Origin of the sequence: Speluncibacter jeojiensis (assembly GCF_029589495.1) — a bacterium.
GTDB lineage: Bacteria > Actinomycetota > Actinomycetes > Mycobacteriales > Mycobacteriaceae > Speluncibacter > Speluncibacter jeojiensis.
Genome location: NZ_JAAIVF010000003.1, coordinates 395,275 through 452,945, shown reverse-complemented (window position 1 = coordinate 452,945; position 57,671 = coordinate 395,275). Strand labels below are relative to the sequence as shown.

Annotated in this window: 48 protein-coding genes (2 of these 48 only partly in view); 35 read left to right on the top strand and 13 right to left on the bottom strand. The window is 70.6% G+C overall.

The genetic code is table 11. The features are described from left to right. From G4X40_RS13095 to smc, 20 genes are all read left to right on the top strand, one after another. Window positions 1-178, top strand: partial view of a DAK2 domain-containing protein gene (locus G4X40_RS13095; RefSeq protein WP_277833007.1) — the end only. The gene continues 1,550 nt to the left of window position 1, outside the view; the window shows 178 of its 1,728 coding nt (coding positions 1,551-1,728); its start codon lies beyond the left edge, outside the window; its stop codon occupies window positions 176-178. A gap of 3 nt (window positions 179-181) precedes the next feature. Continuing rightward, complete coding sequence (gene recG, locus G4X40_RS13090; protein WP_277833006.1) at window positions 182-2,509, top strand: ATP-dependent DNA helicase RecG; 2,328 nt, start codon at window positions 182-184, stop codon at window positions 2,507-2,509. Between the two features lie 37 nt (window positions 2,510-2,546). Next, a complete protein-coding gene (locus G4X40_RS13085) occupies window positions 2,547-5,933 on the top strand; it encodes a pyruvate carboxylase (protein WP_277833005.1) in 3,387 nt (1,128 codons plus the stop codon). Window positions 5,934-6,009: 76 nt separating this feature from the next. Beyond that, window positions 6,010-6,576, top strand: coding sequence for a 16S rRNA (guanine(966)-N(2))-methyltransferase RsmD (rsmD, locus tag G4X40_RS13080; protein WP_277833003.1), 567 nt, complete (start codon window positions 6,010-6,012; stop codon window positions 6,574-6,576). After that, window positions 6,573-7,061 carry a pantetheine-phosphate adenylyltransferase gene (coaD, locus tag G4X40_RS13075; RefSeq protein WP_277833002.1) on the top strand — a complete coding sequence of 163 codons (489 nt, stop codon included), beginning with the start codon at window positions 6,573-6,575 and terminating at the stop codon, window positions 7,059-7,061. Before rsmD ends, coaD begins: the two co-directional genes overlap by 4 nt. Window positions 7,062-7,198: 137 nt before the next feature. Then, on the top strand, window positions 7,199-7,987 hold the full coding sequence (locus tag G4X40_RS13070; RefSeq protein WP_277833000.1) for a DivIVA domain-containing protein: 789 nt from the start codon (window positions 7,199-7,201) through the stop codon (window positions 7,985-7,987). A 269-nt stretch (window positions 7,988-8,256) separates the two neighbouring features. Continuing rightward, window positions 8,257-8,874, top strand: a complete 618-nt coding sequence (locus G4X40_RS13065) for a YceD family protein (RefSeq protein ID WP_332844340.1) — start codon at window positions 8,257-8,259, stop codon at window positions 8,872-8,874. 2 nt (window positions 8,875-8,876) lie between these two features. Further along, on the top strand, window positions 8,877-9,059 hold the full coding sequence (rpmF, locus tag G4X40_RS13060) for a 50S ribosomal protein L32 (RefSeq protein WP_277832999.1): 183 nt from the start codon (window positions 8,877-8,879) through the stop codon (window positions 9,057-9,059). A gap of 3 nt (window positions 9,060-9,062) precedes the next feature. After that, complete coding sequence (gene rnc / locus G4X40_RS13055; RefSeq protein ID WP_277832998.1) at window positions 9,063-9,893, top strand: ribonuclease III; 831 nt, start codon at window positions 9,063-9,065, stop codon at window positions 9,891-9,893. Between the two features lie 3 nt (window positions 9,894-9,896). After that, window positions 9,897-10,790: a bifunctional DNA-formamidopyrimidine glycosylase/DNA-(apurinic or apyrimidinic site) lyase gene (gene mutM, locus G4X40_RS13050; RefSeq protein WP_277832997.1), complete on the top strand. Its 894-nt coding sequence runs from the start codon at window positions 9,897-9,899 to the stop codon at window positions 10,788-10,790. A 99-nt stretch (window positions 10,791-10,889) separates the two neighbouring features. Then, complete coding sequence (locus G4X40_RS13045; protein ID WP_277832996.1) at window positions 10,890-12,323, top strand: alanine/glycine:cation symporter family protein; 1,434 nt, start codon at window positions 10,890-10,892, stop codon at window positions 12,321-12,323. Window positions 12,324-12,586: 263 nt separating this feature from the next. Then, window positions 12,587-12,685 carry a K(+)-transporting ATPase subunit F gene (kdpF, locus tag G4X40_RS13040; protein ID WP_277832995.1) on the top strand — a complete coding sequence of 33 codons (99 nt, stop codon included), beginning with the start codon at window positions 12,587-12,589 and terminating at the stop codon, window positions 12,683-12,685. Further along, window positions 12,686-14,386, top strand: coding sequence for a potassium-transporting ATPase subunit KdpA (gene kdpA / locus G4X40_RS13035; RefSeq protein WP_277832994.1), 1,701 nt, complete (start codon window positions 12,686-12,688; stop codon window positions 14,384-14,386). Continuing rightward, window positions 14,383-16,497, top strand: a complete 2,115-nt coding sequence (kdpB, locus tag G4X40_RS13030) for a potassium-transporting ATPase subunit KdpB (RefSeq protein ID WP_277832992.1) — start codon at window positions 14,383-14,385, stop codon at window positions 16,495-16,497. The genes kdpA and kdpB overlap by 4 nt, the downstream gene beginning before the upstream one ends. A gap of 7 nt (window positions 16,498-16,504) precedes the next feature. Next, window positions 16,505-17,143 (top strand): potassium-transporting ATPase subunit C, encoded by a 639-nt coding sequence (locus G4X40_RS13025; RefSeq protein ID WP_277832991.1) that lies wholly within the window; start codon window positions 16,505-16,507, stop codon window positions 17,141-17,143. A gap of 24 nt (window positions 17,144-17,167) precedes the next feature. Beyond that, on the top strand, window positions 17,168-19,741 hold the full coding sequence (locus G4X40_RS13020) for a sensor histidine kinase (RefSeq protein ID WP_277832990.1): 2,574 nt from the start codon (window positions 17,168-17,170) through the stop codon (window positions 19,739-19,741). Next, window positions 19,738-20,418, top strand: a complete 681-nt coding sequence (locus G4X40_RS13015) for a response regulator (RefSeq protein WP_277832989.1) — start codon at window positions 19,738-19,740, stop codon at window positions 20,416-20,418. Before G4X40_RS13020 ends, G4X40_RS13015 begins: the two co-directional genes overlap by 4 nt. 40 nt (window positions 20,419-20,458) lie before the next feature. Next, window positions 20,459-20,902: an OsmC family protein gene (locus G4X40_RS13010; RefSeq protein WP_277832988.1), complete on the top strand. Its 444-nt coding sequence runs from the start codon at window positions 20,459-20,461 to the stop codon at window positions 20,900-20,902. Window positions 20,903-20,916: 14 nt separating this feature from the next. Continuing rightward, window positions 20,917-21,219, top strand: a complete 303-nt coding sequence (locus G4X40_RS13005) for an acylphosphatase (RefSeq protein WP_277832987.1) — start codon at window positions 20,917-20,919, stop codon at window positions 21,217-21,219. Between the two features lie 140 nt (window positions 21,220-21,359). Beyond that, window positions 21,360-24,971 carry a chromosome segregation protein SMC gene (gene smc, locus G4X40_RS13000; protein ID WP_277832985.1) on the top strand — a complete coding sequence of 1,204 codons (3,612 nt, stop codon included), beginning with the start codon at window positions 21,360-21,362 and terminating at the stop codon, window positions 24,969-24,971. 98 nt (window positions 24,972-25,069) lie between these two features. Here the strand turns inward: smc and G4X40_RS12995 are convergent, their stop codons facing one another. The 3 genes from G4X40_RS12995 to G4X40_RS12985 all read right to left on the bottom strand — a co-directional run bounded on the left by G4X40_RS12995 (window position 25,070) and on the right by G4X40_RS12985 (window position 28,435). Further along, on the bottom strand, window positions 25,070-25,201 hold the full coding sequence (locus tag G4X40_RS12995; RefSeq protein WP_277832984.1) for a putative transporter small subunit: 132 nt from the start codon (window positions 25,199-25,201) through the stop codon (window positions 25,070-25,072). Beyond that, a complete protein-coding gene (locus G4X40_RS12990; protein ID WP_408642193.1) occupies window positions 25,198-26,940 on the bottom strand; it encodes a sodium:solute symporter family transporter in 1,743 nt (580 codons plus the stop codon). Before G4X40_RS12990 ends, G4X40_RS12995 begins: the two co-directional genes overlap by 4 nt. A 499-nt stretch (window positions 26,941-27,439) precedes the next feature. Further along, window positions 27,440-28,435, bottom strand: coding sequence for an AurF N-oxygenase family protein (locus G4X40_RS12985; protein ID WP_277832983.1), 996 nt, complete (start codon window positions 28,433-28,435; stop codon window positions 27,440-27,442). A gap of 262 nt (window positions 28,436-28,697) precedes the next feature. Between G4X40_RS12985 and ftsY the strand changes: the two genes are divergently transcribed. The 4 genes from ftsY (at window position 28,698) to G4X40_RS12965 (ending at window position 32,728) form a co-directional block, all read left to right on the top strand. Further along, complete coding sequence (gene ftsY, locus G4X40_RS12980) at window positions 28,698-30,155, top strand: signal recognition particle-docking protein FtsY (RefSeq protein ID WP_277832981.1); 1,458 nt, start codon at window positions 28,698-28,700, stop codon at window positions 30,153-30,155. Window positions 30,156-30,240: 85 nt separating this feature from the next. Next, on the top strand, window positions 30,241-30,492 hold the full coding sequence (locus G4X40_RS12975) for a FeoA family protein (protein WP_277832979.1): 252 nt from the start codon (window positions 30,241-30,243) through the stop codon (window positions 30,490-30,492). Then, the gene (feoB, locus tag G4X40_RS12970) at window positions 30,489-32,453 is read left to right on the top strand and encodes a ferrous iron transport protein B (protein ID WP_277832978.1); all 1,965 of its coding nucleotides are present in this window, start codon (window positions 30,489-30,491) and stop codon (window positions 32,451-32,453) included. The genes G4X40_RS12975 and feoB overlap by 4 nt, the downstream gene beginning before the upstream one ends. Further along, window positions 32,453-32,728 (top strand): FeoC-like transcriptional regulator, encoded by a 276-nt coding sequence (locus G4X40_RS12965; protein WP_277832976.1) that lies wholly within the window; start codon window positions 32,453-32,455, stop codon window positions 32,726-32,728. The genes feoB and G4X40_RS12965 overlap by 1 nt, the downstream gene beginning before the upstream one ends. A gap of 33 nt (window positions 32,729-32,761) precedes the next feature. On the opposite strand, the gene G4X40_RS12960 is transcribed toward G4X40_RS12965, so the two are convergent. Further along, window positions 32,762-33,217 (bottom strand): hypothetical protein, encoded by a 456-nt coding sequence (locus G4X40_RS12960; protein WP_277832975.1) that lies wholly within the window; start codon window positions 33,215-33,217, stop codon window positions 32,762-32,764. Window positions 33,218-33,345: 128 nt separating this feature from the next. Here G4X40_RS12960 and G4X40_RS12955 point away from each other — a divergent pair, with 128 nt between their 5' ends. Beyond that, window positions 33,346-33,591 carry a hypothetical protein gene (locus G4X40_RS12955; protein WP_277832973.1) on the top strand — a complete coding sequence of 82 codons (246 nt, stop codon included), beginning with the start codon at window positions 33,346-33,348 and terminating at the stop codon, window positions 33,589-33,591. A 52-nt stretch (window positions 33,592-33,643) separates the two neighbouring features. Here the strand turns inward: G4X40_RS12955 and G4X40_RS12950 are convergent, their stop codons facing one another. The 7 genes from G4X40_RS12950 to G4X40_RS12920 form a co-directional block, all read right to left on the bottom strand. Next, complete coding sequence (locus G4X40_RS12950) at window positions 33,644-34,801, bottom strand: acyl-CoA dehydrogenase family protein (protein ID WP_277832971.1); 1,158 nt, start codon at window positions 34,799-34,801, stop codon at window positions 33,644-33,646. A gap of 71 nt (window positions 34,802-34,872) precedes the next feature. Beyond that, window positions 34,873-36,351 (bottom strand): aldehyde dehydrogenase family protein, encoded by a 1,479-nt coding sequence (locus G4X40_RS12945; protein WP_277832969.1) that lies wholly within the window; start codon window positions 36,349-36,351, stop codon window positions 34,873-34,875. A 31-nt stretch (window positions 36,352-36,382) separates the two neighbouring features. Next, window positions 36,383-37,186, bottom strand: coding sequence for an SDR family oxidoreductase (locus G4X40_RS12940; RefSeq protein WP_277832968.1), 804 nt, complete (start codon window positions 37,184-37,186; stop codon window positions 36,383-36,385). Window positions 37,187-37,226: 40 nt separating this feature from the next. Beyond that, window positions 37,227-39,302 carry an acetate--CoA ligase family protein gene (locus tag G4X40_RS12935; protein ID WP_277832966.1) on the bottom strand — a complete coding sequence of 692 codons (2,076 nt, stop codon included), beginning with the start codon at window positions 39,300-39,302 and terminating at the stop codon, window positions 37,227-37,229. Between the two features lie 58 nt (window positions 39,303-39,360). Then, window positions 39,361-40,962 carry a thiamine pyrophosphate-binding protein gene (locus G4X40_RS12930; RefSeq protein ID WP_277832965.1) on the bottom strand — a complete coding sequence of 534 codons (1,602 nt, stop codon included), beginning with the start codon at window positions 40,960-40,962 and terminating at the stop codon, window positions 39,361-39,363. A gap of 91 nt (window positions 40,963-41,053) precedes the next feature. Continuing rightward, on the bottom strand, window positions 41,054-42,277 hold the full coding sequence (locus tag G4X40_RS12925) for a glutamate dehydrogenase (RefSeq protein WP_277832963.1): 1,224 nt from the start codon (window positions 42,275-42,277) through the stop codon (window positions 41,054-41,056). A 148-nt stretch (window positions 42,278-42,425) separates the two neighbouring features. After that, complete coding sequence (locus G4X40_RS12920; RefSeq protein WP_277832961.1) at window positions 42,426-43,019, bottom strand: TetR/AcrR family transcriptional regulator; 594 nt, start codon at window positions 43,017-43,019, stop codon at window positions 42,426-42,428. A 187-nt stretch (window positions 43,020-43,206) separates the two neighbouring features. Between G4X40_RS12920 and G4X40_RS12915 the strand changes: the two genes are divergently transcribed. From G4X40_RS12915 to G4X40_RS12905, 3 genes are all read left to right on the top strand, one after another. Next, the gene (locus G4X40_RS12915) at window positions 43,207-44,670 is read left to right on the top strand and encodes an amino acid permease (protein ID WP_277832958.1); all 1,464 of its coding nucleotides are present in this window, start codon (window positions 43,207-43,209) and stop codon (window positions 44,668-44,670) included. Window positions 44,671-44,761: 91 nt separating this feature from the next. Next, window positions 44,762-46,012, top strand: coding sequence for an NAD(P)/FAD-dependent oxidoreductase (locus G4X40_RS12910; RefSeq protein WP_408642192.1), 1,251 nt, complete (start codon window positions 44,762-44,764; stop codon window positions 46,010-46,012). 475 nt (window positions 46,013-46,487) lie between these two features. Beyond that, window positions 46,488-47,090: a transglutaminase-like domain-containing protein gene (locus G4X40_RS12905; RefSeq protein WP_277832957.1), complete on the top strand. Its 603-nt coding sequence runs from the start codon at window positions 46,488-46,490 to the stop codon at window positions 47,088-47,090. A 16-nt stretch (window positions 47,091-47,106) separates the two neighbouring features. On the opposite strand, the gene G4X40_RS12900 is transcribed toward G4X40_RS12905, so the two are convergent. After that, window positions 47,107-47,562 carry a VOC family protein gene (locus G4X40_RS12900; protein WP_277832955.1) on the bottom strand — a complete coding sequence of 152 codons (456 nt, stop codon included), beginning with the start codon at window positions 47,560-47,562 and terminating at the stop codon, window positions 47,107-47,109. A 64-nt stretch (window positions 47,563-47,626) separates the two neighbouring features. On the opposite strand from G4X40_RS12900, the gene G4X40_RS12895 reads away from it, so the two are divergent. Further along, window positions 47,627-48,622, top strand: coding sequence for a helix-turn-helix transcriptional regulator (locus G4X40_RS12895; protein WP_277832953.1), 996 nt, complete (start codon window positions 47,627-47,629; stop codon window positions 48,620-48,622). 34 nt (window positions 48,623-48,656) lie between these two features. Here G4X40_RS12895 and G4X40_RS12890 read toward each other — a convergent pair whose 3' ends face one another. Then, window positions 48,657-49,508 carry an alpha/beta fold hydrolase gene (locus tag G4X40_RS12890; protein WP_277832951.1) on the bottom strand — a complete coding sequence of 284 codons (852 nt, stop codon included), beginning with the start codon at window positions 49,506-49,508 and terminating at the stop codon, window positions 48,657-48,659. A 219-nt stretch (window positions 49,509-49,727) separates the two neighbouring features. Here G4X40_RS12890 and G4X40_RS12885 point away from each other — a divergent pair, with 219 nt between their 5' ends. The 6 genes from G4X40_RS12885 to G4X40_RS12860 form a co-directional block, all read left to right on the top strand. Beyond that, a complete protein-coding gene (locus G4X40_RS12885; RefSeq protein WP_277833103.1) occupies window positions 49,728-51,128 on the top strand; it encodes an ammonium transporter in 1,401 nt (466 codons plus the stop codon). After that, window positions 51,125-51,463, top strand: a complete 339-nt coding sequence (locus tag G4X40_RS12880; protein WP_277832950.1) for a P-II family nitrogen regulator — start codon at window positions 51,125-51,127, stop codon at window positions 51,461-51,463. The genes G4X40_RS12885 and G4X40_RS12880 overlap by 4 nt, the downstream gene beginning before the upstream one ends. A gap of 239 nt (window positions 51,464-51,702) precedes the next feature. Next, entirely contained in the window at window positions 51,703-53,085 is a 1,383-nt protein-coding gene (locus tag G4X40_RS12875; RefSeq protein ID WP_277833102.1) for an ammonium transporter, read from the top strand. A 39-nt stretch (window positions 53,086-53,124) separates the two neighbouring features. Continuing rightward, a complete protein-coding gene (locus tag G4X40_RS12870; RefSeq protein ID WP_277832949.1) occupies window positions 53,125-55,575 on the top strand; it encodes a [protein-PII] uridylyltransferase in 2,451 nt (816 codons plus the stop codon). Window positions 55,576-55,679: 104 nt separating this feature from the next. Then, on the top strand, window positions 55,680-57,236 hold the full coding sequence (gene ffh, locus G4X40_RS12865) for a signal recognition particle protein (protein WP_277832947.1): 1,557 nt from the start codon (window positions 55,680-55,682) through the stop codon (window positions 57,234-57,236). Window positions 57,237-57,239: 3 nt separating this feature from the next. Next, a protein-coding gene (locus tag G4X40_RS12860; RefSeq protein WP_277832945.1) for an amidohydrolase family protein crosses the window boundary here: on the top strand, window positions 57,240-57,671 show its beginning. The gene runs 690 nt beyond the window's last position; 432 of the gene's 1,122 nt are visible here — the first part of the coding sequence; it begins with the start codon at window positions 57,240-57,242; its stop codon lies beyond the right edge, outside the window.

Below are 57,671 nucleotides of genomic sequence, written 5' to 3'. Positions count from 1 at the left end.
GATCGACCTGATGCTCGGCACCGGCGGCGAGCTGGTGACGATCCTGACCGGATCCGGGGCGAGCGAGTCGCTGGCGGACAGCCTGACCGAGCACGTGCGGCGCAACCACCCGGCCACCGAGCTGATGCTCTACCCGGGCGGCCAAGGCGACGACATCCTGCAGATCGGTGTCGAGTAGACGATGGCGAACCTCTCGACCCCCCTCGATCGTGTGCTCGGTGCGCCGGCGGCGAAACTGCTCGCGGACACCCATCAGCTGGCCACGGCCGGTGACCTGCTGCGCTATTACCCGCGCCGCTACCAGAACCCGTTCCAGCTGTTGGGGGACAAGCGGCCCGTGCTCGGCGAGCACGTCACCTTCGTCGCGAGCATCGCGAAGGTCGACCTGCGGACCTCGCAGAAGAACCGCAAGAGCACCTTCCTGCGGGTCACGCTCACCGACGGCGCCAACAGCATCGGTGCGACGTTCTTCAACGGCCACAAGCTCAAACACGTGATCAAGGCGGGTCGTCGCGGCCTGTTCTCCGGCGTGGTCGGCGACTATCGGGGTGCGCTGCAGCTGACCCACCCCGGCTACCTGATGCTGCCCGACGCCGCATTCGACGACGAGGACGGCAGCCCGTCGGTCATCCCGGTCGGGCGCCGCATCTCCGGCAGCGGCGACATCGCCGACCTGGCCCGCGCGGTCGGCACGACGGTCGCCGAGGACGGGGGTGGATCGGACACGGTCCTGGACCTGTCCGAGTTCGACCGCTCGCAGCTGCCGATCTACCCGGCCGGCAAGGAACTGCAGAGCTGGACGATCTGGCGGTGCGTGCGTCAGGTGCTCGACGTGCTCGACCCGGTCGAGGACCCCATGCCGCCGCAGATCCTCGCCGAGTACGGGCTGTGCTCGCTCGACCACGCACTGCGCGTCATCCACCTGCCCGAAGACGAACACGAGATCGAGACCGCGCGAGCGCGGCTGCGGTTCGACGAGGCGGTCTCGCTGCAACTGCTGCTGGCCCAGCGACGGCGCGAGGACGCCGGCCGCAGCGCCCCGCCGTGCACATCGACCGACGGTGGGGTCGGGGCCGCCTTCGACGCGCAACTGCCGTTCGAGCTGACCGCCGGGCAGCGCGCGGTGGGCGTGCAGCTGGGCGACGAGCTGGCGCAGGGCCGCCCGATGAACCGGCTGTTGCAGGGCGAGGTCGGGTCGGGCAAGACGATCGTCGCGCTGCGGGCGATGCTGCAGGTCGTCGACGCCGGTCACCAGTGCGCGCTGCTGGCGCCGACCGAGGTGCTGGCGACCCAGCACGCCCGGTCGCTGCGGGCCATGCTGGGGCCGCTGGCCACCGCGGGTGAGCTCGGCTCGCCCGACCACGCGACCCGGATCACGCTGCTCACCGGGTCGATGTCGACGGCCGCCAAGCGGGCCGCGCTGCTGCAGATCGCCGATGGCGACGCGGGCATCGTGGTCGGCACGCATGCGCTGCTGCAGGACAACGTGTCGTTCTTCGACCTGGGCCTGGTGGTCGTCGACGAACAGCACCGCTTCGGAGTGGAGCAGCGAGACGCCTTGCGCGGCAAGGGACGTGACGAGGTGACGCCGCACCTGCTGGTGATGACGGCGACCCCGATCCCGCGCACGATCGCGATGACGGTCTTCGGGGACCTGGAGGTCTCCACACTCAGCGAGCTGCCCCGGGGGCGCAGCCCGATCGTCAGCAGCGTCGTCCCGGGCCGCGAGAAGCCGGCCTGGATCGCGCGCGCCTGGGCGCGGATCAACGAGGAGGTCGCGGCCGGTCGGCAGGCGTACGTCGTGTGCTCGCGGATCGGCGGCGACGACGGGGCCGGGCAGGACGAGACCGACGAGGACGAGGCTGCCGGGGCGCCCGAGCCGGAGTCGAAGGCCCCGCCCACGCACGCGGCCGTGGACGTGTTCGAGCGGCTCGGCGCGGGTGCGTTGGCCGGCGTGCGCACCGGGCTGCTGCACGGGCGCCTGCCCGCGGACGAGAAGGACGCCGTCATGGCGGCGTTCTCGGCGGGGGAGATCGACGTGCTGGTGTGCACGACCGTCGTCGAGGTCGGCGTCGACGTGCCGAACGCGACGGTGATGGTCGTGGTGGACGCGGACCGGTTCGGGGTCAGCCAGCTACACCAACTGCGCGGTCGCGTCGGTCGCGGCGGGCACCAGGGGTTGTGCATCATGATCAGCGAGCTGTCGCCGGGGGCGCAGGCCTTCGCCCGGCTGAACGCGGTCGCCGCGACCAATGACGGCTTCGCGCTCGCCGAGCTCGACCTGGCGCAACGCCGGGAGGGCGACGTGCTCGGTGCGGCGCAGTCGGGCAGTGCGAAGACGCTGCGGCTGCTCTCGCTGCTCGACCACGCGGAGATCATCGAGCGGGCGCGGGCCTTCGCCACCGAGGTCGTCGACGCGGATCCCGACCTGACCGGCCATCCCGGGCTCGCCGAGATGGTCGGCTCGGTCCTCGACGAGGAGACAACGGAGTTCCTGGAGAAGTCCTGACGCCCCTCGGGCGGGCCGCAGGCGGTAGCTTTGGCCCATGTTCTCGAAGGTTCTGGTCGCCAACCGCGGCGAGATCGCGATCCGCGCGTTCCGTGCCGCCTACGAACTCGGTGCCGGCACGGTCGCGGTCTTCCCGTATGAGGACCGCAACTCCGGCCACCGTCTCAAGGCCGACGAGGCCTATCAGATCGGGGAGCCCGGACACCCGGTGCGCGCCTACCTGTCGGTCGACGAGATCGTCGGCGCGGCGCGGCGGGCCGGGGCCGACGCGATCTATCCGGGCTACGGGTTCCTGTCCGAGAATCCGGATCTGGCGGCCGCATGTGACGCGGCGGGCATCGCGTTCATCGGCCCGACCACCCATGTCCTGGAGCTGACCGGCAACAAGGCGCGGGCGATCGCGGCGGCCCGGGAGGCGGGCCTGCCGGTGCTCGCGTCGTCGGAGCCATCGGCCGACGTCGAGCAACTGTTGGCCGCCGCCGAGTCGATGCAGTTCCCGCTGTTCGTCAAGGCGGTCGCCGGCGGCGGCGGGCGCGGCATGCGTCGGGTCGCCGAGCCCGAGCAGTTGCGTGAGGCGATCGAGGCGGCGGCGAGGGAGGCGGAGTCGGCGTTCGGGGACGCGACGGTGTTCCTCGAGCAGGCGGTGATCGACCCGCGGCACATCGAGGTGCAGATCCTCGCCGACACCGAGGGGAACGTCGTCCACCTCTACGAGCGGGACTGCTCGGTCCAGCGCCGGCACCAGAAGGTGATCGAGCTGGCCCCGGCGCCGAACCTGGATCCGGGCCTGCGCGAGCGGATCTGCGCGGACGCGGTCGCGTTCGCGCGACAGATCGGCTACTCGTGTGCCGGCACGGTCGAGTTCCTCGTCGACGCGCGTGGCAATCACGTGTTCATCGAGATGAACCCGCGCATCCAGGTCGAGCACACGGTGACCGAGGAGATCACCGACGTGGATCTGGTGCAGGCGCAGATGCGGATCGCCTCCGGCGAGACCCTCGCCGACCTCGGCCTGAGTCAGGACAGGATCGCGATCCGGGGCGCCGCGCTGCAGTGCCGGATCACCACCGAGGACCCGGCGAACGGCTTCCGCCCCGATACCGGCCGGATCACCGGCTACCGCAGCCCCGGCGGCGCCGGCGTGCGACTCGACGGCGGCACCACGCTCGGTGCCGAGGTGGGCGCCTATTTCGATTCGATGCTGGTCAAGCTGACCTGCCGCGGTCGCGACTTCCCGACCGCCGTCGCCCGCGCCCGCCGGGCGGTGACCGAATTCCGGATCCGCGGCGTCGCGACCAACATCCCGTTCCTGCAGGCGGTCCTCGACGACGACGACTTCCGCGCGGGCCGGGTGACGACGTCGTTCATCGAGCAGCGGCCGCAGCTGCTGACCTCGCGCGGTTCGGCCGACCGGGGCACCAAGATCCTCGAGTACCTGGCCGACATCACCGTCAACAAGCCGCACGGCGAGCGGCGGTCGGCCGTCTACCCGCACGACAAGCTCCCCGCGATCGACCCGACCGCGCCGATCCCGGACGGCTCGCGGCAACGGCTGCGGGCACTCGGTCCGGGCGGTTTCGCGGCCGCGCTGCGTGAGCAGAAGGCGCTCGCGGTCACCGACACCACATTCCGCGACGCGCACCAGTCGCTGCTGGCCACCCGGGTGCGCACCCGCGACCTGCTCGGCGTCGCCGGGCACGTCGCGCGCACCACCCCGCAGCTGCTGTCGATCGAGGCATGGGGCGGGGCGACCTACGACGTCGCGCTGCGGTTCCTGCACGAGGATCCGTGGGAGCGGCTGTCGGCGCTGCGCGAGGCGATCCCGAACATCTGCCTGCAGATGCTGCTGCGCGGGCGCAACACCGTCGGCTACACGCCCTACCCGGACCGGGTCAGTCAGGCGTTCGTGGCGGAGGCCGCGGCCACCGGCGTGGACATCTTCCGGATCTTCGACGCGCTCAACAGCATCGACCAGATGCAGCCCGCGATCGACGCGGTCCGCGAGACCGGCACGGCCGTGGCCGAGGTCGCCATGTGCTACACGGGCGACCTGTCGAACCCGCGCGAGAACCTCTACACGCTGGACTACTACCTGCGTCTGGCCGAGCAGATCGTCGACGCGGGCGCCCACGTGCTGGCGATCAAGGACATGGCCGGGCTGCTGCGTGCCCCCGCGGCCAAGACGCTGGTCACGGCGTTACGCGCCAACTTCGACCTGCCCGTGCACATCCACACCCACGACACCCCGGGCGGGCAGCTGGCCAGCTACCTGGCCGCGTGGGAGGCCGGGGCCGACGCCGTCGACGGCGCCTCCGCCGCGATGGCCGGCACCACCAGCCAGCCCGCCCTCTCGGCGATCGTCGCCGCGACCGCGCACACCGACCGGGACACCGGTCTGGATCTGGACGCGGTGTGCGAACTCGAGCCGTACTGGGAGGCCGTGCGCAAGGTGTACGCGCCGTTCGAGTCGGGCCTGCCCGCCCCGACCGGGCGGGTCTACGAACACGAGATCCCCGGCGGGCAGCTGTCGAACCTGCGGCAGCAGGCCATCGCGCTCGGTCTCGGCGACCGCTTCGAGGAGATCGAGGCGAAGTACGCCGGCGCGGACCGGCTGCTGGGCCGACTGGTCAAGGTCACCCCGTCGTCGAAGGTGGTCGGGGACCTGGCGCTGGCGCTGGTCGGTGCGGGCGTGTCCACCGAGGAGTTCGAGACCGATCCCGGCCGCTACGACATCCCCGACTCGGTGGTCGGGTTCCTGCGCGGCGAACTGGGCGAGCCGGCCGGCGGCTGGCCCGAACCGCTGCGCAGCCGCGCGCTGATCGGGCGCGGCGCCCCCCGCCCCGAGCAGCAACTGACCGCGGCCGACGAGCGGGGCCTGTCCGGGACCGCCGCCGACCGTCGCGGCACACTCAACAGGCTGCTGTTCCCGGGGCCTACGCGCGACTTCGCCGAGCACCGCGAGACCTACGGCGACACCTCGCTGCTGTCGAGCAACCAGTTCTTCTACGGCCTGCGCCGCGGCGAGGAACACAACGTGCAGCTCGCGCCGGGCGTGCAGCTGCTGATCGGCCTCGAGGCCATCTCCGAGCCCGACGAACGCGGCATGCGCACGGTCATGTGCATCCTCAACGGCCAGCTGCGACCGGTGCAGGTGCGCGACCGGTCCATCGCCGCCGACCACCCGGCCGCGGAGAAGGCCGACAAGAACGATCCGGCGCACCTGCCCGCACCGTTCGCCGGGGTGGTCACGCTCGTCGTCGACGAGGGGCAGCGGGTGGAGGCCGGTGAGTCGATCGGCACGATCGAGGCCATGAAGATGGAGGCCGCGATCACCGCGCCGCGCGCCGGCACCGTCACCCGCGTCGCGATCTCGCCGGTGGCGCAGGTCGAGGGCGGCGACTTGCTCGTGGTGGTGGCGTCCTGAGCATGCGTCTCGCCTCCGCCCTTTCGTCAGCTCCTCGCTCGTTCCTCGCTGTGATGCTCCGAAAGGTCCTCGGCTCGTGACCCGCATCGTGGCCGGACAGTTCGGTGGGCGGCGGCTGCGGGTGCCGCCCAGCGGAACCCGGCCCACCTCCGACCGGGTGCGCGAGGCCATGTTCAGCGCCGTGCAGGCCCGCATGGACCTGGACGGCGCGGCCGTGCTCGACCTCTACGCCGGTTCCGGCGCGCTGGGACTCGAGGCGCTCTCCCGCGGCGCCGATCACGTCGTGCTCGTCGAGTCGGATACGAAGGCCGCGGCCGTGGCCCGTGCCAACGCAGCCGAACTCGGCTCCACCGGCGTCGCCGTGCGCCAGTCGACGGTCGCCGGGGCGCTGGTCGGCGCAGCCGACCGCGAATACGACCTGGTCCTCGCGGATCCGCCGTACGCGGTGGGCGAGGACGAGGTGCGCGCCGTGCTCGACGCGTTGGTGGCCGGCGGCTGGGTCGGCGAGGGCTCGCTGGTGATCCTGGAGCGTTCGTCACGGTCGCCGGACACGCCCTGGCCGGACGGCTTCTCGGCGCCGAAGGTCAAGCGGTACGGGGAGACCCGGCTCGAGTACGGCACCTGTTACGGTCGTCAGCCATGAGCAGCGCCGTGTGTCCGGGATCCTTCGATCCGGTGACCAAGGGACACCTCGACGTCATCGGCCGCGCCGCGGCGCAGTTCGACGAGGTCGTCGTCACCGTGATGATCAACAAGAGCAAGCAGGGGCTCTTCTCCGTCGACGAGCGCATCGCCATGCTGCGCGAGGCGACGGCGGACCGGCCGAACGTGCGCGTGGACTCGTGGCACGGCCTGCTCGTCGACTACGCGCAGGCCAACGGTGTGACCGCGATCATCAAGGGCCTGCGGGGCGCCAACGACTTCGACTACGAGCTGCAGATGGCGCAGATGAACCAGAAGCTGACCGGCGTCGACACCTTCTTCATCCCGACCAACCCGCTGTACAGCTACCTGTCGAGCTCGCTGGTCAAGGAGGTCGCGACGTTCGGTGGCGACGTCTCGGACATGCTCCCGGCGGCGGTGCACGAGCAGCTGCTGGCGCGGCTCGCGGAGCGTGCCGCACGCTGACCGGGGCGGTCGACTGGCCGCCGATGGGCGACGCAGGTTGCCGTCAATCCCCGACACACCGACGGGGAACTGACATCCGCGGCGCTGTTGCGGGCAGACTTGACGGGGAACACGCACGTCGACGAATGGGGTTAGCGGTGTACCGGGTATTCGAGGCTCTCGACGAACTCGTGGCGATCGTGGAGGAGGCGCGCGGCGTTCCGATGACCGCCGGTTGCGTCGTCCCGCGTGGCGACGTGCTGGACCTGCTCGACGACGTCAAGGAGGCGATCCCCAGCGAGCTCGACAACGCGCAGGACGTCCTCGACCACCGCGACCAGCTGGTGGACGACGCCCAGACGAACGCCGAGCAGACCGTCTCGCGGGCGCGGGCGCACGCCGACGCGACGCTGACCGAGTCCCGCGAGGAGGCCGATCGGATCGTCGCCGACGCCAAGGCCCACGCGGACCGCATGGTCGCCGAGGCGACCGCCCACGCCGAACAGCTCGTCCTCGACGCCACCAACGAGGCGGACCGGCGCGTGCAGGACGGGCAGCGTGAGTACGAGACGGTCACGGGCCGCGCGCGCACGGAGGCGGACCGGATGATCGAGGCGGGCAACGCGTCCTACGAGCGTTCGGTCGCCGACGGCACCGCCGAACAGCAGCGCCTGGTGTCGCAGAGCGAGGTCGTGCAGGCCGCACACGCAGAATCGGCCCGCGTCGTGGACGCCGCCCACGCCGAGTCCGACCGCCTGCGCGGCGACTGCGACGTCTACGTCGACACTAAGCTCGCGGAGTTCGAGGAGTTCCTCAACGGCACCATCCGGTCGGTCGGCCGCGGCCGACAGCAGTTGCGGTCCGCCGGCACCCCGGACTACGGCCAGGGCTACGGCGGATACGGGAGCACCGAGTACGGCTCCGCCGACTACGGCGCCAGGGCCTGACGACCGTACCCGCGCGCCGCGGCCGGGCGGATTGGCACACCTGCTGCCACACCGCGTACCGTGGTGTGGTTGCCCGATCGTGCGCGCATGCGCCGGCGGGGCGACGCATCCCGTGTGATCGGCCCCGTGTGATCGAGTCCGTGTCGTCGATCGCGTGGGCACAAGTCCAGCCGGTCGCCGTCCGGCGACCAACACACAGCATCGGAGTGAAGCCAGTCGTGTCCCCACAGCACCCCGCACCGGACCGTCCGGATCCGGCGTCGCCGTTCGTGCTGGACACCAGCCGGCTGGGGCGCAGGCCCGGTTCTATGCGCACGATCGAGCGCACGGTCACCGTCGACGAACCGATCGGTCTGGACCTCATCGCGATCCCGGCCGGGAGCCCGATCGAACTGGACCTGCGGCTGGAGTCGGTCGTCGAGGGTGTGCTGGTCACCGGTGGCGTCCGCGCGGACACCGAGGGCGAGTGCTCGCGCTGCCTGGAGCCGACCAGCGGTGAGCTCGAACTGTCGCTGACCGAGCTGTTCGCCTACCCGGACAGCGTCACCGACGAGACCACCGACGAGGACGAGGCGCATCGCGTCGTTGACGAGCTGATCGACCTCGAGCCGGTGGTGGTCGACGCGGTCGGCCTGGCCCTGCCGCTGCAACCGCTGTGCAGCGAGGACTGCCTGGGATTGTGCCCGGAATGTGGCATTCGCCTGGCGATTGCAGGTTCCGAGCATGGGCATGAGATACTTGATCCTCGCTGGGCCGCGTTGGCCGAAAAGGTCGCCGGAGACGGCGATGACGGCGGCGATCCGCAGGGCCGGCACACACGAGACCAGCAGAACACAAGCAGTGCGAACACCGACCTGGGTTCGCACAATGAAGCCGAGGAGAAGTAGCCGTGGCCGTTCCCAAGCGCAGAATGTCGCGTTCCAACACCCGGTCGCGGCGCAGCCAGTGGAAGACCGCTGCGCCGACCCTCGTCACCTGCCCGAACCGGGGCTGCGGCGAGAAGACCCTTCCGCACGTGGCGTGCCCGTCCTGCGGCACGTACAAGGGGCGCCAGGTCACCGCAGCGGTGTAGTCGGTGACCACCGAGAATTCCTCAACTCAAGGCGGCGGGCCGGAGCGCAGTGCTCTGCTCGCCGCCTTGGGTGTTGAACTGGACGATGCACTCCTCGAACTGGCGCTGACGCACCGCTCGTACGCGTACGAGCACGGCGGGCTGCCGACGAACGAGCGGCTGGAGTTCCTGGGCGATTCGGTCCTGGGTCTGAGCATCACCGAGAAGCTGTACCTCGACCACCCCGACAAGCCCGAGGGCGAGTTGGCGAAGATCCGTGCGAGCGTGGTCAACATGCATGCGCTCGCCGAGGTCGCGCGGGGGCTCGGCGAGGGTGGGCTCGGTGCCCATTTGCTGCTGGGCAAGGGCGAAGAGCAGACCGGCGGCCGGGACAAGGCCAGCATCCTGGCGGACGGCATGGAGTCGCTGCTCGGTGCGGTGCACCTGCAGTACGGGCTCGACCGGGCCCGAGAGGTCGTGCTCACGCTGTTCTCCGGCCTGCTCGAGCGCGGGCCGCGCCTCGGCGCCGGCCTGGACTGGAAGACGAGCCTGCAGGAGCTGACCGCCGAGCGTGGCCTGGGCGTGCCGCGCTACGAGATCGCCGCGACCGGACCCGACCACGACAAGGAGTTCACCGCGACGGTGCTCGTCGGTGGACAGCCCCGCGGTGTCGGAGTCGGGCGCACCAAGAAGGAGGCCGAGCAGAAGGCCGCCGGTGTCGCCTGGGGTTCCCTGTCCGACGACGCGGCCACCTCCGCCGGCGTCGGCGAGGCGGGCGACACGGCCGTCACCGACTCCGCCGCACCCGGCGACAAGGGCGAGGCCGGCAGCGCCGCCGCCGCGACCGCCGACTGACAGGTGCCCGAACTCCCCGAGGTCGAGGTGGTCCGCCGTGGCCTCGAGGCGCACGTCGTCGGGCGCACGATCGATGACGTGCGGGTGCTGCACCCGCGCGCGGTGCGCCGGCACCCGCACGGGCCGGTCGACCTCTCCGCGCAACTGGCCGGCGCGACGATCACGGCCGCCTGTCGGCGCGGCAAGTATCTGTGGCTCGAGCTTTCCGACCCCGCCGGACACGTCGACCGGGCGCTGGTGGTGCACCTGGGCATGAGCGGGCAGATGCTCGTGCAGCCCGGCACCGCCGCGCCCGAACGCCACCTGCGCATCACCGCGCAGATCAGCGGAGCCGAACGGGAGCCGGCGGAACTGCGCTTCGTCGACCAGCGGACCTTCGGCGGCTGGGCGATCGCCGAACTCGTCGAGGCCGACGGCGCCGTGCTGCCGGAGCCGGTGGCGCACATCGCCCGTGACCCGCTGGACACGCGGTTCGACCGGTCGGCCGTGGTGGCGACGTTGCGGCGCAAGCACACCGAGATCAAGCGGGCGCTGCTCGATCAGACGGTGGTCTCGGGCATCGGCAACATCTATGCCGACGAGGCCCTGTGGCGGGCGAAGATCCACGGGCGCAGGCGAACCGACGCGCTGACGAGGCCGGCGCTGCAGCGGGTTCTCGGCGCCGCGACCGACGTGATGACCGAGGCGCTCGCGCAGGGCGGTACCTCGTTCGACTCGTTGTACGTCAACGTCAACGGGGAGTCGGGCTACTTCTCGCGCAGCCTGGATGCCTACGGGCGTGAGGGTGAGCCGTGCGCGCGGTGCGGTGCGCCCATCCGGCGCGAGAGTTTCATGAACCGCTCGTCGTACAGCTGCCCCCGGTGTCAGGTCCGTCCCCGCGGATTCGGCACACCCTGAGCATCTTCCGCTCAGTCGCGTGCCCCGACCGGCCTACCCGGGCGGTCAATCCCCACGATTCGCCGCGCGCGCCGCGCGCCGTGCGGGAAGGATGAGCGGATGGATCGCGCGACGGATGTGCTGGGCCACGTCAACGACATCTGGTGGAACGTGATCATCGTGGTCCTGGTCGCGCTCGGCCTCTTCTTCACCGTGCGGACCCGCTTCGTGCAGTTGCGGCTGATTCCCGAGATGGTGCGGCTGATCGGGGAGAAGCCGCTCGACATGCCGGACGGGTCGCAGGGCATTTCGTCGCTGCGGGCGTTCTGCGTGTCCGCGGCCTCGCGGGTGGGCACCGGGAACATCGCGGGGGTTGCGCTCGCGATCAGCATCGGCGGACCGGGTGCGGTGTTCTGGATGTGGGTGCTGGCCGTGATGGGTGCCGCGACGGCGTTCGTCGAGTCGACCCTCGGCCAGCTGTACAAGATCCGGGACGGCGACGCCTATCGCGGCGGCCCGGCGTACTACATGCTGCACGGCCTGCGGCGCCGCTGGATGGGCGTGCTGTTCGCGGTGATCATCACGGTCACCTATGGCCTGGTCTTCAATGCGGTGCAATCGAATTCGATTGTCGATGCGGTGAAGAACTCGTTCGGCGGCCACGGCTCCGCAGTCGGGCCGATCGTCGGCATCGTGGTCGCCGTGCTCGCCGGTGCGGTGATCTTCGGTGGGATCCATCGGATCTCGGCGGTCTCGCAGATCCTGGTGCCGCTGATGGCGGGGTCGTACGTGATCCTCGGGGTCGCCGTCATCGTGCTGAACATCGGCGAGGTCCCGCACATGATCTGGCTGATCGTGCAGAACGCCTTCGGTTTCCGTGAGGTGGTCGCCGGCGGATTCGGCGCGGCGCTCATGCAGGGCGTGCGGCGCGGCCTGTTCTCCAACGAGGCGGGGATGGGCTCGGTGCCCAACGCCGGATCGACCGCCGCGGTCTCGCACCCGGCAAAGCAGGGCCTGGTGCAGAGCCTCGGCGTGTACTTCGACACGATCCTGATCTGCACCACCACGGCGTTCATCGTGCTGCTGTCGGAGCCGCAGTACGGCACCGCCGCGGGGGCGAGCCTGACCCAGAAGGCGCTGTCTGCGCAGCTGGGGCCGTGGGCGGTGGACTACCTGACGGTGGTGATCTTCTTCCTCGCCGGCACGTCGGTGATCGGCAACTACTACTACGGCGAGACGAACATCGGATTCCTCACCAGCGCCCGCTGGGCGCTGCCGTCGTTCCGGGTGCTGGTGATGCTGTGCGTGTTCGCCGGTGCGCTGGCGTCGGTGCCGTTCGTCTGGGGACTGGCGGACCTGTTCATGGGGTTGATGGCGTTGACGAACCTGGTGGCGATCGCGCCGCTGTCGGTGTACGCCTTCCGCCTGCTCGACCACTATGTCGTGCAACGCCGGCAGGGCCGCGAGCCGACCTTCGAGCGATCGGAGATGCCGGACATCCCGGGCGTTCAGGTGTGGGACGACGGCGAGGCGGCGCGGGTGGGCGCCGGCTGACGATCCTCCGGCGTAAAGATCGCGTCAACGCGTCCTGATCATCGCGTCAAGGGCGCGTCAGGGACCGCGGCGAGGGCCTCGCGCGGGGTGATGCTGAGCGGACGCGGACACGGGTCCGTGTGCGGCGCTGGGCAATCGATCGGGCGCCGCTTCGTCGTGTCGAAGGGGCATGTCATGGCCGATCTGGCCTATGTGCTGCTGATCCTGGGTGGCTTCATCGCGTGTGCACTCGTGCTGCGCGGTCTCGGGCGCAAGGGGCTGCGGTGACGGGGGCGGGGGTGCTCGCGGTCGTGCTGATCGCGGTCGCCGTCGCGGTGGTCGGATATCTGCTGGTCGCGCTGCTCGACCCCGAGAGGTTCTAGATGAGTCCCGCTCTCGCCGCCGGGCTGCAACTGGCGTTCGTGGTGGTCGTGCTCACCGTCGTCTACGTCCCGCTCGGCGATTACATGGCCGCGGTGTTCACCCGGCCCCGCCACCTGCGCGTCGAACGCGCGATCTACCGGGTCTGCCGGGTCGACCCGCACGCCGACCAGACCTGGTCGGGTTATGCGCTCAGCGTCCTCGGCTTCTCCGCCGCGAGCGTGCTGTTCCTCTATGTGCTCCAGCGCATCCAGGGCGTGCTGCCGCTGAGCGGCGGACTGTCCGGGGTCAGCCCGGCGGTCGCGTTCAACACCGCGGTCTCGTTCGTCACCAACACCAACTGGCAGTCGTACACACCTGAGACGACGATGAGCAACCTCACCCAGGCCGCCGGCCTGGCGGTGCAGAACTTCGTCTCCGCCGCGGTCGGTCTGGCGGTGGCGATCGCGCTGATCCGCGGGTTCGTCCGGGTGCGCGGCAGCGGCCAGATCGGCAACTTCTGGGTCGACCTGGTCCGCGGCTGCCTGCGCATCCTGCTGCCGCTGTCGCTGCTGGTCGCGGTGATCCTGCTGACGCAGGGCGTGATCATGTCCTTCCACACGGGGTTCGCCTCGACCGCGCTCGACGGTACCGCCGCCCACAACGCGCTGGCGCCGGTCGCCTCGCAGGAGGCCATCAAGGAACTGGGCACCAACGGCGGCGGCATCCTCGGCGCCAACTCGGCGCACCCGTTCGAGAACCCCACCCCGCTGAGCAACGTCGTCGAGATCCTGGCGATCCTGATCATCCCGGTCTCGCTCACCCGCACCTTCGGCACCATGGTCGGCAGCCGCCGCCAGGGGCTCACGCTGCTGTCGGTGATGGCGTTGCTGTGGGGCTCGATGCTCGCGTTCGTCTCGTGGGCGGAGCAGCATGTGCACGGGGTGGCTGCGCAGGCGGCCGGCGCCATGATGTCGGGGCCAATGATGGAAGGAAAGGAGGTCCGGTTCGGGATCCCCGGGTCGGTGCTGTTCGCGGTGAGCACCACCGGCACCTCGACGGGTGCGGTCAACTCGGCGCACGACAGCTACTCGGCCGCTGGCGGCGGCGCGTTGATGCTCAACATGCTGCTCGGCGAAATCGCGCCCGGGGGCGTGGGCACCGGGCTCTACGGCATCCTGGTGTTCGCGATCATCGCGGTGTTCGTCGGCGGGTTACTGGTCGGCCGCACCCCCGAGTACCTGGGCAAGAAGTTGCGCCGCCGCGAGGTCACCATGGCCGCGCTCGCGGTGCTGGTGATGCCCGCGCTGGTGCTCGTCGGCACCGGGATCACGGTCATCCTGCACTCGACCCCCGGATTCCTGACCAACGGCGGGGCGCCGGGCTCGCCCGGGTCGATCCACGGATTCTCCGAGGTGCTGTACGCGTTCGCCTCGGCGTCGAACAACAACGGCAGTGCGTTCGGCGGCCTGACCGCGACCAGCGACTGGCTCCAGTCATCGCTGGGGATCGCGATGCTGCTGGGCCGCTTCCTGCCGATCATCTTCGTGCTCGCGCTGGCGGGTTCGCTTGCGGCGCAGAAGAAGACCCCGGCCGGCGCCGGGACGCTCCCGACCCACGGTGCGATGTTCTCGGGCCTGCTGGTCGGCACCATCGTGCTCGTGGCGGCACTGACGTTCTTCCCGGCGCTGGCGCTGGGCCCGATTGCGGAGGCATTGTCATGACGGTAGGTCAACTGCCGAAATGCTCGAAGAATCCGAAGGATTCGGAAAGTATTGAGCTGCAGCGTGTTCCGGCATCGAAGTCGGTGGCCGGGGGAGTGTTCGACCCGCGCGGCCTGCTCACCTCGCTGCCGGATGCGGCGCGCAAGCTCAGTCCGCGCCACCAGGCTCGCAACCCTGTCATGTTCGTGGTGTGGGTGGGTTCGATCATCACGACGGTGCTGGCCGTCGCGCGGCCGAGCTGGTTCGCCTGGCTGACCGCCGCGTGGCTGTGGTTCACCGTGCTGTTCGCGAACCTGGCCGAGTCGGTCGCCGAGGGGCGCGGCAAGGCCCAGGCCGACAGCCTGCGCAAGGTCAAGACCGACACCGTCGCGCACCGCATCGCCGCCTCGGGCGGCACCGAGCAGGTGCCCGGCGCCGAGCTGCGGGTCGGGGACCGGGTGGTCGTCGAGGCAGGTCAGGTGATCCCCGGCGACGGCGACGTCGTCGAGGGCATCGCCACCGTCGACGAGTCGGCCATCACCGGCGAATCGGCCCCCGTGGTCCGCGAATCCGGCGGCGACCGGTGCGCGGTCACCGGCGGCACCACCGTGCTCTCGGACCGGATCGTGGTGCAGATCACCGCGGCGCCGGGGGAAACCTTCGTGGACCGGATGATCGCGCTCGTCGAGGGTGCGGCCCGGCAGAAGACCCCGAACGAGATCGCGCTGAACATCCTGCTGGCCTCGCTGACGATCGTGTTCCTGTTCGCGGTGGTGGCGATCGGCCCGATGACCGCGTATGTCGGCCGCCAGCCCGACCCGATCCGGCTGATCGCACTGCTGGTGTGCCTGATCCCCACCACGATCGGTGCGCTGCTCTCGGCGATCGGCATCGCCGGCATGGACCGGCTGGTGCAGCGCAACGTGCTGGCCATGTCCGGGCGCGCGGTGGAGGCGGCCGGCGACATCGACACGCTGCTGATGGACAAGACCGGCACCATCACGTACGGCAATCGCCGTGCCACCGAGCTGATCCCGGCGCCCGGGGTGCGGGCCGAGGAGCTGGCCCGCGCGGCCCGGCTGTCGAGCCTGGCCGACGGGACCCCGGAGGGGCGCAGCATCGTGGAACTGTGCGCGGCCGAGTTCGGCCTGACCGTCGGGGCGGACCCGGGCGAGCAGCGCGGCGAGTTCGTGGCGTTCACGGCGCAGACCCGGATGAGCGGCATGGACCTGGACGGCCGCGAGATCCGCAAGGGCGCAGCCGATTCGGTGCTCGCCTGGGTCGGACAGTCCGCGGACCGGGCGTCGGCCGAGGTGTCAGGTGCGGTGCAGGCAGTCGCGCAGGACGGCGGCACGCCGCTGGTGGTCGCCGAGCGCGGTCCGGCAGGGGTGCGGCTGCTCGGCACGATCCGGCTCTCGGACGTGGTCAAGCCGGGCATGGCCGAACGATTCGCCCAGCTGCGGGCGATGGGCATCAAGACCGTGATGATCACCGGCGACAACCCGTTGACCGCCCGGGCGATCGCCGCCGAGGCGGGGGTCGACGACTTCATGGCCGAGGCCACCCCGGAGGACAAGCTGGCGCTGATCCGCAAGGAGCAGGAGGGCGGCCGGCTGGTGGCGATGACCGGCGACGGCGCCAACGACGCGCCGGCACTCGCCCAGGCCGACGTCGGGGTCGCGATGAACACCGGCACGTCGGCCGCGAAGGAGGCCGGCAACATGGTCGACCTCGATTCCGACCCGACCAAGCTGATCGAGGTCGTCGAGATCGGCAAGCAGCTGCTCATCACCCGCGGCGCGCTGACCACGTTTTCGCTGGCCAACGACCTGGCGAAGTACTTTGCGATCCTGCCCGCGCTGTTCAGCGGCGTTTATCCTGCGCTGGGGCGGCTGAACATCATGGGACTGCACAGCCCGAACTCGGCGATCATCTCCGCGGTGATCTTCAACGCGCTGATCATCGTGGTGCTGATCCCATTGGCGCTCAAGGGCGTGCGTTATCGGCCGGCGTCGGCCTCGCGGCTGCTCGGGCGAAACCTGTTGGTCTACGGCCTCGGTGGGGTGATCGCGCCGTTCCTCGGTATCTGGCTGATCGACCTCGTCGTCCGTTTCATTCCCGGAATCGGGTGAGGAAGAGATGAAATTCGTGGTGGCAGCGGTGCGTCAGGTCCGGGTGGGTCTGGTGATGTTGATCGCACTGACGGTGATCCTCGGGGTGGCCTATCCGGCCGCGGTGTGGGCGATCGGCCGGGTCGGGGAGCATTCGGCCGAGGGTTCGCCGATCACCGACCGCGGCGGGTGTGTCGTGGGCAGTGCGCTGCTGGGCGTCGACCCGCAGGTTCCCGCGGGCGCCCCGGACCCGTACTTCCACACCCGCGTGGTCGGGTCCGTCGGCGACGACGACCCGATGGCACCGGGCGACCCGGCCGCCGGGGCGCCGAGCAACCTGGGGCCGAGCAGCCCCGAGTTGGCGCAGTTCGTCGACCGGCGCCGCGCGCTGATCGCGGCCCGCGAGCACGTCGCGCCGGCACAGGTCCCGGTCGACGCCGTCACCGGGTCGGGCTCGGGCCTGGATCCGCAGATCAGCCCGGCCTATGCGGCGCTGCAGATTCCGCGGGTGGCACGGGTCAACCACCGCAGTGTCGACGCGGTGCGGCAACTGGTGACCGAGCACACCGAGGGACGGCAGTGGGGCTTCCTGGGAGCCCCGCGCGTCGACGTGCCCGCGCTGAACGTGGCGCTGGGACTGACCGCGCCGCAGTGCGAAACGCGCTGAGTGGGCGGATTCGACCCCGGTGGCATGGATGATGACGGGGTGAGTGTGGAGCAGGCGCCCCAACAGCCGGCCCGGCGCGGACAGCTGAGGATCTACCTCGGCGCCGCGCCGGGCGTCGGCAAGACCTTCGCGATGCTCGGCGAGGCGCACCGGCGGATCGGGCGCGGCACCGATGTGGTCGCGGCCGTGGTGGAGACCCACGGCCGCGAACGCACCGCGGCGCTGCTCGAGGGGCTCGAACGGATCCCGCCACTGCGGATCGCCTACCGCGGCACAGTGATGGGCGAACTCGACGTCGACGCGGTCATCGAGCGGCGGCCGAAACTCGTGCTCGTCGACGAACTCGCCCACACCAACACCCCGGGCAGCCGGCACCACAAGCGTTGGGAGGACGTCGAAGACCTGCTCGCGGCCGGAATCGACGTGCTGACGACCGTCAACGTGCAGCACCTCGAGAGCCTCAACGACGTCGTCGAGCAGATCACCGGGGTCACCCAGCGCGAGACCGTGCCGGACGAGGTGGTCCGGTCGGCCGCTCAGGTCGAGCTGGTCGACATCACCCCGGAAGCGCTGCGGCGCAGGCTCGCCCACGGCAACGTGTACGGCGCCGAGAAGGTCGACGCGGCGCTGTCCAACTACTTCCGGCAGGGCAACCTGACCGCGCTGCGCGAACTGGCACTGCTGTGGCTCGCCGACCAGGTCGACGCGGCGCTGGCGAAGTACCGGGCGGACAAGAGGATCACCGCCACCTGGGAGGCCCGCGAACGGGTGGTGGTCGCGGTCACGGGCGGGCCCGAGTCGGAGACGCTGGTGCGCCGGGCCTCGCGGATCGCGTCGAAATCCAGCGCCGAACTGCTGGTCGTGCACGTGGTGCGCGGCGACGGCCTGGCCGGGGTGTCGGCGAACACGATGGCGGCGGTGCGCCGGCTCGCCGCCGACCTGGGCGCCGGGGTGCACAGCGTCGTCGGCGACGACGTGCCGCACACGCTGCTCGAGTTCGCCCGCTCGGCCAACGCGACCCAGTTGGTGATCGGTACCTCGCGTCGGCCGCGCTGGGCCCGGCTGCTCGACGAGGGCATCGGCGCCACGGTGGTCCGCGAATCCGGCCGCATCGACGTGCACATCGTCACCCACGAGCAGGCGCACCGGCAGCGGCGGATCCCGGCCCTGGACGGGCGCTCGCGGCGGGGGATCGCCTGGGTGGTCGCGTTGGTCGTCCCGGTGCTCGCCTCCATGCTGATCGCGGTGATCGGGCACCGGCTCGGGACCTCCGGACAGAGCGCGCTGTTCATGATCGTCGTGCTGGTGGTGTCGCTGCTCGGCGGTGTCGCGCCGGCCGCGCTGTCGGCGATCATCTCCGGGCTGCTGCTGAACTTCTATTTCATCCCGCCAGTGCACAGCTTCACCATCGCAGACCCGGACAACCTGCTCACGATGGTGGTGCTGCTGCTGGTCGCGGTCGCGGTCGCGGTGCTCGTCGACGCGGCCGCGAAGCGCACCGGCCAGGCGCGCCGGGCCTCGCAGGAGGCAGAACTGCTCACGCTGTTCGCCGAATCGGTGCTCGGCGGCAGCGACCTGCCGGCGCTGCTCGAACGGGTCCGTGAGATCTACGGCCAGTCCGGGGTGAGCGTGCTGCGCGCGGCGACCGGCGTGGTCTGCGCGGTCGGGGAGCACCCGCCCACCACGGCGGAGCAGGCCGACACCGCGATCGAGGTCGCCGATGGCGAGTACGCGCTGGCGTTGTCCGGTCAGGGCCTGCACAGCCACGACCGGCGCGTGCTGCGGGCGGTCGCGAGCCAAGCGGTGGGGCTGATCAGGCAGGAGGAGCTGGCCCGGGAGGCGGACGAGGGGCGCGCGCTGGCCGAGACCGACAGGTTGCGGCGCTCGCTGCTCTCGGCGGTCAGTCACGACCTGCGCACGCCACTGGCGGCGATCAAGGCGTCGGTGTCGAGCCTGCGCAGTCCCGATGTCGAGTTCTCCCCGGAGGACACCGCGGAACTGCTTGCGGCCGTGGAGGAGTCGGCCGATCAGCTCACAGATCTGGTCGGTAACCTGCTGGACTCGTCGAGACTGTCCGCGGGAGCGGTGCATCCGAGCCTGCAGCGCGTCTATGTCGACGAGGTCGCCAACCGGGCGCTGGTCGGGTTGGGGCGGGACGCGACCGGTCACGGCCGGGCCGGCCCCGACCGGGTGCGGGTCGACGTCGATGCGGTGACCGTGCTGGCCGACCCCGGGCTGCTCGAACGGGTGCTCGCGAACCTGGTCGACAACGCGCTGCGGCATGCGGCGGGCAGTCCGGTGCGCGTCGGTGCGACGACCGCGGCCGGCCGCTCGGTGATCACCGTCGCCGACAGCGGCCCCGGCATCCCGCCGGGCAGCGAGGAAGCGGTGTTCGAGTCGTTCCAGCGGCTCGGCGACCGCGACAACACGGTCGGCGTGGGCCTGGGGCTGTCGGTGGTGCGGGGCTTCGTCGAGGCGATGGGCGGCACCGTGAGCGCCACCGACACACCCGGCGGTGGGCTGACGGTGGTGGTCGACCTGGCCGCGCCGGGCGAGGATGAGGTCGTGAGCGACGAACACGGGGAGGTGACCGGTTGACCCGGGTGCTGGTGGTCGACGACGAGCCGCAGATCCTGCGGGCGCTGCGGATCAATCTGAGCGTGCGCGGGTACGAGGTGGTCACCGCGTCGACCGGGGCGGGCGCGTTGCGGGCGGCCGCGGAACGGCCGCCGGAGGTGGTCGTGCTCGATCTGGGCTTGCCCGACATGGACGGCGTCGAGGTGCTCGGCGGGCTGCGCGGTTGGACGAAGGTGCCGGTGATCGTGCTGTCGGCGCGGACCGACTCGTCCGACAAGGTCGAGGCGCTCGACGCCGGCGCCGACGACTATGTGACCAAACCGTTCGGCATGGACGAGCTGCTGGCCCGGTTGCGGGCGGCGGTCCGGCGCGGGGCGTCCACCGTCGAGGAGGACCAGCCGGTCGTGACGACCGACGCGTTCACCGTCGACCTGTCGGCGAAGAAGGTGACCCGCCACGGCGCGGAGGTACACCTGACCCCGACCGAGTGGGGCGTGCTCGAGATGCTGGTGCGCCACCGCGGAAAACTGGTGGGGCAGAAGGAGTTGCTACAGGAGGTGTGGGGGCCGGCGTACGCGACCGAGACCCACTATCTGCGGGTGTACCTGGCGCAGCTGCGCCGCAAACTCGAGGACGACCCGTCGCATCCGCGGCACCTGCTGACCGAGGCCGGCATGGGGTACCGCTTCGCACAGTAGCGGCGCCCCTGGCACTCGCGCACAGGGTAGGTTTTCCGGCATGGCTGAACAGACCCCCGACACCGCTCCCGCCTCGACGGACCTGTGGGTGGAGCGCACCGGCACCCGCCGCTACACCGGCCGCAGTTCGCGCGGCGCCGAGGTGCTGATCGGCTCGGAGGGTGTCGAGGGCGTCTTCACCCCCGGGGAACTGCTCAAGATCGCGTTGGCCGCGTGCAGCGGCATGAGTTCGGACCTGCCGCTGTCGCGCCGCCTCGGCGACAGCTACGACGCGACCATCCGCGTCTCCGGACCGGCCGACCGCGAGAACGAGTGGTACCCGCGGCTGCAGGAGACCCTGGAGCTGGACCTGAGCGAACTCGATGCCGACGCGCAGCAGCGGCTGCTCACGGTCGTCGAACGCGCCATCGACAAGGTGTGCACGGTCGGCCGCACTCTCAAGCGCGGCACCGAGGTCGACCTGGGCTTCCAGGTCGACTCCTAGAACAGGCCGGGATCATGCCCGAGACCATGGCCGGCGATCACGACGACCGGGTGCGGCTGACCGCCTGGGTGCACGGCCGGGTGCAGGGCGTCGGCTTCCGCTGGTTCACCCGCGCCCGCGCCCTCGAGCTGGGGCTGGTCGGCAGCGCCACCAACACCCCGGACCGCCGCGTGCTGGTGGTCGCCGAGGGGCCCCGCGCGGCCTGTGAGCAGCTGCTGGACTGGTTGCGCTCGGCCGGCACGCCGGGCCGCGTCGACCTGGTCGTGGAGAGCTGGGATCCGCCGCGCGGCGGGCTCGACGGGTTCGTCGAGCGATGACGGCGGCGGCCGAGGTGGTACCCGCGCGACCACCGCAGCAGGTCCTGGCCGGTGACGGCGGCCGCGTGCGCGCTGCGGGCGTCCGCACCGTCGGGCATGTCCGGCCGCATGAGCCTGTGCTACCGGTAGCCTGATCTGCCGTGTACCTCAAGAGTCTGACGCTCAAGGGCTTCAAGTCCTTCGCCTCCGCCACGACTCTGCGGTTCGAACCCGGCATCACCTGCGTGGTCGGTCCCAACGGCTCCGGCAAGTCGAACGTCGTCGACGCGCTGACCTGGGTGATGGGCGAGCAGGGCGCCAAGGCGCTGCGCGGCGGGAAGATGGACGATGTCATCTTCGCCGGCACCGCGGGCCGCCCACCGCTGGGCCGCGCCGAGGTCACGCTGACCATCGACAACTCCGACGGCGAGTTGCCGATCGAATACTCTGAGGTCTCGGTGACCCGCCGCGTCTTCCGCGAGGGCGGCGGCGAATACGAGATCAACGGCACCAGCTGCCGCCTGATGGACGTGCAGGAACTGCTCAGCGACACCGGGATCGGCCGCGAGATGCACGTCATCGTCGGCCAGGGCCGGATCACCTCGATCCTCGAGTCGCGTCCGGAAGAGCGCCGGGCGTTCATCGAGGAGGCGGCCGGCGTCCTCAAGCACCGCAAGCGCAAAGAGAAGGCCGTCCGCAAGCTCGACGCGATGCAGGCGAACCTCGCGCGGCTGACCGACCTGACCACCGAGTTGCGCCGCCAGCTCAAGCCGCTGGGCCGTCAGGCCGAGGTGGCGCGCCGCGCCGCGACCGTGCAGGCGGACCTGCGCGACGCCCGGCTGCGGTTGGCCGCCGACGACCTGGTCACCCGGCGCGCCGACCACGCACAGGGGCAGCAGAGCGAGGCGATCGCCCGCGAACAGCAGGAACACGTGCAGGCCGAACTCGAGCAGGCGAGCGGCGACCTCGCCGCGCACGAACACGCGCTGGCGCGGCTGGACCCCGGTGCGGAGGCCGCGCAGCAGGCGTGGTTCCGGCTCTCGGCGCTGTCCGAACGGCTCGGTGCGACCGTTCGCATCGCCACCGAACGCGCGCGGCACCTGCAGACCGAACAATCTCACCAGCCCGGCCGCGACCCCGAGGAGCTCGAGGCGCAGGCCGAGCGGGTCGCCGCCGAGGAGGCGGAACTGGCGATGGCCGTGGAGATGGCCTCGGAGGCGCTGTACGCGGCCAAGGATGCCCTGGCCATGCACGAACAGGCCGCGGCGGAGGCCGAGCGCGCCCACCTGGCGGCGGTCCGGGCGGTGGCCGACCGGCGCGAGGGTCTGGCCCGGCTGACCGGTCAGGTCGACACGCTGCGCACCCGCACCGAATCCGTCGACGCCGAGGTGGCGCGCCTGACCGCGGCGATCGACGAGGCCCGACTGCGCGCCGAGACCGCGCAGACCGAGTTCGCACAGGTCGAGGGGCAGGTGGGTGCGCTCGACGCCAGCGAGGTCGGGCTCGACGACCAGCACGAGCGGTCCACTGCCGCGTTGGAACAGGCGTCTGCGCGCGTCGTCGAACTGCGCGCCCAGGAGCGCAACGCCGAACAGGAGGCGGTCTCGCTGCGGGCACGGATCGACGCGCTCGCGATCGGGCTCGAACGCAAGGACGGCGCCGCCTGGCTGCTCGAACACCGCGGCGGTGACGATCTGCTCGGTGCGGTGGCCGAATTGGTTCGGGTCCGTGCGGGTTTCGAGGCCGCGATCGCCGCCGCGATGGGGCCGGCGGCCGAGGCGGTGGCCGCCGCGACCCCCGCCGCTGCGCAGGCGGCACTGCGGGCGCTCAAGGACGCCGACGCGGGCCGCACCGCGCTGCTGTTCGGCGGCGCGACCGTCGACGACCGCACCGGCGGGGTGCAGTTGCCGCCGGGGGCGCACTGGGCGGTCGACCTGGTCGACGGACCCGAAACCCTCACGGGGGCACTGTCGGCGCTGCTCGGTGGCATCGCGGTCGTCGACGATGTGCCGGCCGGGGCCGAACTGGTCGCCGCGCGGCCGTCGGTGCGCGCGGTCACCCGCGACGGCGACCTGGTCGGCGCGGGCTGGATGGTCGGCGGGTCGGAGCGCCGGGCCGGCACCCTCGAGGTGCAGGCGGCGATCGAGCAGGCGCGCGCAGCGCTGGTCGAGACCGAACGCCGGGTCGAGGAGGTGGCGGCGGCGCTGTCCGGTGCGGTCGCCCGCGAGGAACAGTGCCGCGAGACCGCCGACCTGACCCTCACCGCGCTGCACGAGTCCGACGCCGAGATGTCCGCTGTCTATGAGCAACTCGGTCGGCTCGGGCAGGCCGCGCGGACGGCGACCGCGGAGGCCGAGCGGCTCACCGGGCAGCGTGCGGCGGCCGAGGCCGGCCGCGGGGAGAACCTGGCCGCGCTCGCCGAGATGGAGGAGCGTCTGCGACGGGCGGAGCAGGACACCGACGGCACCGACGGCGACCAGTCCGGTGCGCAGTCGGTGCTGGCGCGGGAGGCCGCGGCCGAGGCGGTCGGCGAGGCGCGGGCGGTGGAGATGGAGGCCCGGCTGAGCCTGCGCACCGCCGAGGAACGTGCGAATTCGATTCGCGGCAAGGCGGATTCGCTGCGGCGGGCGGCGCAGGCCGAACGCGAGGCGCGCGCCCGCGCAGAGCGGGCGCAGCGCGCCAGACGGCACGCCGCGCAGGTGGCGACCGCGGTCGCCGAGGCGGGCGAGCGGGTGGCCGAGCGGCTCGGGGGCGCAGTCGAGATGGCGGCCCGCGAACGCGACGAACTGGCGCGGCAACGCGCCGAACGCGGTGAGGCGGTGCGCGAGGTCAAGGACCGGGTCGCGCAGCTGTCGGCGACGCTGGCCTCGCTCGTCGACGCGGTGCACCGTGACGAGGTGGCGCGTGCGCAGGCGGCGCTGCGTATCGAGCAGCTCGAGGAGTCGATCGCCGAACAGTTCGCGATCGGCCTCGACGACCTGGTCGCCGAGTACGGCCCGGACGTGCCGCTGCCGCCGTCGGCGTTGGAGATGGCCGAGTACGAGCAGGCGCGCGAACGCGGCGAGCAGGTGGTCTCGCCGGCGCCGATGCCGTACGACCGCGCCACCCAGGAGCGTCGTGCCAAGCAGGCGGAGAAGGACCTGGCCACACTCGGCAAGGTCAACCCCCTCGCGCTCGAGGAGTTCGCGGCGCTCGAGGAGCGCTACAACTTCCTGTCCACGCAACTGGAAGACGTCAAGAGCGCGCGCAAGGACCTGCTCGGTGTGGTCGCCGACGTGGACGCCCGCATCCTGCAGGTGTTCACCGAGGCGTACGAGGACGTGGCGCGTGAGTTCGTCGAGGTGTTCTCGACGCTGTTCCCCGGTGGCGAGGGCAGGCTGGTGCTCACCGACCCGTCGGACATGCTGACCACGGGCGTGGAGGTGGAGGCGCGGCCGCCGGGCAAGAAGGTCAAGCGTCTGTCGTTGCTCTCCGGCGGGGAGAAGTCGATGACCGCGGTCGCGATGCTCGTCGCGATCTTCCGGGCCCGACCCTCACCGTTCTACGTGATGGACGAGGTCGAGGCGGCGCTGGACGACGTGAACCTGCGGCGGCTGATCAGCCTGTTCGAGCAGCTCCGGGAGCGCTCACAGCTGATCGTGATCACCCATCAGAAGCCGACGATGGAGATCGCCGACGCGCTGTACGGCGTGAGCATGCGCGGCGACGGCATCACCCAGGTGATCTCGCAGCGCATGCGCGGTCAGGAACTGGGCCGGGTCGCGAGTTCCTGACGCGCGTGCCGACGTCGAACGGGCTGTTGTTCGTCGAGCGTCTCGAGTCCGCTCCGCGCAACAGCCCGTTCGGTCACGCCGTCGGGTTGTGCACGGGGCTACACGAACGATTCGCCGTTGCGCCGCGCGCGGACGATGTCCTTGACGACCCCGACGGTGAGGATCACCAGCACGATCCCGGCCATCACCGGCCACATCAGGATGTAGAGCGTCATCAGTACCGTGGTCATCTCTGCGGATCTCCTTCGGTGCGGTCGCGGGCGGCGTCGTCGCGCTCGATGGTCAGCACCGCGGTCGCGGCGCCGGTCCGGGCGTCGTCCTGGGTGTGGTGGTCGTGCGCTGCCGTGGCCGCGGAGGGCGGGTGGATCGCCGCGGCGGCGAGATCGGCGCCGTGGTCACGCAGTTGCTCCTGCTCCTGTTGGAACAGCACCACCCGCTGGTCGATGAGCGCGAAGTCGAACAACTCCTTGTTGCGCATACTGATCGCGACGCACACGATCGAGCTGACCCCGTAGGAGACGAGTGAGCCGAGCAGCACCTCGTAGTCGCGCAGGAACCCGATGAACAGCGGCATCATCGCGACGAACATGACCGCACCGGCGATGAAGCCGGCGATCCGGCCGAACAGGCCGAACACCAGCAACCCGACGACGATCGCCGCGCCCACGGCCGCGAGCGTCTCGAACGCCACTGCGACCGCGCCGGTCATCGGGATCAGCGTGAAGCGCGCGACCAGGAAGAAGCCCAGTGCCACGAGGACCGAGACCGTGAACGCGACGTTGGTCATCCGCCGCCAGTAGAAGCTGACGATGACGGGGAACACCAGCGCGCCCCACAGCGCGCCGACGAACACGAGAAGGTCCAGGATGTCGAAGCTCGCGAACGCGAACATCACGCCGGCCGCCGCCGCGGCGACCATGGTGAGGCGGCCGATGAGCAGCATCGTCGACGGGTTGACCTTGCCGCGCGAGAGGTGCTTGCCGTAGACGTCGGCCATCATGATGGACGCGAGCGCGGACATGTCCGAGTCGGCGGTCGAGGCCAGTGAGCCGATCACCATGATGAACAGCGCGGCGATCAGCACCCCCGGGAGGTATTCGACGGCCATGTCGGGGATGAGGTTGTTCAGGTCGCCGTCGGTGGGCGCCAGGCCGACCATCGCGGCGAGCACCCCGAGCATGCCCAGACCGATCACGGTGCCGGCATAGCCGAAGGTCGCGGTGACGAACGTGGACTTGATCTTGTCCTGCCGGACCGCGAAGAGCCGCTGGGCGATCGTCTGGTTGCCGATGGCGTAGGCGAGCACCGCGACCAGGTAGGGCGCGCCCTGGTAGAGGAACGCATCCATGGAGAAGAAGTTCGCCATCTCGGGCTTGCCCTGGTCGTAGAACCCGTCCAGGCCACCCCGGATCATCCCCGGCCCGCCGGCGGCGAAGAAGATGACGGGGATGATGACGACCGCCGCGCCCATCAGCGCGACGAGTTGGGCGGCATCGGTGAGCACGGCGGCCCGGAAGCCCGACCAGATGCTGTAGGCGAGGATCCCGACCGCCACCACCAGCACGCCCGTGCTGAAGCTGAACGGCGTGAGGATGTACACGAGCGCGCCCGCGGCGGTGAAGTTGGCGGTGATGCTGATGACGCTGCCCACCACGTTCGAGACGGCCAGCAGCAACTGGCTGGACTTGCCGTGCCGGGCGTGCATGACCTCGGCGAGGGTGTGCGCGTGCGGCGCGATGGTCCGGAAGCGCTTGCCGAAGGGATAGATGCACAGGATCATGAGCGCGCCCCACAGCCCGTAATGGATGGGGCCGGAGATCCCGTATTTGTAGCCGGCGGTGGCGGCGGCGTAGAACGAGGCGGCCCAGATCCAGGTGGCCGTCATCGATGAGGACGACAGGCCGAATCCGACGGCGCCGTTCGACACCATGAATCCGTCGGCGTTTTCTTTCTTTTCGCGAATCGTCAATGTGATGAGAAAAGTGATGCCGAAAAAGGCGATGAGCAACAACACTGTCGTTGTCGCACTGAGCGGGTGCACATTTCCTCCGTCGTGGAGGCGCCGCAGTTCACCTGCGCCCAGGTTGGCCCCGACTCGGAATGGTCAACAATTGCTCAGGAGAACGCGCCACCGGTTCTGAGGTCCGTCGGTTTCTCGCGTATCCGCCGGCGGTGGCGCGGTGGCCGCGATTCCCGCGGTCGGACGCGTTCCGCTCTGGCGGCAATGCATTCGGACTGTAGCAAGACGGATGTGTGCGAAAAGCTCACGGAATCATCACGATTTGATGCCACGAGCGGGCCTATGTTAAGTTGATAACTTTCGCGCGATCGATATGAAATGGCCGTCCCTGCAGTTGACGCACATTCTCGCCCCGAATGCCCGTCGATGCGGTTCGTGAGGTAAGTCACCGACGGTGCGGTGGCGGCGGGCGCATGGGTGTTGTAGAACCACGCTTTCTGGGCCGGTTCTAGGCGGCGCGATGCGGCTCGCGCTCGGGTTCGCCGCGATAGCGCGAGCGGGGGCCGTCGATGCGCATCAGCTTCCATAGCCTGCGGGTGGTGGGGGTCATCAGCCCGAGGTCCTCGGCGAGCGCGCGCATGTCGCCGAAGTATCCGGCGAGGATGCGGCGGGAGGGCGCGGAGCCCCAGAAGGCCTCCTTCATCACCTCGTCGGGGATGTCGAACTTGCGCGCGAATGCCCGCGGGGCAGTCATGATCTCGCCGGCGAGCCAGCGCATGGCGAGGGGGAACGCGACACCGGCGACCGCCTTCGTCGCCGGGCGCATCCGCCCCACGTGGGCCTTGAGGAACTCGCCGGCGAACGAGATGTGCCGGGCCTCCTCGGCGATGTGGATCGACATCACCCGGCGCACCACGGGCGGGACGTCGACGTCCTTGCGGATCAACGACTTCTGGTAGTGGTCGATCGGTTCCTCGCCGCCGAGGATGCCGATGAACAGGATCACGTGGGCGTAGCCCCCGGCGACGCCGACCAGTGGCGACAGCGCCCGGAACAGTGGCCGCATCCCCGGGACGTCGACGTCGATCCGGTTGACCAATTCCTGGAACATCTGGATGTGGTTGCACTCCTCGGTCATCTCGTGGAGGCAGTACCGGAACTCCGGGGACTGGTTCGGCAGCTTCATGACGTACTGCATCATTCCGCGGATCAGGATGCTCTCGAAGGCCGCGCCGACCTTGATGGCGTTGGCCTGGCGCCACTTGCCGATGGCGATCTGGCGGTCGAGGGGCTGGTCGCGGTACCACTGCGTGGCGCCGAGCGGATCGATCTCGGGGGAGAGCACCCAACGGGGATCGTCGGGGTCGATCGCGAAGTCGGGCGAGTCCCAGTCGATGTCCAGGTACGGGTCGAAGCGGCGCTGCACCGATCCCACGGAAAGGGTGTGGAGGGTTTCGCTGTACTCGCGGCCGAAGGTCTCGGCCGGCGGCGTCGACGTCGTCATCGCAGTCTCCTCTTCCGGTGATCAACGGGCTCGTCCCACCCGTGGGGCGCCCTGTCGCTGAATTTAGTGAGACTCCACGTCCCAGGCAAGGGTCTACGGACTGCCGGTTACAGGAAAATTTCCGGCATCGCCTGGCGTGGTGTCGACGTAGCTGATTCAGCGGTCGCTGAGCGTTGTGATTCTTGCTGGTAGCTGAGCGCTGAGACACCTGTCGGCCCGCTGGGGTTGGCCCGGATGCTCGGGCAGCTGCGATGATGGCGCGGTGAACAACGGACTGTGGATCCTCGTTGCGGTCGTCGCCGCGCTCCTGATCATTGGTCTGATCACCGGCCTGGTGCTCTACCGGCGTCGGCGGATCAGCCTGACTGCCCCGGCGCCCTCGCAGGTCGAACCGGGTAAGGCGGGCGACCGCGGCGGTGGATACCAGGCCGGCGGCGGGTTCGCGTTCAGCGAGGGCTCGCGGGCCTCCGACACCGCCACGCTCGAGCCTCCGACGACGCCCGAGGTGACACCCCCGCCGGTGGTCCCACCGGCCGCGCCCGAGCCGCAGGCGAAGGCCGCCCCGGCGCCGTCCGTGCCCGCGGCTCCCAGCCAAGAGCCTGTCACCGAGGAGCCCGCGGCGCAGCAGGCCGAGCCGGAGCAGCCCGCTGCCGAGTCCGTGCCGGCCGAGGCCCCCGCAGTCGAAGAACCCGCAGTCGAAGAACCCGCAGTCGAAGAAGAGGCTGTCGGAGAAGAGGCTGTCGAGCAACCGGCTGTCGAGCCGGCGCAGGCGGCCACCGCGCCGCCGCTCGAGGAGATCGAGCCCACCACGGGCCGGCTCGACAGGCTGCGCGGGCGCCTGTCGCGTTCCCAGTCCGCCGTGGGCAAGTCCCTGCTCGGGCTGCTCGGCGGCGGTGACCTGGACGAGGAGTCGTGGGAGGAGGTCGAGGACACGCTGCTGATCGCGGACCTCGGCACCGCGACCACGATGAAGGTCGTCGAGCGGTTGCGTCAGGAGATGGCGGCCCGCAGCGTCCGCACCGAGGCGCAGGCCCGTGCACTGCTGCGCGAGGTGCTCGTCGACGAGCTCGACCCGGGCATGGACCGCTCGATCCGCGCGCTGCCCCATGCGAATCATCCGGCCGTGCTGCTGGTGGTCGGCGTCAACGGCACCGGCAAGACCACCACCACCGGAAAGTTGGCGCGCGTGCTCGTCGCCGACGGACGTCGGGTGCTGCTCGGTGCCGCGGACACCTTCCGCGCGGCGGCGGCGGACCAGCTGCAGACGTGGGGTGAACGGGTCGGCGCCGACATCGTGCGCGGCAAGGAGGGCGGCGACCCGGCGGCGGTCGCGTTCGACGCGGTGGCCAAGGGAGCCGAGACCGGCGTCGATGTCGTCGTCGTCGACACGGCCGGCCGTCTGCACACCAAGACCGGCCTGATGGACGAGCTTGGCAAGGTCAAGCGGGTGATCGAGAAGCAGGCCGAGGTCGACGAGGTGCTACTGGTGCTCGACGCGACCGTCGGGCAGAACGGCCTGACCCAGGCCCGCGTATTCGCCGAGGTCGTCGCCATCACCGGTGTCGCGCTGACCAAGCTGGACGGCACCGCGAAGGGCGGCATCGTCTTCCAGGTGCAGCACGAGCTCGGCGTGCCGGTCAAGCTGGTCGGACTCGGGGAGGGGCCGGACGATCTCGCGCCGTTCGAGCCTGCCGCGTTCGTCGACGCGCTGCTCGGCTGACCGTCCGGGCCCGGGTGGGCTGCCGGCCTCCCGCGCGGCGGAATTCATCAGGTATGCCTATGCAATCCTTTGTTAGGCTCCGCTGATGAATCTGCCGCGTCGCCGGGGCGGGACCGGCTTGGCCGCCGCCCAGGTCGGAGTACCCGTTCGGCTCGGGGCCGTCGAGGTGGACGGCACCGAACGGCTGCGGCTCGCCGAGTTCGGGCTGCGTCCGGGCGCGGTGGTGACCGTGCTGTCCCACACCGCGGGCGGCGGACGCTTGGTCGGCTTCGGCGCCAACCGGATCGTGCTGGACCGCCGGACCGCCGGCCGGTTGACGGTCGAGGGTGTCGCGTGACCGCGGTCGAACCGGCGCCGGCGGTCAAGCCGTCCTGCCATGCCGGGGCCGACGGGCCGGCCGCGGAGGCGGGAGCGCCGGTCGTGGCGCTGGTCGGCGCCCCGAACTCGGGCAAGTCGACACTGTTCAACGCGCTCACCGGCGGCCGCCGCACGGTCGGCAATTGGCCGGGCACCACCGTCGAGGTGGGTCGGGCCGGGTGGAAGGCCGCGGGCAACGCCGTCGAGCTGCTGGACCTGCCCGGCGCCTACAGCCTCGATGCGCAGTCGCCGGACGAGCAGCTGACCCGTGACCTGCTGCTGGAGGGGCCGGTCGAGGACCGCCCGGAGGTGACCGTCGTGGTCGCCGACGCGTCGCACCTGACCCGCAGCCTCTATCTGGTTGCGCAGTTACGGGAGGCGGCGCAGCGGGTCGTGGTGGTGCTCACCATGCTCGACGTCGCCAAACGGCGCGGCATCACCGTCGACGCCGAAGTGCTCGCAAAGCGACTGGGCGTGCCGGTGGTGGCACTCGACCCGCGCCGCCGCGGCGGGTCCGGCGAGATCGGGTCGGTGGTCGCCGCCGAACTCGCCTCCTGCTGCCTGCCGCGGCCGCGCAAGATCAAGATTTCTGCGGAGGAAGCCGACGACGATCTGGCGGTCGCCGACGAGCGGTTCGCGTGGATCGACGCGGCCGTCGAGAGGGCCGCGACGATCGAGACCGATGTGCGCGCCACCGTCACCGACCGGGTCGACCGCTGGGTGACCGCGCCGATCGTCGGACCACTGATCTTCCTGGCCGTGATGTGGCTGGTCTTCGAACTGACCACCACGGTTGCCGCGCCGATCCAGGACGGACTCGGTTCGCTGTTCTCGGGCCCGGTCACGGACGGGGCGAACTGGGTGTTCGACCACATCGGTCTCGCCGACAGCTGGGTGCAATTGTTCGTGGTCAACGGGCTGATCGCCGGCGTCGGCATGCTGCTGACGTTCGTGCCGTTGATGATCATCATGTTCGTGCTGCTGGCGCTGCTCGAGGACTCCGGCTACATGGCGCGCGCCGCCGTGGTCACCGACCGTGCCATGCGGGCGATCGGCCTGCCAGGCAAGGCGTTCCTGCCGTTGGTGGTCGGGTTCGGCTGCAACGTCCCTGCGATCAGCGCGACCCGGATCCTGCCCGGGGCGCGGCAGCGCATCATGACCGTGCTGCTGGTGCCGTTCACCTCGTGCAGCGCGCGGTTGACCGTGTACGTGATGATCGCCGCGACGTTCTTCCCGGCGCACGCCGGCACCGTGGTGTTCGGCATGTACGTCACCTCGATCGTGATCGTCATCCTGGTCGGGCTGGCGATGAAGAGCACGCTGTGGCGCACGTTCGGCGACGAGTCGCTGATGCTGGACCTGCCCGCCTACCAGCGGCCCACCCTGCGGCTGACCGCGTCGGTGACCTGGATGCGGGTGCGCGGGTTCCTGCGCACCGCGGGCGGGATCATCGTCGTCACGGTGACCGTGGTGTGGCTGCTGCAGGCCATCCCGATCTCCGGCGGCGCGTCGTTCGGTCACGTCGATCCCGACGACAGCCTGTTCGCCGGGGTGGCGCGGGTGATCACGCCGGTCTTCGCCCCGCTCGGATTCGGCGACTGGCACACGGTCGGCGCGCTGATCGTCGGGTTCGTGGCCAAGGAGGCGGTGATCAGCTCATGGGCGCAGACCTACGCGGCCGGCGACCCGACCGCCGGGCAGTCGCCCGCGCAACTGCACGACCACATCAGCGCGGCGTTCGCGATCTCCTCGGGCGGCGCCGTGACCGCGGCGGTGCTGGCCTTCCTGGTGTTCCTGCTCGCCTACACGCCGTGTGTGGCGACCGTGGCCGCGCAGATCCGGGAGATCGGGCGCAAGTGGACGGCGTTCGGCGTCGTCATGCAACTCACCGTCGCGTGGACGCTGGCGCTGGCGGTCTTCCAGATCGGACGGCTGCTCTGATGAGCTCGCCGCTGCGCACCGTGCTCGGCGCCATCGGCGACGGCGCCCGGTCGCGCGCGCAGATCGTCGCGTCGACCGGACTGCGGGCCGACGCCGTGGACGCGGCCATCGAGCACCTGGTCCGGATGGGCCGGCTCGAGGCGCGGTCGCTGTCGACCGGCTGCACGACCGGCGGATGCTCGTCGTGCCCGTCCGGTGACGACCACGGCAGACCCGGTTGCGGCGCCGGTGGACCCGCCGGCCCGGTCCTGGTACAGCTGTCCGTGCGGGGCTGAGCAGGACCGGACCGAGCCGGGCGGGTCGGGCGGTCAGCTGCCCGGCGTGTACACCATCAGGAAGACGACAGCCAGGAACAGCAGCGCGATGACCCCGCCGGCCGCGGCCACCTTGCCGGTCAGCGCGGACACCGACGTGCCGGCCTTGACGTTCTCCGCGGCGTCGTCGAGCGTCGGCACGATCACCATTAGCGCCAACAGGATCGCCACGAACCAGAGGATCAGCGAGATCCACAGCCACGGCTCGCTGAAGCTCGCGACCTTCTCGTCGCCGCTGCCCCACGGGGCCGGCGACGACATCAGGCCGAAGCCGAAGATGACCGCGAGGAACGACGCATACGAATAGATGCGGGTGGACTTCGACGAGGCGACGATCGCCCCGGCGTCCGCCGTGCGCAGGCCGCGGGCGGCCGTCGTGGTCGCGTGAATCAACGGGCCGATGGCGAAGATGGCGAACACCAAGTGGAGTGCCAGCATGATCTTGTACATGCCGTCCACGGTAGTCGTAGGGGCTCGCGGGATTCGCGGGAGCGCGGCGCCGCGCGCGACGTTACGATCGAGAAGACCGCGGGCGCTCGCCCGGCGCGGCGCCCGACCGCTCGTCGCAGGAGGCTGCCGTGACCGTCACCGGATCGGACGTACAGATGCTGCTCGACAGCAGCGAACGCGGCGCGACCATGGTGCTCGAAGAGGGCCGCGTGCAGGTGTTCTCGGAGGCGGACCTCGCGAGGGACCCGTCGCCGCTGGTGCTGGTCTCACGGGACGACCTCGTCGCGCGGCTCGACTCGAATCCGCCGACCGAGGCGGACATGCGCCGCCAGGCCGCGATGCTCGACGAGGTCGCCGGCAGCCTGGGGGCATGAGCCGCGGGTGCCCCACAGACGGCACGCATCCGCGGGGCACCCGGGGCAGGGATCACAAGGCGCGGGAGATCACCAACCTCATGATGTCGGAGGTGCCCTCCTCGATCTCCTCGAGCTTGACATCGCGCATCCACTGCTCGACCGGGTATTCGCGCGAGTATCCCCAGCCGCCGAGGGTCTGCACTGCGGCGTGGGTGACGAACATGGCCGCCTCCGAGGCGGTCAGCTTCGCCATCGCGGCCAGACCGGTCGCGTCGTGGCCGGCGTCGATCGCCCGGGCCGCGTGCAGCACCAGCAGTCGGGCCGAGGCGATGCGGTTGGCCATGTCCGCCAAACGGAACGCGACCGCCTGGTGCTCGATGATCGGCTTGCCGAACTGGGTTCGGGTACGGGCATAGTCGAGCGCGTACTCGTACGCCGCCCGCGCCGCGCCCAGTGCGGCCGCGCCGAGGACCGTCCGCGAGATGTCGAAGGTCTTCATCAGGCCGATGAACCCCTGGCCCTCCTCGCCGAGCCGGTTGTCCTCGGGCACGAAGACGTTGTCGAAGAACAGTTCCCGGCAGACGATGGCGCGCTGGCCCATCTTGCGCATCGGCTCGCCCCAGCTGAAGCCCTCCGTGTCCTTGGTGAGCAGGAACGCCGTGACGCCCTTGGAACGCTCACTCCGGTCGGTCTTGGCGAAGACCACGTACTGATCGGCGGCGCCGGCATTGGAGATCCACGCCTTCTGGCCGTTGATCCGGTAGCCGCCCTCGACCTTCTCCGCGTAGGTGACGATGGATGCGGCGTCCGACCCTGAGCCGGGTTCGGTGGTGGCGAGCGAGGTGATCAGCGGCGAGGTCCCGGTCAGCGGCCGCAGCCACTTCTCCTTCTGCTCGTCGGTGCCCAGTGCCATGATCGGGTCGGAGAAGAAACCGTTGGAGCACACGAAGTTTCCGATACCGGGGTCGCCCCAGCACAGTTCCTCCTGCACCAGACACTGGGTGAACACGTCGGTGAAACCGCCGCCGCCGAACTCCTCGGGGATCATGAAGTCGGTGATGCCGACCTGGGCGGCCTTGGCGAAGATGTCGACGGGGGTGACGACATCGGCCTCGTCGACCTCACGCCCGCGCGGGCGGATCTCCTTCTCTGCGAAGTCGCGGCACAGTTTGATGATCTCGCGCTGCTCGGTGGTCAGGGTCCAGGGCTCGAACTCGAAGGCGTTCATGGGTGGGGTCCTTTCTCGGACAGGTGGGGAGGTTGGTGGGGAGGGGCATGGTTCGGGTGCGGTTCACAGACTCATATCTGCACCGCCGTCCACTCGACGCACTCGTCGAATCCGATGCGGCCCAACTCGCGTCCCAGCCCGGACGCCTTCCAGCCGCCGAAGGGGGCGAGAGGATTGAACGGTGCGCCGTTGACGTCCACCTGTCCGGTGTCCATCCGCAGCGCGACGTCGACCGCACGCTCCTCGTCTGCCGACCACACTGCGCCGGCCAGGCCGTACTCGGTGGCGTTGGCGAGCGCGACGGCGTCGTCGTCGCCGTCGTGCGACTCGACCACCAGCACCGGTCCGAAGACCTCGTCCCGGGTGATCGGGTCGCCCCGATCGACGTCGGCGAGCACGGTCGGCCGGTGGAAATGGCCGCCGGCCAGGCCCTTGACGGGTGCGGTTCCGCCGGCCGCGACCCGGGCGCCGCGGGCGACGGCGTCGTCGACCATCGTGCGCACCGCGATCAGCTGGGCCTTCGAGGCAAGCGGGCCGAGGTCGGTGCCGCGGGACGTCGGATCCCCGACGACCAGGGCGTCGGCGCACTCGGCGGCCAGCGCGACCGCCTCCTCGTAGCGGGCGCGGGGGACCAGCAGCCGCGTCCAGGCGCTGCAGGTCTGGCCCGTGTTGAGCATCGCCGCGGCGACCGTGCCACGGACCGCCGCGTCCAGGTCGGCGTCACCCAGGACCACCGAGGCGGACTTGCCGCCCAGTTCCAGGCAGGCGCGCTTGACCAGTCGTCCCGCCTGCGCGCCGACCTGCCGGCCGACCGTCGTCGACCCGGTGAACGACACCACCGCGACGCCGGGGTGCTCGATCAGGGCGGGCCCGATGACCGAACCTCGGCCGGGCACCAGGTTGACCGCACCCGCGGGCAGGTCCGTGTCCAGGACCGCGTCGCAGAACAGGTAGGTGCCGAGCGGGGTCAGTTCCGCCGGCTTGACCACAACGGTGCAGCCGGCGGCCAGCGCGGCGCCGACCTTGGCGGCCAGCTGGTAGACCGGGTAGTTCCACGGCGTGATGGCGGCGACGACGCCGGCGGGGCGGCGCACCAGGATCGAGTTGCCCACCTGCTCACGCAGCGGTGTCTCCGCCGCGATCCGCGCGAACGAGTCGATGATCTCGATGGCCAGGTCGACGTGCGACTGTTCGGCCACCGTCACGGGGGCGCCGACCTCCGCGACCGTGGCCGCGACCAGTTCGTCGCGGCGGCCGCGCAGGCGCTCGGCCAGCTGGCCCAGCGCCGCCGCGCGCTGCGCCGCGGTGCTCGCCGCCCAGACCTGCCCGGCGGCCTGCGCCGCCACGACCGCGTCGTCGGCGTCCGCGGCCGTCGCGACCGCGGCCCGGCCGACGACCTCGCCGGTCGCGGGATTCTCGACGTCGCAGGTCTGCGGGCACTCGCGCCACCGGCCGCCGATGAGCGCGGTGGACCGCCACCACGTCGACGGTGTGTTCACGTCGATGGCCTCCTCGTCGCGCGTCGTCAGCTGTTCATGGGGCGCAGTCACGCTCACTCCTCGGTCCTTTCTCGCTGGTCGGTCACTTGCTGTCCGGGTCGGTGTAGATCGCCTTGCCGAGCCACTGCCCGCCGTCGACGACGAGCACCTCGCCGGTGACGTAGGCGGCGCGGTCGGAGAGCAGGAAGGCCGCGGACTCGGCGACCTCGTCGGGCGTGGTGAACCGCGCGGCCGGGACACTGGCGAGCACCCGGTCACGGGCCTGCTGGTTCGGCCACAGCGCCGCGCCGGCACCTTCGGTCTCGGTGGGGCCGGGCGCGATGCAGTTCAGCCGCACACCGCGCGCCGCCCACTCGACGGCGAGGGTCCGGGTCATCGCGACGACGCCTGCCTTCGCGGCCGCGCTGTGGACGGTGCCGGGATGGCCGTGCCAGGCGTAGGTGGCGATGGTGTTGAGGATGGCGCCGCGGCCGGCCTCGAGCATGTGCTTGCCGGCGACGCGGGTGCCGTGGAACGAGCCGTTCAGGACGATGTCGATGACGGCCTTCCAGCCGTTCGCCGAGAGCTTCTCGCCGGGGACGACGAAATTGCCGGCGGCATTGTTGACCATGACGTCGAGGCGCCCGAAGCGGTCGACGACCCCGTCGACAACGGTCTCGACGGCAGCGGCGTCCCGGACGTCGCAGGTCAGCGCCAGGCCCTTGCCGCCTGCGGACTCGACGAGGGCGACGGTCTCGGCGAGCGGTTCCTCCCGCCGGCCGACGACGGCGACCGTGCCGCCGGCCGCGGCGTAGCGGACCGCGATGGACCGGCCGATGCCGGAGCCGCCGCCGGTGACGACGGCGACGCGGTCGGCGAACTCGTTGCGGATGTCGGGGGCAGTCATGGTGGGTCTCCTCGGGGGTTGCAGTGGGTGTGTGCGGCGGTCAGGCCTGCGCGGGGACGACGAGCGCGTCGACGGCGAGCGCGCCGTCGGGCCCGACTCGCAGCGGGTTGATCTCGACCTCGGCGACGTCCGGCGCCGCGGCGGCGTGCTCTGACACCGCGACGACGAGGTCGACGAGCGCTTCGATGTCGACGGCGGGGCGGCCGCGCCAGCCGAGCAGCAGTGGATGGCTGGTGAGCCGGCGCAGCATGGCGTGCGCGGTGTGCCGGTCCACCGGTGCCATCTCGATGGCGACGTCCCGATGGAGTTCCGCTTCGGTGCCGCCCGCGCCGACGAGCACCACCGGGCCGAAGTCCGGGTCGCGGCGAACGCCGAGGATCACCTCGACGACGTCCGGGCGCCGGTCCATCTCCTCGACCACGTAGTCCCCGTCGCCGAGCCGCGCGCGCATGGCGGTGAACTCGGTGCGCAGTGCCTCGGCGTCGGCGATCCCGACTCGGACCCCGCCGGCCTCGCTCTTGTGCTCGAGCCACGAGGCCTTGAGTACGTACGGGGCGGTCAGCTCGGCGACCGCCGCGAGGTCGTGCTCGCATCGGACCACCCGGCCCGCGGGGAACCGTAGTCCAGTTCCGCTCAGGAACTCTTGTGCCGCAACGTATCCAGTGCCCTCGAGTGCGGGGCCGGAGGTCGCGGTGACGTGCGGCGACCGGGGGGTGGTCGCCAGCGACGTCGCCGCGGACACCGCCCGGATCGCGGTCTCGATGTGCGGGTACACGGGGAGCCCGTGCTCACGCATCGCGTCGACCGCGGGGCCGTGCACGACCATCGAGTGGACGACGAAGGGCTTGCGGACCCGCCGCGCCGCGGCCGTCATCCGGGCGACCAGGTCGACCTCCTGCGCCGCGTGCGCGGGATTGTCCACCGAGTAGCTGCCGAAATACCCGGTGAGCAGGACCGAGTCGGTCTCCTCCGAATCGAGCAGGTCCTGGACCACCGAGAGGTAGCTGGTCAGGTCCTGCTCGCCCGCACCCGCGAGGTCGACGGGGTTCGAGCACGCCGCACCGGCGGGCAGCAGCGCCGCGAGCCGGGTCGACAGCGGCGACGAGAACTCGGCGACGTCGAGGTTCGCAGCGGCGGCCACGTCGGCGGCGATCCCGGTCTGGCCGCCGCTGTCGCCGATGATCCCGATGCGCGGCCCGGCGGGCGGTTCGGACCAGGCGAGCAGCCGTGCGACCTCCACGACCTCGCCGGGCGTGTGCACCCGGACGGCCCCCGCGGCGCGGACCGCGGCGTCGACGATGTCGACGGCAGAGGTCATCGAACCGGTATGCGAGTGGGCGAGCCGAGTGCTCGCGTCGGACGCGCCGACCGTGAGCAGCAGCGTGTGCTTGCCGGCCTCCCGCAGGCGGGCCAGGGTGCCGATCAGGTCGGCGCCGCCGGCGAAGCTCTCCAGATAGAGCGCGACCACCCGGGTGTGCTCGTCGCCGACGAGGTCGTCGAGCAGTTCCACGGCGCTGACGTCGGTCTGGTTCCCGATCGAGACGAACCGCGAGATCCCCATCCCGGCCCGCGCCGCCAGCCCCGCGATCTCCGAGCCGAGCTGACCGCTCTGCGAGACGATCGCGATGTCGCCGGAGGCGAAGCCGCCCCACGCGAGTTGCAGGTCGGTCCCGGCGTCGACGATGCCGAGACTGTTCATACCGACCAACCGGGCACCGGCCGCGCGGATCCGGCCGGCGATGGCGTCCTCGTCGGGCACACCGGCGGTGATCCCGAGGAATCCGCGCCCGCCGAGGGCCAGAGCCTCGTCGACGACCCCACCGACCGAGGCCGGCGGCACACACAATGCGACCAGTTCCGGGGCGGTGGGCAGCTCGGACAGAGTGCGATACGCCGGTGCGCCCAGCACGGTGCCGCCACCGCGGTTGACCAGGAACACCTCACGCCTGTCCCGGCCCAGCAGGGCGCCCCGCGCGAGCCAGTACCCCCACTTCGCGGGGTCGTCGCTGGCCCCGACGACGGCCACCGAAGCGGGATCGCGGAACATGCTCAGCGCGTGGCGATCACGCTGGTCCGGTGTGACGGCCGCAGGGGCGGGCAGGGTGGTGTCGAGCATGGCAGGGGTCCTTTGGGCAGAGAGTGGGTGTGGTGCTGCGTGGCGGCGTGTCGTGCGATCAGTCGGCGGACTGCTCGCGCACGTGGACGAGCGTCGGGCGGTCGGCGGCGAAGGCCGCGCGCACCGCGGGGCCGACCTCGTCGTCCGAGGCGACGGCCACGCCGTGGCAGCCGAGTGCGCGCGCGAGCGCCGGGAAGTCGGGGGCCGGCAGGTCCACTGCGTGCACGTGGCCGTCGCGGTCGGCCATCTCGTTGCGGATCTCGCCGTAGCCACCGTTGTCGACGATCACCACCGGCAGCGCCAGGCCCGCCTCGGCGGCCGAGGCGAGCTCGGCGATCGTGAACATGACCCCACCGTCGCCGAGCACCGCGACCACCTCACGCTGCGGCTCGGCGAGCTTGGCGCCGATCGCGGCGGGGAGGCCGTAACCGAGCGTTCCGAGTCCCGCCGGATACAGGAAGGAACGTGGCCGGTGCAGCGGCAGGGAGCCGAGGAGTCCGTAGTAGCAGGACATGGAGCTGTCGGCGGCGATGACGGCGTCGTCGCCCAGCGCCGCCTCGAGCGACGAGCAGAGTCCCAGATAGGCGGCGCCGATCTCGCGGGCGTCGGCCTGCAGCCGGGTACGCCAGGTGTCGACCTCGGCGGGTGACGTTCCGGGCACGGCCGGGAGGCGCTTGGTCAGCTCGGCCAGCGCCGCACCGGCGTCCCCGACCACGCCCACGGTGGGGCGGGCATTGGTGGCGATCGACGTCGGGTCGATGTCGATGCGGATCAGGGGCGTCCGCGGCAGCGGTCCCCACCACCAGTCCGCGGGCGCGAGTTCGGTGCCCACGGCCACCACCACGTCGGCCTCGGTGGCGATCTCGAGCAAGACGCGGTGCTGTACACCTGCGCCGAGCGAGAGCGGGTGCGCCTCGTCCAGCACGCCCTTGCCGTTGGCGGAGGTGACGACGGGAGCGCCCAGTGTCTCGGCGAACGCACGCAGCTCGCCCGCCGCGCCGCTGCAGCCGCCACCGGCGACGATCAAGGGCCGTCGTGCGCCGCGCAGCAGTTCGGCCGCCGCACCCAACTGCGCCTCGGCGGGCACCGCGGTCGCCTGCGCCACCGGGGATTCGACGATCACGGTATCGGCCTCGGCTTCGTGCTCGAGCAGGTCGAGCGGCACCTCGAGGTATGCCGGACGCGGCCGCCCGGCGGTCATCGCGGCGAAGCACTGGGCGACGGCGTGTGGGATCTCCTCGACACTGGTCACGCGCTGGGCGTAGCCGACCACGGCGCTCATCGCGTCGAACTGACTGCGCACCTCGTGCAGCAGTCCGTTGTGCCCGCCGGGGTGGGTCAGCGGCATGCCCGGGGCGATGAACAGCACGGGGATGGAGTCCGAGTACGCCTGCGCCGCGGCGGTCGCCGCGTTGAGGATCGCCGGGCCCGTGGTGGTGACCACGACGCCCGGGCGGCCACCGAGCCGCGCGTACCCGTCGGCGGCGTAGCCGGCGCCCTGCTCGTGGCGGGGAGAGACATGTCGGATCGGCGAGGACTTGAGCGCCGAGTACACCGCCAGGTTGTGTGTGCCGGGGATGCCGAAGACGGTGTCGACGCCGTGCGCGACGAGGGCGTCGACGATCGCCTGGCCACCGTTGACGAGCGGGCGGGACATCATTCACATCGCTTTCTCAGCGCCGCGGCCGGAGGCGGCGGGCTGGGGTGGTGCTGGGTGCTGCCGAGGTGTCGGCAGAGGTCCGGGTGGGGGATCAGTAGATGGGGAACTCGGCGGTGATCACGTCGAGGCGCTGCGAGGCGAGCACGAAGGCGGCCTCGCGCAGGCTGACCTGCTCTGCGTCGGCCAGGTCGAACATCTCGTGGCTGAGCGTCTGCATGCGGTCGGCGATCTTCCTGAACGACTGCTCGGGGGTGCCGTCGACGTCGCCGAAGAACACCCACCACCACCACGCATTGGTGGCCGAGTTGGCGACGAAATCGGGGGAGACCTCCACGCCGCGGGCGGTGAGCAGTGCCTCGGCCTCGGGAGTGACCGGCATGTTGGCGGCCTCGGCGATGATCTGGGCGCGGATGCGCGACTGGTTCTCGGCGGTGATGCAGTACGAGATGGCGGCGGGCACCAGCACGTCGGCCTCGAGGTCGAGCCACTCGTCGGCGGCCAGCTGCCGGTCGTCGGACCGCAGCGCCGTGCGGTCGACGTTGCCCTTGGCACTGCGGGTGTGCAGCAGCTCTTCGACGTCGAGGCCGAGGGGGTTGTGCACCAGGCCCTCGACATCGACGATGCCGACGATGCGTACGCCGGCCTCGGCCAGGTAGCGGGCCGTGGCGCCGCCCATCGAACCGAAGCCCTGGACGACCGCGCTCGCGCCGCGGGCCGCGATGCCGCGACGCTTCATGGCGGCCAGCGCGGCCTGGGCCACGCCGTAGCCGCCGACGAGCTCGTCGAGCCGGATCCCGTCGACGACGCTGGCGAAGGCCGTCTTCATGCGCAGCTGCGCGGCGGCCGGGTCGTCGACCACTTGGTCGGCGGCCTGGATGGAGCTGGTCAGGCCCAGGCCGGGCAGCATCTCGTCGATGGTGCTCTGCTGCACGCCGAAGTCCTCGCCCATGGTCCAGCGCTGCTCGATCAGCGGCGCCATGGCCGCGAGGAAGCGGCGGAGCACGCCGTCGGCCTCGGGGCTGTACGGGTCGAAGTCGATGCCGCCCTTGGCGCCGCCGAGCGGCACGTAGCGGGCGCCGGGCTCGAAGTGGATCGACTCCTTGAGCGTCATGCCGCGGGCCAGGCCGCGCACCTCGTCGAGCGTGCAGCCGGCGCGCATGCGCAGCCCGCCCGAGGAGACCCCGCGTACCAGGCGGTCGATGACGACGTAGCCGGTGGCGCTGCTCTCGGGGTCACGCCAGACGGCCTCGAAGAAGGCCTGGTCGTCGCGCTGTCCGTCGGTGGCGCCGACGGCGTTCGGGAGGGTCATGGACATGGGGGCTCCTGTTGTCTTGCCGGGAGGGTCGGTGCGAACTCTCATGCTTACTGAGTGCTCAGTCAGTATGACAGGCGTCACAAGAGCGGTCAAGGGATGTGCCGCGCGCGGTCCCGGGCGCCGGTTCGGCCGGCAGCGGGTGGAGCGCTCAGATGCCCAGTTCGCGGGACATTGCCAGGTCCATCCAGTCCGCCACCTGGTCCGCGGTGACGGCCTCGTCGAACACGACCTGCTGGACCGTCAGCCCGTCGAGCAATGAGGTCAGGCGCCACGCCGCGGCGGACGGGTCGGGGCAGGTGAACTCCCCGGAGCGCGTGCCCGCGTCGATCAGATCGGTGAGGACATCGCGCCAGCCGGCGTCGAGCGTGCGGATCACCTTGCGCAACTCGGGGTTCCGAAGGCTTGCGGACCATGACTCGATCCAGAGCCGCCAGCCGAATGCGGCACCTGTCGGTCCGTATTCGTGCAGCACCGCGCGTACGCGTGTCGTGGTGTCCCCGTCTGCACCCTCGAGGGTGGTCCGAAGGTGGTTCATGTCCTGGTCGGCGGCAAACCGGATCGCGGAGATGACGAGGTTCTCGAGGTTGTCGAAGTGGTAGAAGATCAACCCCGCGCTCACGCCGAGCCGTTTGGCGAGATCGGCTCCCCGCAGCTGGTCGATGCCCTTCTCCTCGATCGTCTCGAGGGTGGCGTTGAGGATGTCCTCGCGCCGGTCGGCGGCGTCCTTCTTCACTCGTGGCACGGCTGTGATCGTACTGGCGTGCCCGTCGGCGCCAGACTGTGATGTGGCCGGAAGCTTGACAATAATGTGACGTAGACCGCACAGTGGTGGAACCTGACTGAGTGGCTAGTCAGTTTCCTGAGTGCAGGACGGCGCGCCGAGAACGGCGTCTCGTGCCGAGGCCACCGAACTTCGAGGAGCGCCCACTGTGACCCATACATCGACAACCGAGCCCGTGGAGGACTCGCCGTCCGAGACGCCCGAAGAGGGGCGAATCGCTGAACCCCAGGACGGAAAGGCGCTCAAGCGTGTGATGAGCAGCCGGCACCTGTTCATGATCACCCTCGCCGGCGTCATCGGAACCGGACTGTTCCTGGGGACCGGCCAGGTCATCGGTCAGGCCGGACCCGGAGGCACCATCGTCGCGTACATCGTCGGTGGCGTGTTGCTCTACCTCACGATGGTCTGCCTCGGGGAGCTGTCGGTCGTCATGCCGGTGTCGGGTTCGTTCCAGGCCCACGCCACGAAGTTCATCGGGCCGGGCACGGGGTTCACGATCGGCTGGATCTACTGGCTGAGCTGGGCCAGCTTCATCGGATTGGAGTTCCTCTCGGCCGGCATCATCATGAGGTACTGGTTCCCGAACACGCCCACGTGGGTGTGGTCGGCCTTCTTCATCGTCGTTCTCTTCCTCATCAACTGCTTCACCGCGCGTTCCTTCGCGGAGACGGAGTATCTGCTCGCCGGGATCAAGGTCCTGGCGGTGGCGATGTTCATCGTGCTGGGCGCTCTGGCCATGTTCGGTGTGATCGGGATGCGGGACCAGGCGCCGCCGTTCCTGTCGAACTTCACGGAGCACGGTGGATTCTTCCCCACGAGCATCGGTGCGGTTTTCGCGGCGATGATGACGGTCGTCTACACCTTCATGGGATCCGAGGTCATGGGGGTGGCCGCCGGCGAGACCCGGAACCCGAGCAAGGCCGTCCCGAGGGCGGTCAAGACGATCGTGTTCCGTTTGGTGTTCCTGTACCTCGGCGCGATCGTCATCCTCGTGGCACTGATCCCGTGGCAGAAGGTGGGCCTGAACGAGAGCCCGTTCGTGACGGTTTTCAACAGCATCGGCATCCCGTACTCGGCGAGTCTGATGAACTTCGTCGTGCTCATCGCGGTGTTGTCCGTCGGGAACACCGGGCTCTACATGTGCACCCGCATCCTCTGGTCACTGTCGAAAGAACACGCAGCGCCGCGGGCATTCGGTCGCACCACGAAGCGGGGGATCCCGTTCATCGCCTTGGTCGTGACGCTCGTTTTCGGACTCTTTTCGCTGCTGTCCAGCATCGTCGCGGCAGACACCCTGTTCGTTTTCCTGATTTCCGTGAGCGGAATCGGCGGCGCGCTCAGCTGGATGGCCATCGCCTGGTCCCAGTTCCGTTTCCGGCGGCAGTACGTCCGGGACGGGGGGCGTGTGTCGGATCTTCCTTATGCGGCGCCGTGGTTTCCCGTCACACCCGTGCTCGTCATCGTGATGAACATCGCGGTGTTCGTCGCCATGGGGTTCGACCCGACGCAACGTCTCTCGTTGATCCTGGGACTGGGAATCGTGCCGGTCTGCTATGCAATTCATCGTTTTGCGGTCAAAGGGCGGCAGCCGGTCCAGCCGCAGCGGGCGTGAGCCGGGAAAGTCGGCCCGGCAAATCGACGCCGGCGGCGGCGGTGGTTTCAGTTGATTCCCTCCGCGGGTCGGTGTTCTCCGAGAAGGGACAGTGAGGGTGAATTCGAACCCCCGCGCGATGGGCGTGGTCGGTGCCGGGATCGTCGGGTTGTCGACGGCCTGGTTCCTGCAGGAGCGAGGCGTCGAGGTGACGGTCTTCGATCGGACCGGACCCGCAGGGGGCGCGTCGCGGGGAAACGCAGGTTGGATCACGCCCTCGCTGAGCACGCCCCTACCGGAGCCGGCGATCTTCTCCCACGGCATCCGCCGTTTCTTCCGGCCGACGTCGCCGCTGTATGTTCCCTACCCGCCCGGTCCGGACCTCGTCGCCTTTCTTGCCCGGTTGGCGCGCAACAGCACGCGGCGCCGGTGGCGGGCCTCGATGCGGAGCCTGGTGCACCTCAACGGCCAGGCCCTCGATGCCTACGACCTGCTGGCCGCCGACGGCGTGGACCACGCGCCGCGTGAGGCCGACCCGTTCGTCATCGGGTGCGTCGATCCATCCGAGGCCGAGGCGTTCCTGACAGAGGCGCGTCGACTCGGAGAGGTCGGTCAGCAGGTCCTTGTCGAGCGCCTTGCTGTGGCGGAGGCGCGGGCGATGGTGCCGCTGCTCTCGACCAGGATTCGCGCGGCGCTGCGCTTGGGCGGGCAACGCCGGCTGGACCCGGCCGCCTTCGTGACGGCGTTGGCCGAGCGGGTCATCGATCGCGGGGGAGTCCTCCGCGCCGGACGGGAGGTCACCTCGGTGCGCGACCGAGCCGGGCGCACCGAGGTCACCGCAGGCGATCTCGCCGAGGAATTCGACGGCGTCGTCCTTGCCGGCGGCGCGTCGCTGAATGCGCTGGCGGGGGAGTTCGGCGTGCGGGCGAGGGTCCGGGCCGGCCGCGGTTACAGCTTTACGGTCGCGGCCGAGCCGATGCCGCCGGGTCCGGTGTACTTTCCCGCAGCGTCGGTGGTGTGCACGCCCTTGGTCGACCGGATGCGGATCGCCGGGATGATGGAGTTCCGCCCGGACGACGCCCCGCTGGACACGCGACGGATCGCGGCGATCGTCGAGTCCGTGCGGCCGTTGCTGCAGGGCGTGAACCTCGACGACAGGCGGGACGAGTGGGTGGGGTCACGGCCCTGTACTGCGGACGGATTGCCGCTGATCGGGCGGACCACCTCGCCCCGGGTGTTCGTGGCAGGCGGGCACGGCATGGAGGGGATGACCCTGGGGCCGGCGACCGGGCGGTTGTTGGCCGAGTCGATCTGTACAGACACGGTGCCGAATAGGCTGATGCCATTTGATCCATTGCGGTAAAAGTTCTGTCGTGACCATCGAGTCCGCATGAGCGAATCCTGTTCGTTGTATTTCACTGCCGGGATGTTTCGTCATTTCAGACGATCTGGGTGAATGTGGCATGTCCTCCAGGAAATGGTCGTGTGTAATGGCTGCCCGGTCGTGGCGTAGATCAATTTCGAACGTTCGTGAAATGTGTGAAATGTGTATTGCGGTTTCGGTGGTCGTCAATTAATGTCGGTGCCGCACCCGAAAAGGGCGGTATCGCAACAATCATGAGGAGTGCAGTAAAAGATGGGGTCATCCGAGATTTCCGACTTCGCCAGCGCCGTTTCCGATCTGTTCGGCGCGCTGGATTTCTTCACGGGATCGGCGCAGAAGCTGGGCGGTAACTAGACGGCTCACCCGTGGAAGGCGAGGGCCCGGTCACACACTGTGTGGCCGGGCCCTCGCTTATTCGATGGTGCTGATCTCGGTGGTGTCCTAGTGTGCCCGTGTGAGCCCTATCCCTTCCCCGTTCGAGACGGCCGACCCCGCAGATCACCTGGGTGCGGACGGGATCATCGAGACCGGCCACCCGGCAGTCCGGGCACTGGCGGGCCGGCTGCGCGGGCGCGCGGACACCGATGTCGCCTACGCGCAGGCCGCGTTCGAGTGGGTGCGCGATGAGGTCGCGCACTCCTACGACCCGCGCGACCCGCGCGTGACGCTGACCGCCGGCGAGGTGCTCGACCAGCGGGTGGGCCTGTGTTACGCCAAGGCGCACCTGCTGGCCGCGCTGCTGCGGGCCGAGGCCATCCCCACCGCGCTGTGCTACCAGCGACTGGCGCACGGCGACGGGCACGTCCTGCACGGACTGGTGGCGGTCCATCTCGACGGGGCGTGGCATCGTCAGGATCCGCGCGGCAACACGGGCGACATCGACGCGCAGTTCTCGCTCGGCGCCGAGCGGCTCGCCTTCCCGGTCGACGAGATGCTCGGCGAGGTCGACTACCCGATGCTCTTCGCGGCGCCCGCACGTTGCGTCGTCGACACCCTGCGCGGCGCGACCGACGTACTGGCGCTGTACGACTCGGGCCTGCCGACCGCGCTGTCGTAACCCCAGACAGTCCCGATCAGCGCCGGTAGGTCTCCCGGGCCTCGGGCGCCACCGGCGTGAACAGGTTCACGAGAGTGCCGTCCGGGTCGCGCAGCAGCAGCGACCGGTTGCCCCACGGCATCGTGGTGGGCGTGGTCACGAAGTCGATCGGGTGGGCCCTGTCGGATCCCTCGGCGTGTTGCGCGATGCGCTCGTACTCGGCGTCGACGTCCGACACGAGGAACTCCACGATCGCGGTGTGATTGTCCGCCGGCCGCGCCGAGCCCGGGGCGAACAGCTCGACCGTGCGGGTGCTGCCGATCGCCAGGGTGCCCGCCGAGGTGCGCAGTTCGGCGAAGTCCGGTGTGAGCCAGCTGCCGGGCACGTCGAGGACGTGGCCGTAGAACTCGACGAGCCGGGCGACGTCGTCGGTGATCAGCCGGACCGAGACGAGGCCGAGGGTGGGTTCGGAGGTGCGTGCTTCTGTGGTCATGTCCGCCACGCTAGGAGCAATACCGGACAGGATCCGCCCGGAATATGCGGCAGAATCAAGGGCTGTGACGCGACCGACCGCCCGGGTGCTGGCGCTGCTCGAGATCCTGCAGGCCGGGGGCACCCGCACCGTCGGCAACCTGGCGGCGCGCCTCGGCGTCGACGAACGGACGGTGCGTCGCTATGTCGCGCACCTGATCGACCTGGACATCCCGATCGACTCGCTGCGCGGCCGGTACGGCGGCTACCGGCTGGCCCCGGGGCATCGGATGCCCCCGCTGATGCTCGGCGACGACGAGGCACTGGCCGTGCTGCTCGGGTTGGTCGCCGGTCGACGGGCCGGGCTGGTCGCGACCTCCGCGGTCGCGGCCGAGAGTGCCGAGGCGAAGCTGCGCCGGGTGCTGCCCGAGCGCCTCGGTGCCCGGCTCGACACGCTGTTGCGATCGATCACCTTCACCGCGCCGCCGCGGCCGGTACCGGCTCTGGAATCGGAGGTGCTGCTGCGGCTGGCCGAGGCCGCCCGCGAGCGGCGGCCGGTGGCGATCGGTTACACGGACGTGCAGGGGCGCACCACCGAACGCGTCGTCCACCCGTATGGGATAGTCGCGCATTCGGGGCGCTGGTACGTCACCGGAGCGGACTCGGCCAGCGGTTCGATCCGCACGTTCCGCCTCGACCGCATCTCCGGTTCGGAGATGCTCGACGGCGACTTCGATGTGCCGGACGGCTTCGACCCTGCACAGACGGTGCTCTCGGGCATCGCGCGGGCGCCGCACCGGCATCAGGTCTCGGTGCGGATACAGGGCGCGCCCGATCTCGTGCGCTCGCGCTTCCCGGCGGGGATCGCGGTCGTCGACGACCTCGCCGAGCATCCGGGCTGGGTCCGCGTCGCGATGCAGGCCGAGCGCCTGGACTGGGTGCCCCGGGCGCTCGCCGCCGTGGGCCTGCCGCTGGTCATCGAACGTCCGGAGGAGTTGCGGTCGCTGGTGCGGGCGCTGGCGGGCGCCCTGGCCGAGGCGGCCGGGCCCCCGCCGCAGCAGCGGCGGGAACTCGGCGCCTGACCGGTCGCCACTCGGCCACCTACACCGGGGCGGGTCAGCGCTGCAGGAACTCGAGCGCGATCCGCTCGAAGGCCTCCTTGGCCTCGATCATCACCCAGTGGCCGCAGTTGGGGAAGATGTGCAGCTCCGCGTTCGGGATCAGGCGCATCGGGATCATCGCCATGTCCGGCGGGCACTGGCGGTCGTCGCGGCCCCAGGCGAGCATCGTCGGGCACTTGATGTTGCCCATCATCGCCCAGTACGGCGGCATGCCGGACTTGGCCATCGCCTTCTGGCCGGCCTCGAACGCCTTCGAGCCGTACATTGCGGCCAGCGTCTTGTGCGAGGCCGGATCCTTGGCCATCTCCCAGCGCTGGTCGATCAGCTCGTCGGTGAGTGTGGCGCGGTCGTAGACCATCGACTCGAGCCAGCGGACCAGCTTGTCGCGGCCGGGGTCGTCGGCGAACGCCTGCAGCAGCCGGGTGCCCTCGCTGGGGTTCTGGCTGAAGATGTTCGGTCCGACACCGCCGATGGTGATGAGCTTGCTCACCCGCTCCGGGTGGCGCATGGCCAGGTTGGCGCCGACCACACCGCCCATCGAGTTGCCGATCATCGGCGCCGACTCGATGCCGAGCGCGTCCATGAACCGGGTGACCGCGGAGCCCGCCGTCATCACCGGGTGGCCCTCGACCGGGTCGCTGATGCCGAATCCGGGGAACTCGAGGACATAGCAGTGGAAATGCTCGGCGAACACGCCCAGGTTGCCCCGGAAGTTCCGCCATCCGCTCACGCCGATCCCGGAGCCGTGCAGCAGCAGCAGCGGCGGTCCGTCGCCCGCCTCGTGGTACCGCAGTACGCCCTTGTCTGTGGCGATTTCTCTCTTGGTTCCCTCGTAGGTCACGTCCATGGCGCAACAGTAGAACACGTTCCAATTCGCGGTGTGCCGGACCATCGCGCACGGCCGCGGTGAGCACCCGGAAACCCGGCCGCAACATCCGTAGCCGCCACGTTCACCCGGTGGAAACGCAGCGCGCCGCTCGGTGAAACACCGGATCCGCAGACTTCCCTTCGGTCACACGAGTTGACCAAGACCACAGGAGGAGGAACCGACGTGTCATTCCCCACGATGGGTGTGCCGGACACCGGTGACACGGCCTGGATGCTGGTGAGCGCGGCGCTGGTGCTGCTGATGACCCCAGGTCTGGCCTTTTTCTACGGCGGCATGGTCCGGTCCAAGAGCGTCCTGAACATGATCATGATGAGCATCGGCGCGATGGGCGTCGTCGGTGTGCTCTGGGTTCTGTTCGGCTACTCGATGGCCTTCGGCGAGGACAAGGGCGGCGTGATCGGCGACCCGCTGCAGTTCTTCGGGCTCAAGGGCCTGATCGGCGGGAACGGTTCGGCCGCGGCCGGAGCCACCGCGGCCGTGAACATCCCGCTGGTGGGCACCATCCCGGCGACGGTGTTCGTGGCGTTCCAGATGATGTTCGCCATCATCACCGTCGCGCTGATCTCCGGCGCCATCGCCGACCGCATGCGCTTCGGGCCGTGGATGCTGTTCAGCGCGCTGTGGGCGACGCTGATCTACTTCCCGGTCGCGCACTGGGTGTTCGCGTTCGACGGCGCGTCCGCCGCGCACGGCGGCTGGATCGCCAACCAACTCAAGGCGATCGACTTCGCCGGCGGGACCGCGGTGCACATCAACGCCGGTGCCGCCGGACTGGTGCTGGCGGTCATCCTCGGCCGGCGCCGCGGCTGGAAGCGCGAGCCGATGCGCCCGCACAATCTGACCCTGGTGATGCTCGGCGCGGGACTGCTGTGGTTCGGCTGGTTCGGGTTCAACGCCGGTTCGGCGCTCACCGCGAACGGCTCGGCCGGTTCCACGTTCATCACCACCGCGGCGGCGACCTGCGCGGCGATGCTCGCGTGGCTGGCCACCGAGCGGATCCGTGACGGGCACGCCACCAGCCTCGGCGCGGCGTCGGGCATCGTGGCCGGCCTGGTCGCGATCACCCCGTCCTGCTCCTCGGTCGACGTCGTCGGTGCACTGGCGATCGGCGTGGTCGCCGGCGTGCTCTGCGCGCTGGCGGTGGGCCTGAAGTACCGCTTCGGCCTCGACGACGCCCTCGACGTGGTCGGCGTTCACCTGGTCGGCGGCATCGCCGGCACGCTGATGGTCGGGCTGGTCGCCACCAAGACCGCACCGGCCGGCGTCGACGGGCTGTTCTACGGCGGCGGATTCGACCAGTTGTGGCGGCAGGCGGTCGGCGCCGGCGCGGTCCTGGTCTACTCACTGGTCGGCACGGCGATCATCGCGTATGTCGTCAAACTCCTCATCGGACTGCGCGCCACCACCGAGCACGAGGTGGTCGGTCTCGACGAGACGCAGCACGCCGAGAGCGCGTACGACTTCGCCGGAATCGGCGGGTCGGTGCTGACGAAGGCGCTGGGTTCGAGCAAAGTGGGGTTGACGCACAACGCGGACGTGCTGGTCGACAGCGCGTCGAGCAAGGAAGGCACGCTATGAAGCTGATCACGGCAATCGTCAAACCCTTCACCCTCGAGGACGTCAAGGTGGGCCTCGAGGAGGCCGGGGTGCTCGGCATGACCGTGAGCGAGGTGCAGGGCTACGGACGGCAGAAGGGCCACACCGAGGTCTACCGCGGCGCCGAGTACTCGGTCGACTTCGTACCCAAGGTGCGGGTGGAGGTGGTGGTCGACGACGCGGCCGTCGACAAGGTCGTCGAGGTGGTCGTGCAGGCCGCCCGCACGGGCAAGATCGGCGACGGCAAGGTGTGGGTGACCCCGGTCGAGTCGGTGGTGCGGGTGCGCACCGGCGAACGCGGCGTCGACGCGGTCTGAGCCCTCCCTCTCGTTTCCCTCGCAGCAGCGCCGGCGAGGTTTCCGGGGCCGCGTCGCCCCCGCGGTGAGGCCCCGGAAACCTCGCGGTAACACAGGTGCCCGTCTCGTTCACCTGCCCGCAATGGGTCCGCGCACTGTGTGAAACACGAGGCGAGAAATCTTCTTGTCAACGACAAGGGTCCATGATCGGCGCGGTCACCGGGCCCGGCAGGAGGATCCCCGTGCAGCATTTTCCGACCATGGGCGTGCCCAATGCGGGCGACACGGCCTGGCTGCTGGTCAGCGCCGCGATGGTGTTGCTGATGACGCCGGGACTGGCGTTCTTCTACGGCGGCATGGTCCGCGCCAAGTCCGTGCTCAACATGATCATGATGAGCTTCGGCGCGCTCGGTGTTGTCGGGCTGCTGTGGGTGCTGTTCGGCTACTCGATGGTCTTCGGTGAGGACAAGGCCAACCTCATCGGTGACCCGTTCCAGTTCTTCGGCCTGCACGGGCTGATGAGCCCCAACGGCTCCGGACCGGCCGGGGTGGCCGTCGGCGCCGCCGCCCAGGTCCCGCTCGTCGGCACCGTGCCGGCGACCGTGTTCGTGATCTTCGAGATGATGTTCGCGGTCATCACGGTCGCGCTGGTCTCGGGTGCGGTCGCCGACCGGATGCGGTTCGGTCCGTGGATGGTCTTCGCCGGCCTGTGGGCCACGCTGGTGTACTTCCCGGTCGCGCACTGGGTGTTCTCGATCGACGGCCTCAACGCGGTCAGCGGCGGGTGGATCGCGAACAAGCTGCACACGATCGACTTCGCCGGCGGCACCGCGGTCGAGATCAACTCGGGTATCGCGGCGCTGGTGCTGGCGCTGGTGCTGGGCAAGCGGCGCGGCTGGCGCCGAGAATCGATGCGCCCGCACAACATGCCGTTGGTGATGATCGGCGCGGGCCTGCTGTGGTTCGGCTGGTACGGCTTCAACGCCGGGTCCGCGTTTCGCGCCGACGGCGCCGCCGGCACCACGATGGTCACCACCACCGTCGCCGCCTGTGCAGCGATGATCGCCTGGCTGATCGTCGAACGCTTCCGCGACGGCCACGCGACCAGCCTCGGTGCCGCGTCCGGCGCGGTCGCCGGCCTGGTCGCCATCACCCCGTCCTGCTCGGCGGTCAACGTCCTCGGCGCCACCGTGATCGGTGTGGCCGCAGGTGCGATCTGCGCGCTGGCGATCAGCCTCAAGTACCGCTTCGGCTACGACGACTCGCTCGACGTGGTCGGCGTGCACCTGGTCGGCGGCATCGTCGGCACGCTGCTGATCGGGCTGGTCGCCGCGCCGGAGAGCCCCGCCGGGGTGGCCGGGCTGTTCTACGGCGGCGGCTTCGACCAGCTCTGGCGCCAGGCCGTCGGGGCGGGTGCGGTGCTGCTGTACTCGCTGGTGGTCACCGCGATCATCGCCTACGCGATCAAGTTCACCATGGGGCTGCGCGCGAGCCGCGAGCACGAGGTCGTCGGCCTCGACGAGATGCAGCACGCCGAGAGCGCCTACGACTTCGGCGGGCTCGGCGGCGGGTCGGTGACCAGCCGGTCGCTGAGCATGAGCCGCGGCGACGAGCCCGACGGCCGCAGTGTCCATGTTTCCTGAACCGTCCCCTGAACCCCTGTCTGCCTGAACGGAGTGTCCATGTGCCCTGAGCAGGTCCCCGGTTCCACCGGCCGGTCGTCCGGTCGCAGACGGTCGTCGCCGGGCAGTGCGGGGGACCTCGTGCGGGCGCGCGACCGTCTGGTCGCCGACACCGGCGAGGGCCGTCGGCTCGACGCGCCCGCGCTGCGCGAGGCGCTGACCGACCTGTTCGAGTTCTGGCTGACCGCGAAGGCCTCCGAGGTCGGTGTCACCGCCGGCAGTGCGTTCGCGATCGTCGCGGTCGGCGGTCTGGGTCGGCGTGAGATGATGCCGTACTCCGACCTGGACCTGATCCTCGTGCACGACCGGGTGGCCGGCCCCGCGCTGGCGGAGGTCGCCGACGGGCTCTGGTATCCGCTGTGGGACGCACACATCAAGCTCGACCATTCGGTGCGCACGGTGGACCAGGCGCTCGAGGTGGCCGCCGGGGACCTGACCGCGGCGCTCGGCCTGCTCGACGCCCGGCACATCGCCGGCAACGAGGAGCTCGGCGCCCGGCTGGTCCGCGGGGTGCGGCGCCAGTGGCGCGAGGGCATCCGGTCCCGCTTCGACGGGCTGGTAGAGCAGGCGAAGGGGCGCTGGGACCGCGCCGGTGAGCTCGCCAACCGCGCCGAACCGGACCTCAAGCACGGCCGGGGCGGGCTGCGCGACGTTCAGCTGCTGCACGCGCTGGCCATCGCCCACGTCACCGACGCGGTGCCCGACATGCGGCCGGATTCGCCCGGCGCCGGACTCGAACTGGCCCACACCCGGCTGCTGGACGTGCGCACCGAACTGCACCGGGTGGCGGGGCGGGCCCGCGAGCAGGTGCTCGCGCAGGACGCGGACGAGATCGCGGCCGCACTGCGGATCGGCGACCGGTTCGAACTGGCGCGCCTGCTCAGCGACTGCGGCCGCACCGTCGCCTATGCGGTCGACGTGGGCCTGCGCACCGCGTCGAACTCGCTGCCGCGCTCGGGACTGGGCCGGTTGCGCACCCTGCCGGTCCGCAGGCCGCTCGACGAAGGGGTCGTCGAGCACGCGGGGGAGGTCGTGCTGGCCCGGGACGCGCGGCCGGACCGCGACCCGGGACTGATCCTGCGGGTCGCCGCGGCCGCCGCGCAGACCGGTCTGCCGATGTCGGCGTCCACGCTGAGCCGCCTCGCGGACAGCGCCCCCGAGCTGCGCGGCCCGTGGCCGCGCGAGGCGCTCGACGACCTGCTGGTGCTGCTCGGCGCGGGACGCGGTGCGGTCGCGGCGATCGAGGCGCTGGACCGTACCGGCTTGTGGGGCAGGCTCTTTCCCGAATGGGGCGTGGTCCGCGACTTGCCGCCGCGCGACGCGGTGCACACCTGGACCGTCGATCGGCATCTGGTCGAGACCGTCGCCCACGCCGCGACGCTGACCACCCGGGTGGCCCGGCCGGACCTGCTGCTGCTCGGCGCGCTGCTGCACGACATCGGCAAGGGCCGCGGTGTGGACCACAGCGTCATCGGCGCGGAGCTGGCCGCCGCGATCGGCACCCGGATCGGACTGTGGCCGGCGGACGTGACCCTGCTCGGCGGTGTGGTGCGCCACCACCTGCTGCTGCCGGTGACGGCGACGCGCCGCAACCTCGACAACCCCGCGGTAGTGCAGGGCGTCGTCGACGCGATCGGTGCAGATGCGCAGCTGCTCGAACTGTTGCAGGCGCTGGCCGAGGCGGACTCGCTGGCCACCGGCCCGGGCGTGTGGGGTGAGTGGAAGTCGGCGCTGATCGGCGAACTGGTGCGCCGCTGTCGTCTGGTGCTGCGCGGCGAGGATCTGCCGCACCCCGACCCCGTCGACCCGCAGCATCTGGAACTGGCCTCGAGCGGCGGGGTGCACGTGACGCTCGGCGCCGGCGACGGCGTGCACAGCCGGGTGGTGACGGTGATCGCCCCCGACCAGCCGGGCCTGCTGTCGAAGGCGGCCGGGGTGCTCGCACTGCACGCGCTGCAGGTGCACTCGGCCTCGCTGCGCAGCCACGGCGGCGCGGTGATCAACGAGTTCGTCGTCTCGCCGCGGTTCGGATCCCCACCGGACCGGGGGCTGCTGCGCCAGGACCTGATCCGCGCACTGTCGGGCAGTCTCGACCTGCCCACCGAGCTGGCGCGCAAGGAACGCGACCAGCCCCGGGTCGGGGGCGGCGGTAGCCTCGCCGCCCGCACCGCCCGGGCGCGGGTGCTGTGGTTCGAGACCGGCGCGCCGGACGAGGTGATCGTCGAGGTGCGTGCGCTCGACGCGTGGGGGCTGCTCTCGCGGATCGCGGGCGCGCTCGAGTCCTGCGGTGCGGACGTGCGGTGGGCGAAGGTGTCCACGCTCGGCTCGTCGGTGGTCGACGCGTTCTGTCTCGAGCTCGGCCGTCCCGCGGACCCGGCCACGCGTGCCGACGTCGAGCGGGCGATCCTGACGGTGTCGGCACCGCCGGGCGACGGCGGCGCGTCCGCCTGACCGGGGTGCCGGTCCGTCCTGCGGTTAGGCTGGATTCGGCCGCGACGCGCGCGGGCCGGCGGAGCCTCCGCACCAGAACCATATGAACCAACGGGAGTCACTCGGTGTTCGAATCCCTCTCCGACAGGTTGACCGCGACCCTGAAGGACCTTCGCGGCAAGGGTCGGCTGTCCCCGGCAGATGTGGACGCCACGTGCCGCGAGATCCGCCTCGCACTGCTCGAGGCCGACGTCGCGCTGCCGGTCGTGCGCACATTCATCGCACGGATCAAGGAGCGGGCCAAGGGGGCGGAGGTCTCCGCGGCACTGAACCCGGCCCAACAGGTCGTCAAGGTCGTCAACGAGGAACTGGTCGGGATCCTTGGCGGCGAGACGCGCCGCATCCAGTTCGCGAAGACCCCGCCGACCGTGATCATGCTCGCGGGTCTGCAGGGTGCCGGTAAGACCACGCTGGCGGGCAAGCTCGCCCAGTGGCTGCGCGGGCAGGGCCACACCCCGCTGCTCGTCGCCTGCGACCTGCAGCGCCCGAACGCGGTCACCCAGCTCAAGGTCGTCGGCGAGCGCGCCGGCGTGCCGGTGTTCGCGCCGCATCCCGGCGCGACCACCGCCGGGGAGGCCGAGGGCGCCGGTGTCGGCGACCCGGTCGCGGTCGCGCGCGCCGGCATCGAGGAGGCCAAGGCGCGTCAGCACGACGTGGTCGTGGTCGACACCGCGGGCCGTCTCGGCGTCGACGAGGCGCTGATGCAGCAGGCCGCGGACATCCGCGACGCGATCTCGCCCGACGAGGTGCTGTTCGTCCTCGACGCGATGATCGGTCAGGACGCGGTCGCGACGGCCGACGCGTTCCGCGCCGGGGTCGGCTTCACCGGCGTGGTCCTGACCAAGCTCGACGGCGACGCCCGCGGCGGCGCGGCGCTGAGCGTGCGCGAGGTGACCGGCCAGCCGATCCTGTTCGCGTCCACCGGCGAGAAGCTCGACGACTTCGACGTCTTCCACCCCGAGCGGATGGCCAGCCGCATCCTCGGCATGGGCGACGTGCTCACGCTCATCGAGCAGGCCGAGCAGGTCTTCGACGCGAAGCAGGCCGAAGAGGCCGCCACCAAGATCGGCAGCGGTGAGCTGACGCTCGAGGACTTCCTCGAGCAGATGATGGCGATCCGCAAGATGGGCCCGATCGCGAACCTGCTCGGCATGCTGCCGGGTGCCGGCCAGATGAAGGACGCCATCGGCCAGATCGACGAGAAGCAGCTCGACCGGGTCCAGGCGATCATCCGCGGCATGACCCCTGCCGAGCGCGCCAACCCGAAGATCATCAACGCCTCGCGGCGGCTGCGCATCGCCAACGGCTCCGGCGTGAAGGTCTCCGACGTCAACCAGCTCGTCGACCGGTTCTTCGAGGCGCGCAAGATGATGTCGTCGATGGCCGGCCGCATGGGCCTGCCCGGTGCCCGCAAGAACCAGCGCTCGAAGAAGGGCAAGAAGGGCAAGAAGGGCGGCAAGGGGCCGACCCAGCCGAAGATGCGCGGCGGCTTCCCCGGCGGGTTCCCCGGGGGTCTGCCGGCCGGGATGCCCGACCTGTCGAACATGCCCGCCGGGCTGGACCAGCTGCCGCCCGGGCTCGAGGGCATCGACCTGTCGCAACTCAAGCTGCCGAAGAAGTAGGCCATGGGCACGCCGATGCGGGTCGTGGGCCGGAGCCTGCCCGACGAGCAGCCGATCGAGCTGTGGATCGACGGGGGAGTCGTCTCCACGGAACCGGTGGCCGGCGCGGAGACGATCGCCGAGGGCGGTTGGGTCCTGCCCGGGCTGGTCGACGCGCACTGCCACGTCGGCATCCGCTACGGCGGCGGCCACGAGGACGCCGACGGGATGACCGTGCAGGCGCGGGTCGAGCGTGACCGTGGGGTCCTGCTGATCCGCGACGCCGGGTCGCCGGTCGACAACCGGTTCGTCGACGACCACCCGGAGCTGCCGCGGATCATCCGCGCCGGGCGGCACATCGCCCGCCCCAAGCGGTACATCCGTGACCTGCCGATCGACGTCGAGGACGAGTCGCAGCTGCCCGAGGTGGTCGCCGAGCAGGCGCGCCGCGGCGAC

Coding starts and splice junctions, on each gene's coding strand:
- kdpA (WP_277832994.1), top strand. CDS start 12,686: ATGAGTCCCGCTCTCGCCGCCGGGCTGCAACTGGCGTTCGTGGTGGTC.
- recG (WP_277833006.1), top strand. CDS start 182: ATGGCGAACCTCTCGACCCCCCTCGATCGTGTGCTCGGTGCGCCGGCG.
- G4X40_RS12925 (WP_277832963.1), bottom strand. CDS start 42,277: ATGTCCATGACCCTCCCGAACGCCGTCGGCGCCACCGACGGACAGCGC.
- G4X40_RS12930 (WP_277832965.1), bottom strand. CDS start 40,962: ATGATGTCCCGCCCGCTCGTCAACGGTGGCCAGGCGATCGTCGACGCC.
- kdpB (WP_277832992.1), top strand. CDS start 14,383: ATGACGGTAGGTCAACTGCCGAAATGCTCGAAGAATCCGAAGGATTCG.
- coaD (WP_277833002.1), top strand. CDS start 6,573: ATGAGCAGCGCCGTGTGTCCGGGATCCTTCGATCCGGTGACCAAGGGA.
- G4X40_RS12885 (WP_277833103.1), top strand. CDS start 49,728: ATGGGTGTGCCGGACACCGGTGACACGGCCTGGATGCTGGTGAGCGCG.
- G4X40_RS12960 (WP_277832975.1), bottom strand. CDS start 33,217: ATGTACAAGATCATGCTGGCACTCCACTTGGTGTTCGCCATCTTCGCC.
- G4X40_RS12985 (WP_277832983.1), bottom strand. CDS start 28,435: ATGACGACGTCGACGCCGCCGGCCGAGACCTTCGGCCGCGAGTACAGC.
- G4X40_RS12900 (WP_277832955.1), bottom strand. CDS start 47,562: ATGACCACAGAAGCACGCACCTCCGAACCCACCCTCGGCCTCGTCTCG.
- G4X40_RS12890 (WP_277832951.1), bottom strand. CDS start 49,508: ATGGACGTGACCTACGAGGGAACCAAGAGAGAAATCGCCACAGACAAG.
- G4X40_RS12880 (WP_277832950.1), top strand. CDS start 51,125: ATGAAGCTGATCACGGCAATCGTCAAACCCTTCACCCTCGAGGACGTC.
- G4X40_RS13085 (WP_277833005.1), top strand. CDS start 2,547: ATGTTCTCGAAGGTTCTGGTCGCCAACCGCGGCGAGATCGCGATCCGC.
- G4X40_RS12875 (WP_277833102.1), top strand. CDS start 51,703: ATGGGCGTGCCCAATGCGGGCGACACGGCCTGGCTGCTGGTCAGCGCC.
- G4X40_RS12870 (WP_277832949.1), top strand. CDS start 53,125: ATGTGCCCTGAGCAGGTCCCCGGTTCCACCGGCCGGTCGTCCGGTCGC.
- G4X40_RS12975 (WP_277832979.1), top strand. CDS start 30,241: ATGAATCTGCCGCGTCGCCGGGGCGGGACCGGCTTGGCCGCCGCCCAG.
- G4X40_RS12940 (WP_277832968.1), bottom strand. CDS start 37,186: ATGACTGCCCCCGACATCCGCAACGAGTTCGCCGACCGCGTCGCCGTC.
- G4X40_RS13010 (WP_277832988.1), top strand. CDS start 20,459: ATGGCTGAACAGACCCCCGACACCGCTCCCGCCTCGACGGACCTGTGG.
- G4X40_RS13025 (WP_277832991.1), top strand. CDS start 16,505: ATGAAATTCGTGGTGGCAGCGGTGCGTCAGGTCCGGGTGGGTCTGGTG.
- G4X40_RS13020 (WP_277832990.1), top strand. CDS start 17,168: ATGGATGATGACGGGGTGAGTGTGGAGCAGGCGCCCCAACAGCCGGCC.
- G4X40_RS13005 (WP_277832987.1), top strand. CDS start 20,917: ATGCCCGAGACCATGGCCGGCGATCACGACGACCGGGTGCGGCTGACC.
- G4X40_RS12995 (WP_277832984.1), bottom strand. CDS start 25,201: ATGACCACGGTACTGATGACGCTCTACATCCTGATGTGGCCGGTGATG.
- G4X40_RS13045 (WP_277832996.1), top strand. CDS start 10,890: ATGGATCGCGCGACGGATGTGCTGGGCCACGTCAACGACATCTGGTGG.
- G4X40_RS12935 (WP_277832966.1), bottom strand. CDS start 39,302: ATGCTCGACACCACCCTGCCCGCCCCTGCGGCCGTCACACCGGACCAG.
- G4X40_RS12950 (WP_277832971.1), bottom strand. CDS start 34,801: ATGAACGCCTTCGAGTTCGAGCCCTGGACCCTGACCACCGAGCAGCGC.
- G4X40_RS12965 (WP_277832976.1), top strand. CDS start 32,453: ATGAGCTCGCCGCTGCGCACCGTGCTCGGCGCCATCGGCGACGGCGCC.